Origin of the sequence: Dietzia sp. KRD202 (assembly GCF_017168155.1) — a bacterium.
GTDB lineage: Bacteria > Actinomycetota > Actinomycetes > Mycobacteriales > Mycobacteriaceae > Dietzia > Dietzia kunjamensis.
Window position 1 is genome coordinate 254,363 of sequence record NZ_JABFAN010000016.1, and the last position, 57,208, is coordinate 311,570.

Annotated in this window: 51 protein-coding genes and 2 pseudogenes (2 of these 53 cut by a window edge); 34 read left to right on the plus strand and 19 right to left on the minus strand. The window is 71.3% G+C overall.

The genetic code is table 11. The annotated features are described in order from the left end of the window. Positions 1-474, plus strand: the 3' end of a protein-coding gene (gene holA, locus J1M64_RS11850) for a DNA polymerase III subunit delta (protein WP_163376835.1). Its footprint begins 504 nt before the window's first position; 474 of the gene's 978 nt are visible here — the last part of the coding sequence; its start codon lies off the left edge, out of view; its stop codon occupies positions 472-474. Between the two features lie 203 nt (positions 475-677). Here holA and rpsT read toward each other — a convergent pair whose 3' ends face one another. Together rpsT and J1M64_RS11860 are read right to left on the minus strand one after the other, a co-directional pair. Next, entirely contained in the window at positions 678-938 is a 261-nt protein-coding gene (gene rpsT, locus J1M64_RS11855) for a 30S ribosomal protein S20 (protein WP_067719663.1), read from the minus strand. Positions 939-1,138: 200 nt separating this feature from the next. Beyond that, positions 1,139-1,687 carry a type II toxin-antitoxin system PemK/MazF family toxin gene (locus J1M64_RS11860; RefSeq protein ID WP_206474262.1) on the minus strand — a complete coding sequence of 183 codons (549 nt, stop codon included), beginning with the start codon at positions 1,685-1,687 and terminating at the stop codon, positions 1,139-1,141. A 32-nt stretch (positions 1,688-1,719) separates the two neighbouring features. Between J1M64_RS11860 and J1M64_RS11865 the strand changes: the two genes are divergently transcribed. Further along, positions 1,720-2,445, plus strand: coding sequence for an EthD domain-containing protein (locus J1M64_RS11865; RefSeq protein WP_206474263.1), 726 nt, complete (start codon positions 1,720-1,722; stop codon positions 2,443-2,445). Positions 2,446-2,502: 57 nt separating this feature from the next. Continuing rightward, positions 2,503-4,362, plus strand: coding sequence for a translation elongation factor 4 (gene lepA / locus J1M64_RS11870; protein ID WP_067719655.1), 1,860 nt, complete (start codon positions 2,503-2,505; stop codon positions 4,360-4,362). 43 nt (positions 4,363-4,405) lie between these two features. Here lepA and J1M64_RS11875 read toward each other — a convergent pair whose 3' ends face one another. After that, positions 4,406-4,918 (minus strand): CGNR zinc finger domain-containing protein, encoded by a 513-nt coding sequence (locus tag J1M64_RS11875; RefSeq protein WP_206474264.1) that lies wholly within the window; start codon positions 4,916-4,918, stop codon positions 4,406-4,408. A 26-nt stretch (positions 4,919-4,944) separates the two neighbouring features. Here J1M64_RS11875 and J1M64_RS11880 point away from each other — a divergent pair, with 26 nt between their 5' ends. The 14 genes and pseudogenes from J1M64_RS11880 (at position 4,945) to J1M64_RS11945 (ending at position 20,295) form a co-directional block, all read left to right on the plus strand. Beyond that, complete coding sequence (locus J1M64_RS11880; RefSeq protein ID WP_132061989.1) at positions 4,945-5,766, plus strand: TSUP family transporter; 822 nt, start codon at positions 4,945-4,947, stop codon at positions 5,764-5,766. A 59-nt stretch (positions 5,767-5,825) separates the two neighbouring features. After that, the gene (locus J1M64_RS11885) at positions 5,826-7,934 is read left to right on the plus strand and encodes a M3 family metallopeptidase (RefSeq protein WP_206474265.1); all 2,109 of its coding nucleotides are present in this window, start codon (positions 5,826-5,828) and stop codon (positions 7,932-7,934) included. Positions 7,935-7,943: 9 nt separating this feature from the next. Further along, on the plus strand, positions 7,944-8,153 hold the full coding sequence (locus J1M64_RS11890; RefSeq protein WP_067719646.1) for a hypothetical protein: 210 nt from the start codon (positions 7,944-7,946) through the stop codon (positions 8,151-8,153). A 168-nt stretch (positions 8,154-8,321) separates the two neighbouring features. Continuing rightward, a pseudogene (locus J1M64_RS11895) lies at positions 8,322-9,710 on the plus strand (wax ester/triacylglycerol synthase family O-acyltransferase); the annotation flags it as partial. A gap of 659 nt (positions 9,711-10,369) precedes the next feature. After that, entirely contained in the window at positions 10,370-11,557 is a 1,188-nt protein-coding gene (gene hemW / locus J1M64_RS11900; RefSeq protein ID WP_241261486.1) for a radical SAM family heme chaperone HemW, read from the plus strand. A gap of 57 nt (positions 11,558-11,614) precedes the next feature. Further along, complete coding sequence (hrcA, locus tag J1M64_RS11905) at positions 11,615-12,655, plus strand: heat-inducible transcriptional repressor HrcA (RefSeq protein WP_132061978.1); 1,041 nt, start codon at positions 11,615-11,617, stop codon at positions 12,653-12,655. Positions 12,656-12,708: 53 nt separating this feature from the next. After that, positions 12,709-13,869 (plus strand): molecular chaperone DnaJ, encoded by a 1,161-nt coding sequence (gene dnaJ, locus J1M64_RS11910; protein WP_206474268.1) that lies wholly within the window; start codon positions 12,709-12,711, stop codon positions 13,867-13,869. A gap of 7 nt (positions 13,870-13,876) precedes the next feature. Continuing rightward, positions 13,877-14,674, plus strand: coding sequence for a 16S rRNA (uracil(1498)-N(3))-methyltransferase (locus tag J1M64_RS11915; RefSeq protein WP_206474269.1), 798 nt, complete (start codon positions 13,877-13,879; stop codon positions 14,672-14,674). 248 nt (positions 14,675-14,922) lie between these two features. Then, positions 14,923-15,903, plus strand: coding sequence for a PhoH family protein (locus J1M64_RS11920; RefSeq protein ID WP_069389267.1), 981 nt, complete (start codon positions 14,923-14,925; stop codon positions 15,901-15,903). Next, the gene (gene ybeY / locus J1M64_RS11925) at positions 15,900-16,382 is read left to right on the plus strand and encodes an rRNA maturation RNase YbeY (RefSeq protein ID WP_007626431.1); all 483 of its coding nucleotides are present in this window, start codon (positions 15,900-15,902) and stop codon (positions 16,380-16,382) included. Before J1M64_RS11920 ends, ybeY begins: the two co-directional genes overlap by 4 nt. A gap of 3 nt (positions 16,383-16,385) precedes the next feature. Then, positions 16,386-17,708 carry a hemolysin family protein gene (locus J1M64_RS11930; RefSeq protein ID WP_206474270.1) on the plus strand — a complete coding sequence of 441 codons (1,323 nt, stop codon included), beginning with the start codon at positions 16,386-16,388 and terminating at the stop codon, positions 17,706-17,708. Further along, positions 17,705-18,613 (plus strand): GTPase Era, encoded by a 909-nt coding sequence (gene era, locus J1M64_RS11935; protein WP_069389266.1) that lies wholly within the window; start codon positions 17,705-17,707, stop codon positions 18,611-18,613. The genes J1M64_RS11930 and era overlap by 4 nt, the downstream gene beginning before the upstream one ends. Positions 18,614-18,710: 97 nt before the next feature. Then, positions 18,711-19,508 (plus strand): DNA repair protein RecO, encoded by a 798-nt coding sequence (recO, locus tag J1M64_RS11940; protein WP_206474271.1) that lies wholly within the window; start codon positions 18,711-18,713, stop codon positions 19,506-19,508. Further along, a complete protein-coding gene (locus J1M64_RS11945; protein ID WP_206474272.1) occupies positions 19,483-20,295 on the plus strand; it encodes an isoprenyl transferase in 813 nt (270 codons plus the stop codon). Before recO ends, J1M64_RS11945 begins: the two co-directional genes overlap by 26 nt. A 42-nt stretch (positions 20,296-20,337) precedes the next feature. Here the strand turns inward: J1M64_RS11945 and J1M64_RS11950 are convergent, their stop codons facing one another. Together J1M64_RS11950 and J1M64_RS11955 are read right to left on the minus strand one after the other, a co-directional pair. Further along, entirely contained in the window at positions 20,338-20,763 is a 426-nt protein-coding gene (locus J1M64_RS11950) for a Fur family transcriptional regulator (protein WP_206474273.1), read from the minus strand. Positions 20,764-20,767: 4 nt separating this feature from the next. Next, entirely contained in the window at positions 20,768-21,136 is a 369-nt protein-coding gene (locus J1M64_RS11955) for a helix-turn-helix transcriptional regulator (protein ID WP_154830419.1), read from the minus strand. A gap of 187 nt (positions 21,137-21,323) precedes the next feature. Here J1M64_RS11955 and J1M64_RS11960 point away from each other — a divergent pair, with 187 nt between their 5' ends. From J1M64_RS11960 to J1M64_RS11970, 3 genes are all read left to right on the plus strand, one after another. Beyond that, entirely contained in the window at positions 21,324-22,718 is a 1,395-nt protein-coding gene (locus J1M64_RS11960; RefSeq protein ID WP_206474274.1) for a glycine--tRNA ligase, read from the plus strand. Positions 22,719-22,776: 58 nt separating this feature from the next. Beyond that, on the plus strand, positions 22,777-23,394 hold the full coding sequence (locus J1M64_RS11965; RefSeq protein WP_096905743.1) for a YdcF family protein: 618 nt from the start codon (positions 22,777-22,779) through the stop codon (positions 23,392-23,394). 77 nt (positions 23,395-23,471) lie between these two features. After that, positions 23,472-24,734, plus strand: coding sequence for a deoxyguanosinetriphosphate triphosphohydrolase (locus tag J1M64_RS11970; protein ID WP_069388957.1), 1,263 nt, complete (start codon positions 23,472-23,474; stop codon positions 24,732-24,734). A 47-nt stretch (positions 24,735-24,781) separates the two neighbouring features. Here the strand turns inward: J1M64_RS11970 and J1M64_RS11975 are convergent, their stop codons facing one another. Further along, positions 24,782-26,122, minus strand: a complete 1,341-nt coding sequence (locus J1M64_RS11975; RefSeq protein ID WP_206474275.1) for a serine hydrolase — start codon at positions 26,120-26,122, stop codon at positions 24,782-24,784. Positions 26,123-26,126: 4 nt separating this feature from the next. Next, positions 26,127-28,235 carry a YgcG family protein gene (locus J1M64_RS20210; protein WP_206474276.1) on the minus strand — a complete coding sequence of 703 codons (2,109 nt, stop codon included), beginning with the start codon at positions 28,233-28,235 and terminating at the stop codon, positions 26,127-26,129. A gap of 68 nt (positions 28,236-28,303) precedes the next feature. Here J1M64_RS20210 and dnaG point away from each other — a divergent pair. Both dnaG and J1M64_RS11990 read left to right on the plus strand, forming a co-directional pair. Then, positions 28,304-29,719: pseudogene (dnaG, locus tag J1M64_RS11985) on the plus strand (DNA primase); the annotation flags it as partial. Between the two features lie 268 nt (positions 29,720-29,987). Beyond that, positions 29,988-30,155: an SPOR domain-containing protein gene (locus J1M64_RS11990; RefSeq protein ID WP_119193045.1), complete on the plus strand. Its 168-nt coding sequence runs from the start codon at positions 29,988-29,990 to the stop codon at positions 30,153-30,155. Positions 30,156-30,186: 31 nt separating this feature from the next. Here J1M64_RS11990 and J1M64_RS11995 read toward each other — a convergent pair whose 3' ends face one another. Next, positions 30,187-31,854 carry a CYTH and CHAD domain-containing protein gene (locus tag J1M64_RS11995; protein ID WP_206474277.1) on the minus strand — a complete coding sequence of 556 codons (1,668 nt, stop codon included), beginning with the start codon at positions 31,852-31,854 and terminating at the stop codon, positions 30,187-30,189. Between the two features lie 113 nt (positions 31,855-31,967). Here J1M64_RS11995 and J1M64_RS12000 point away from each other — a divergent pair, with 113 nt between their 5' ends. Beyond that, complete coding sequence (locus J1M64_RS12000; protein ID WP_206474278.1) at positions 31,968-33,476, plus strand: NAD(P)/FAD-dependent oxidoreductase; 1,509 nt, start codon at positions 31,968-31,970, stop codon at positions 33,474-33,476. Between the two features lie 62 nt (positions 33,477-33,538). Continuing rightward, positions 33,539-34,357, plus strand: coding sequence for an SDR family oxidoreductase (locus tag J1M64_RS12005; RefSeq protein ID WP_067714319.1), 819 nt, complete (start codon positions 33,539-33,541; stop codon positions 34,355-34,357). Positions 34,358-34,384: 27 nt separating this feature from the next. Here J1M64_RS12005 and pip read toward each other — a convergent pair whose 3' ends face one another. Beyond that, entirely contained in the window at positions 34,385-35,395 is a 1,011-nt protein-coding gene (gene pip, locus J1M64_RS12010) for a prolyl aminopeptidase (protein WP_206474279.1), read from the minus strand. Positions 35,396-35,400: 5 nt separating this feature from the next. After that, positions 35,401-36,279, minus strand: a complete 879-nt coding sequence (panB, locus tag J1M64_RS12015) for a 3-methyl-2-oxobutanoate hydroxymethyltransferase (protein ID WP_206474280.1) — start codon at positions 36,277-36,279, stop codon at positions 35,401-35,403. A gap of 199 nt (positions 36,280-36,478) precedes the next feature. On the opposite strand from panB, the gene glnA (J1M64_RS12020) reads away from it, so the two are divergent. From glnA (J1M64_RS12020) to J1M64_RS12040, 5 genes are all read left to right on the plus strand, one after another. Then, positions 36,479-37,819: a type I glutamate--ammonia ligase gene (gene glnA / locus J1M64_RS12020; protein ID WP_067714196.1), complete on the plus strand. Its 1,341-nt coding sequence runs from the start codon at positions 36,479-36,481 to the stop codon at positions 37,817-37,819. Between the two features lie 11 nt (positions 37,820-37,830). Further along, complete coding sequence (locus J1M64_RS12025; protein ID WP_206474333.1) at positions 37,831-40,914, plus strand: bifunctional [glutamine synthetase] adenylyltransferase/[glutamine synthetase]-adenylyl-L-tyrosine phosphorylase; 3,084 nt, start codon at positions 37,831-37,833, stop codon at positions 40,912-40,914. A gap of 82 nt (positions 40,915-40,996) precedes the next feature. After that, complete coding sequence (locus J1M64_RS12030) at positions 40,997-41,368, plus strand: hypothetical protein (protein WP_240341431.1); 372 nt, start codon at positions 40,997-40,999, stop codon at positions 41,366-41,368. Beyond that, complete coding sequence (locus J1M64_RS12035) at positions 41,365-42,330, plus strand: endonuclease/exonuclease/phosphatase family protein (RefSeq protein WP_067714192.1); 966 nt, start codon at positions 41,365-41,367, stop codon at positions 42,328-42,330. The genes J1M64_RS12030 and J1M64_RS12035 overlap by 4 nt, the downstream gene beginning before the upstream one ends. Before the next feature lie 15 nt (positions 42,331-42,345). After that, positions 42,346-42,894 (plus strand): DUF732 domain-containing protein, encoded by a 549-nt coding sequence (locus tag J1M64_RS12040; RefSeq protein ID WP_082923796.1) that lies wholly within the window; start codon positions 42,346-42,348, stop codon positions 42,892-42,894. A 66-nt stretch (positions 42,895-42,960) separates the two neighbouring features. On the opposite strand, the gene J1M64_RS12045 is transcribed toward J1M64_RS12040, so the two are convergent. Both J1M64_RS12045 and J1M64_RS12050 read right to left on the minus strand, forming a co-directional pair. Continuing rightward, a complete protein-coding gene (locus J1M64_RS12045) occupies positions 42,961-43,770 on the minus strand; it encodes a DUF1206 domain-containing protein (RefSeq protein ID WP_206474281.1) in 810 nt (269 codons plus the stop codon). Positions 43,771-43,815: 45 nt separating this feature from the next. After that, positions 43,816-44,232, minus strand: a complete 417-nt coding sequence (locus J1M64_RS12050; protein ID WP_067714187.1) for a hypothetical protein — start codon at positions 44,230-44,232, stop codon at positions 43,816-43,818. A 189-nt stretch (positions 44,233-44,421) separates the two neighbouring features. Here J1M64_RS12050 and J1M64_RS12055 point away from each other — a divergent pair, with 189 nt between their 5' ends. Beyond that, a complete protein-coding gene (locus tag J1M64_RS12055) occupies positions 44,422-44,826 on the plus strand; it encodes a hypothetical protein (RefSeq protein WP_206474282.1) in 405 nt (134 codons plus the stop codon). A gap of 117 nt (positions 44,827-44,943) precedes the next feature. Here J1M64_RS12055 and glnA (J1M64_RS12060) read toward each other — a convergent pair whose 3' ends face one another. Beyond that, positions 44,944-46,377 (minus strand): type I glutamate--ammonia ligase, encoded by a 1,434-nt coding sequence (gene glnA, locus J1M64_RS12060; protein WP_067714185.1) that lies wholly within the window; start codon positions 46,375-46,377, stop codon positions 44,944-44,946. A gap of 219 nt (positions 46,378-46,596) precedes the next feature. Between glnA (J1M64_RS12060) and J1M64_RS12065 the strand changes: the two genes are divergently transcribed. Further along, complete coding sequence (locus tag J1M64_RS12065) at positions 46,597-47,082, plus strand: RDD family protein (RefSeq protein ID WP_069389424.1); 486 nt, start codon at positions 46,597-46,599, stop codon at positions 47,080-47,082. Positions 47,083-47,173: 91 nt separating this feature from the next. On the opposite strand, the gene J1M64_RS12070 is transcribed toward J1M64_RS12065, so the two are convergent. From J1M64_RS12070 to sucB, 4 genes are all read right to left on the minus strand, one after another. After that, on the minus strand, positions 47,174-47,929 hold the full coding sequence (locus J1M64_RS12070; protein WP_159148444.1) for a DUF4191 domain-containing protein: 756 nt from the start codon (positions 47,927-47,929) through the stop codon (positions 47,174-47,176). 85 nt (positions 47,930-48,014) lie between these two features. Continuing rightward, positions 48,015-49,031 carry a lipoyl synthase gene (lipA, locus tag J1M64_RS12075; protein WP_206474283.1) on the minus strand — a complete coding sequence of 339 codons (1,017 nt, stop codon included), beginning with the start codon at positions 49,029-49,031 and terminating at the stop codon, positions 48,015-48,017. Between the two features lie 21 nt (positions 49,032-49,052). Further along, entirely contained in the window at positions 49,053-49,730 is a 678-nt protein-coding gene (gene lipB, locus J1M64_RS12080) for a lipoyl(octanoyl) transferase LipB (protein WP_067714178.1), read from the minus strand. A gap of 104 nt (positions 49,731-49,834) precedes the next feature. Next, complete coding sequence (gene sucB / locus J1M64_RS12085; RefSeq protein WP_206474284.1) at positions 49,835-52,165, minus strand: 2-oxoglutarate dehydrogenase, E2 component, dihydrolipoamide succinyltransferase; 2,331 nt, start codon at positions 52,163-52,165, stop codon at positions 49,835-49,837. Between the two features lie 313 nt (positions 52,166-52,478). Between sucB and J1M64_RS12090 the strand changes: the two genes are divergently transcribed. Next, entirely contained in the window at positions 52,479-52,844 is a 366-nt protein-coding gene (locus tag J1M64_RS12090) for an oxidoreductase (protein ID WP_067714176.1), read from the plus strand. Between the two features lie 29 nt (positions 52,845-52,873). Here the strand turns inward: J1M64_RS12090 and J1M64_RS12095 are convergent, their stop codons facing one another. Further along, on the minus strand, positions 52,874-54,388 hold the full coding sequence (locus J1M64_RS12095) for a leucyl aminopeptidase (protein ID WP_206474285.1): 1,515 nt from the start codon (positions 54,386-54,388) through the stop codon (positions 52,874-52,876). 142 nt (positions 54,389-54,530) lie between these two features. Here J1M64_RS12095 and gcvT point away from each other — a divergent pair, with 142 nt between their 5' ends. Further along, positions 54,531-55,643, plus strand: coding sequence for a glycine cleavage system aminomethyltransferase GcvT (gene gcvT, locus J1M64_RS12100; RefSeq protein WP_206474286.1), 1,113 nt, complete (start codon positions 54,531-54,533; stop codon positions 55,641-55,643). A 32-nt stretch (positions 55,644-55,675) separates the two neighbouring features. Next, positions 55,676-56,767, plus strand: coding sequence for a branched-chain amino acid aminotransferase (locus tag J1M64_RS12105; RefSeq protein ID WP_206474287.1), 1,092 nt, complete (start codon positions 55,676-55,678; stop codon positions 56,765-56,767). 11 nt (positions 56,768-56,778) lie between these two features. On the opposite strand, the gene J1M64_RS12110 is transcribed toward J1M64_RS12105, so the two are convergent. After that, positions 56,779-57,208: the 3' portion of an adenosylcobinamide-GDP ribazoletransferase gene (locus J1M64_RS12110; RefSeq protein ID WP_206474288.1), read on the minus strand. Its footprint extends 347 nt past the window's final position; only the last 430 of its 777 coding nucleotides appear in the window; the start codon falls outside the window, past its right edge; its stop codon occupies positions 56,779-56,781.

Below are 57,208 nucleotides of genomic sequence, written 5' to 3' on the forward strand. Positions count from 1 at the left end.
CTGCGGCAGTTGGCGTCGGCGTGCGGTCAGCTCGTGGCCGACACCGGCGGCAAGGTCGATGTCGAGGCGGTGCGCCGTTACCACTCGGGGGTCGTGGGGGTCAGCGGGTTCACCGTGGCCGAACGCGCGGTCACGGGGGACGTGGCCGGTGCGATCGAGGCACTGGAGTGGGCCATGCACACCGGCGTCCCGCACGTCGTGCTCGCGGATGCCCTGGCCGACGCGGTGAACTCCATCGCCCTGGTCGGTACCCAGCGGGGCGTGCCGCCGGCCGACCTGGCCCGGCAGGGCCTGCCGCCGTGGAAGGTCAAGAAGGTCACCGCGCAGACCCGGTACTGGTCCATCGAGACCCTGGGCAGCGCGCTGCAGGTCGTCGCGACCCTCAACGGCGAGGTCAAGGGCGGGGCGGAGGACACGTCCTACGCCCTCGAGCGCGCCGTCCGCGCGGTCGGAACGCTCGCGTCCGCCGGCTGACCGGGCCCGCGCAGCGGGGACGTGAGCGGACCCGCATCGGGGACACTCCGGCCGCTCATACGACGGCCACACACACGACAGCCACTCATACGACGAGGGCCCACCTCACGCACGTGGTGCGGGGTGGGCCCTCGGAGCCTCATCACGTCAGGCGAGCAGACGTGGGGCTGGGTGCCTCCCGGTCAGGGGAGGGACCGGGGTGCTCAGAGGCTGTTGACAGCCTTGGTGAGCGCCGACTTCTTGTTGGCGGCCTGGTTCGGGTGGATGACACCCTTGCTGGCGGCCTTGTCGAGCTGACGGGAGGTGGCGACGAGCAGGGCGCCGGCCTTCTCCTTGTCACCGGCCGCGGTGGCCTCACGCAGGCTGCGGATGGCGGTACGCAGGCCCGACTTGGTCGACTGGTTGCGGAGGCGGTTGCGCTCGTTGGTGAGGTTCCGCTTGATCTGGGACTTGATGTTGGCCACTCGTCACACCTTTTTGTCGTGTGTCGACGGCTCCACGAGGGGATCCCGCCGATCGGATGTCTTGTCGTCTCGTCCGCGCGGACACGTGCACAACGTGCTCCGGTGGACACCGACGGCCCACTTTACCAGCGGGGGTGTCACCGGCCAAAACGTGCGACGACGCCTCCGTTGATCCCCGGGCCCGGGGGGGCCGCTCGTGCTCAGCGCCAGCCGTAGTCGGCGCGGAGCCGATCGGCGACCGCCTCGAACTTCGACCGCGGGCAGATCGCGCCCTCGCGGCGGATGCCCTGTTCGGGAACGTCCAGCACGCGGTCGAGGCGCACCCAGCTCGGTCGGCCCTCGGGGTCCCAGGGGCCCGATCCGAGCCCGAGCCACCCCTCGTCGTCGTCCCTGGAGTGCTGCGACGAGAGCTGGAGGCCGAGCAGGCGGTCCCCGTCGCGCCCGACCACCAGGACCGGGCGGTCCTTGCCGCGGCCGTCGTTCTCCTCGAACTCGACCCAGGTCCAGACGATCTCGCCGGGGTCGGCGTGGCCGTCGAGGTCGGGCGCGTAGGCGATCCGGCGAGCCCGGCTCGAGGTGGGGGCGGTGCCGGTGGTGGCGGGCCGTCCCCCGCCACCGACCTCCGGGGACAGGGCGGGGGAGACCCCACGGTCGTCCAGCCGCCTACGTACCTCGCGCGCGACGGTCGGTCCGTACCTGCGGCCCACGCGGACCGCCGTTCGACCCACCCGGGCCCAGTCGATAGCCATGGGCGTCAGCGTAACCGCCCTATGATCTCGACATGGACATGCTGTTGGCAGTGGTGTGGGCGGACGACGACGTCCCGGTGGATCCTGCGGACGCCGCGGGCCTGCGGGCACGGATCGCGGACGCCGTCGAGGGGCCGCTGGCCGCCCTCGGGGTGGACGAGTACCTGCTCAACGTGCGCGACGAGGCGGTCTCGGGCGCGATGATCGACGTCCGGGTCACGCCGCGGCCGGTGCTGGCGGCGCTGCGCGCCCGCGTGCCGGTCGCCTCGGCTTCCGCGTGCGCCGACCTGATGGAGGCACTGCGCGAGCTGGGGCCGGTGTCGGCCTGGTCGGTCACCGCCTCCGAGCCGCTGCCCGCGGCCGGACCGGGGCCGGGCGGCCGGTGCGAGGGGATGGCCAACCTGGCGTTCCTGCGGCGGCCGGAGCGCATCGGCCGGGAGGAGTGGCTGCGCACCTGGCTCGAGGAGCACACGCAGGTCGCGATCGACACCCAGTCCACCACCGCCTACACCCAGCACGTGGTGGTCCGCGCGTTGACCGCCGACGCACCGGTGATCGACGGGATCGTGGAGGAGGTCTTCCCCATCGAGGCCGCGACGGACCTCGGGGTGTTCTTCGACGCCGGCGGTGACGACTCGCGCATGGCGGCCAACATCGAGGCCATGACCGCCTCGACCGGACGGTTCCTCGACGACGGCACGGTGGACGCCGTCCCCACAGGGCGGTACGTGATGGGAGTTCCCGGCGCGGGCGTGTGACAATGGGGTGATCGCCCGGTCGGACCGCACCCAGCCACGCCCGGGCCCGCCCGAGGAGTGATCGAGATTCCCAACTTCGCAGAGACGACGTTCACCGATCCCGCCAGGATCAGGAACTTCTGCATCATCGCCCACATCGACCACGGCAAGTCGACGCTCGCCGACCGCATGCTGCAACTCACCGGCGTGGTCGAGGAGCGGCTCATGCGCGCCCAGTACCTCGACCGGATGGACATCGAGCGCGAGCGCGGCATCACCATCAAGGCGCAGAACGTCCGCCTGCCGTGGGTGCCGCGGTCCGGCCCCCACCAGGGCGAGGAGATCGTCCTGCACATGATCGACACCCCGGGCCACGTGGACTTCACCTACGAGGTCTCCCGCGCGCTCGAGGCGTGCGAGGGTGCGATCCTGCTGGTCGACGCCGCGCAGGGCATCGAGGCCCAGACGCTGGCCAACCTCTACCTGGCCATGGAGAACGACCTCGAGATCATCCCGGTGCTCAACAAGATCGACCTGCCGGCGGCGGACCCGGACCGGTTCGCCGAGGAGATCTCCCACATCGTCGGGTGCGAGCCGGACGACGTGCTGCGGGTCTCCGGCAAGACGGGCATGGGCGTCGAGGCGCTGCTGGACAAGGTGTGCGAGAAGGTCCCCGCGCCCGTGGGCGATCCGGACGCCCCGGCCCGCGCGATGATCTTCGACTCGGTGTATGACACCTACCGCGGTGTCGTCACCTACGTCCGGGTGTTCGACGGCTCGCTCAACCCGCGCGAGAAGGTCAGGATGATGTCCACGGGCAGCACCCACGAGGCGCTCGAGGTCGGCATCATCTCGCCGGAGCCCAAAGCGACGAAGGGGCTCGGGCCCGGCGAGGTCGGTTATCTCATCACCGGCGTCAAGGACGTCCGCCAGTCCAAGGTCGGCGACACCATCACCACCGCCCGCGGCGGGGCGGAGGAGCCGCTCGCGGGGTACGCCGAGCCCAACCCGATGGTCTTCTCCGGGCTGTACCCGATCGACGGGTCCGACTACCCGGTCCTGCGCGACGCCCTGGACAAGCTCCAGCTCAACGACGCGTCGCTGGACTATGAGCCCGAGACGTCGGTCGCGCTCGGGTTCGGCTTCCGCTGCGGCTTCCTCGGACTGTTGCACATGGAGATCACCCGGGACCGGCTGGAGCGCGAGTTCAACCTCGACCTCATCTCCACCGCCCCGAACGTGGTGTACCGGGTGGTCGCGGAGGACGGCAGCGAGCACCAGGTCACCAACCCGTCGTACTGGCCCGAGGGCAAGCACCGCGAGATCTACGAGCCGATCGTCAAGTGCACGATCATCGTGCCCAGCGAGTACGTGGGCACGGTCATGGAGCTGTGCCAGTCCAAGCGCGGCGAGATGAAGGGCATGGACTACCTGTCCGAGACCCGTGTCGAGCTGCGGTACGTCATGCCGATGGGCGAGATCATCTTCGACTTCTTCGACTCGCTCAAGTCCCGCACCAAGGGCTACGCGTCGATGGACTACGAGGAGGCCGGCGAGCAGGTCTCCGATCTGGTCAAGGTCGACATCCTGCTGCAGGGTGAGGCCGTGGACGCGTTCAGCGCGATCGTGCACCGCGACTACGCCCAGGCCTACGGCAACAAGATGACGGGCAAGCTCAAGGAGCTCATCCCGCGTCAGCAGTACGAGGTGCCGATCCAGGCGGCGATCGGCGCGAAGATCATCTCCCGTGAGAACATCCGCGCGATCCGCAAGGACGTGCTCTCCAAGTGCTACGGCGGCGATATCAGCCGTAAGCGCAAGCTGCTGGAGAAGCAGAAGGAGGGCAAGAAGCGGATGAAGTCCATCGGGCGGGTGGACGTGCCGCAGGAGGCCTTCGTCGCGGCGCTGTCGGCGGATTCGAGCGCGGACAAGAAGTAGGCCCGGCCGCCGCGCGGGTGCGATCCGCCCGGACGGCGGGGCCTCACGCCCGCGCGCGGTGTCGGCGGACGGCGCACCGGTTGGTGCACCGCGTCGAGCAGTAGGTCTTGCGTCCGTTGCGGGTGGTGTCGGCGAAGACTGCGACGCAGTCGTCGGCGGCGCACCGCGCGAGCCGGTCGATGCCCCGCGAGGTCAGGTGGAGTGCGGTGCCCACCGCGAACATGGCGGTGAGCAGGCGGGCGAAGGAGACGTCGTCGGCGCGGTAGTGCACGTGCCAGTGGCCGTCGTGGTCGGTGAGGCGCGGCGGTGCCGAGTGCTCGGCCAGGAGGGCGTTGAGGGCGTCGGCGCGCCCGTGCGGCGCTGTGGTGTCGACGACGACGAGCCACGCGTCCAGGAAGGTGTCGACCTCGTCCAGGTCCGCGTCCGAGGCGTTCCGGTCGATGGTCACCCCCGCCTCGCGACAGCGGTCCACCAGTTCGCGGGTGGTGCGGGGGCGGCGATTGGCCAGGTCGGCGGCCAGGGTGACCGGATCGGCCCCGTAAGGGTTGATATACACAAACCAATTACAGCACAGTGATCGCCATGCCCTCATCGTTCGCGGCCGTCGCCGCGTCCCCCGCACTCGGTGTGTCCGTGTGGGTGCTCGCCGCGCTGGTCCTGGCGGCGTTCGTCGCCGGCTGGGTGGACTCGGTGGTCGGCGGGGGAGGGCTCATCCAGCTGCCGGCGCTGGTGATCGCACTGCCGGCGGAGGCCTCGACGCCGGAGATCCTCGGCACCAACAAATTGTCTTCGGTCGCCGGCACCCTGGTCGCGACCCTGACTTATCTCCGGAAGATCCGTGTGCCGGTGGCGATGGTGCTCCCACTGGTGGTGGCGGCTTTCGCGGGATCCGCGGCCGGGTCCTCGGTGGCCCGGTTCATCCCCAAGGAGCTCCTCACGCCGATCGTCCTGGTGGCCGTCGTGGCGGTGGGCGCCTACACCTACTTCACGCCGACCATGGGGCGGGTCCACGAGGAACGGCACACCGGCTGGTCGCGGACGTGGCGCTCGGCGCTCATCGGTGGGGTGATCGGGTTCTACGACGGGGTGCTCGGCCCGGGGACGGGGTCGTTCTTCGTCATCGCGATCGTCGCGTTCCTGGGGTTCGGGTTCCTCCAGGGCACCGTGGCGGCCAAGCTCGCCAATCTCACCACGAACATCGCCTCGATCCTGGTGTTCGGCCTCCACGGTGAACTGCTGTGGATCATCGGCGGGTGCATGGCGCTGGCCAACCTGGCCGGCGGGTTCCTCGGGGCGCGGATGGCGATGCGGCACGGCAACGAGTTCATCCGCACCGTGTTCCTCGTGGTCATCAGCATCCTGGCGGTGAGACTGGCCTGGGAGACCGCCACGCAGTGGCTGTGACCCCGGGGCCCGCCGCGGCGGGCGCCGACGCGACCGCCGGCGGACGTAGACTCCCGCACATGACCCTTCCGACCCCCGAGGCCTCCCGTCATCCGCTGCTCGACGAGTCGCCGTTGCCGTACGGCCTGCCGGACTTCGCCGCCATCCGGGAGGAGGATCTGGAGCCGGCCATCCGGACCGCGATCGACGACCACGCGGCCGAGGTCGCCGCGATCGTCGCCAACCCGGAGTCGGCGACGGTGGACAACACCGTGGTCGCCCTCGAGCGCTCGGGCCTGGCCCTGGACCGGGTGCTGTCGGTGTTCTACGGCCTGCTCGGTCCGGACGCCACCAAGGCCCGCCTCGACGTGGACCGGGTCGTCTCGCCGCTGCTGGCCGCGCACCATTCCGCGGTGATGACCAACCCGGTTCTGTTCGGCCGGGTGGACGCGGTGCTCTCCGCTCTGGAGGCGGGGGAATTGGAGGTCGACGACGAGACGGAGCGGCTCGTGCGCCGCCACCACCGCGACCTGCTGCGCGCGGGCGCCGCCCTCGACGACGCCGGCCGCGCCCGACTCACCGCCATCGACACCAGGTTGGCCGAGTTGACCACCGAGTTCGGCGAGAACCTGCTGGCCTCGACCACGGAACTGGCCGTCCCGGTCTCCGACGAGGCCGAACTCGCGGGCCTGTCGGAGTCCATGCGGTCCACGCTCGCCGCGGTCGCCGCCGAGTCGGGGCGAGAGGGGTGGCTGATCCCACTGGGGCTTCCCACCGTGCAGCCGATCAGCGCCCTGCTGGACGACGCCGGTCTGCGCCACCGCGTCATGGAGGCCTCACTCGGTCGGGGCGCGACGCCGGGCCACGACAACACCCCGGTCGTGCTCGAGATCGTCCGCCTACGCGCCGAGCGGGCGCGGCTGCTCGGGCTGGGATGCCACGCGGAGCACGTCCTCGCGGTGGAGACCGCCGGATCGCCCGAGGCGGCTCGCGGGCTGCTGCTCGACGTGGTCGACGCGGCCGTGACCAACGCCCGCAACGAGGCCAAGGACCTCCTCGGCGGCGACGACCGTGAACTGAACCCGGCCGACTGGGCCTGGGCGTCCGAGCGGCTGCGGGCCGAGCGGTTCCAGGTCGACGACGCGACCGTCCGTCCCTACTTCGAGCTCGAGCGGGTGCTGCGTGACGGGGTGATGCACGCGGCCTCCGAGCTGTACGGGCTGCGCTTTTCCGAGCGGAACGACCTGCGCGGGTTCCTCCCCGACGTCCGGGTCATCGAGGTGTTCGACGACGAGCGGGCCGAGCCCGACGCCGGCGTGGGTCTCCTGCTGTTGGACTACTACGCCCGCCCGACCAAGCGCGGCGGGGCGTGGATGAGCTCGTTCCGCGACCAGTCCCGGCTCCTGGACTCGCGGCCCGTCGTCGTCAACGTCATGAACCTGGCCCGTCCCGCGGCGGGGCAGCCCACGCTGCTCACGATGGACGAGGTCACCACGATGTTCCACGAGTTCGGGCACGCACTGCACGGGCTGCTGTCGGACGTGGAGTACCCGGTGTTCTCCGGCACCTCCGTGCCCCGGGACTTCGTCGAGTTCCCCTCCCAGGTCAACGAGATGTGGGCGCGTCGACCGGAGATGCTCGCGCACTACGCCCGGCACGTGGAGACGGGGGCACCGATCGCCGAGGACCTCGTCGAGCGGATGCGGGAGGCCGAGCGCTTCGGTGAGGGGCAGGCGACCGTGGAGTACCTCGGGGCGGCACTGCTCGACCTGGCCTGGCACTCCCTGTCGCCGGAGGAGGCCGACGCCGTCACCGACGTCGACGAGTTCGAGGCCCGCGTCCTCGCCGAGGCAGGTCTCGACGTCCCCGGCATCGAGCCGCGTTACCGGTCCCGGTACTTCCAGCACATCTTCGCGGGCGGGTACTCCGCCGCGTACTACTCCTACTTCTGGGCCGAGGTGCTCGACGCCGACGCCACCGAGTGGTTCGTCGAGAGCGGGGGCCTGACGCGGTCCTCGGGCGAGCGGATGCGGCGCGAGGTGCTGTCCCGGGGCGGGGCCATCGACTTCCTCGACGCCTACCGCCGCATGCGGGGGTCGGAGCCGAGCACCGCCGCGCTGCTGCGTCGGCGTGGGCTCGACTCCTCGGTGGTGGGAGGCCACGCGGTCGCCACCGCCGGGCGGTCGTAGGATCGGGACGTGACGGCGTTCCTGCAGTTCTGGGACAGAGTCGAGCTCTGGCTCGCCACCCTGCCGTTCCCGTTGCAGGTGATGATCCTGCTCGTGATGGGGCTTCCGCTGTTCTTCCTCGTCGCGGTGGCGGTCGAGAAGGCCGCGGATGTCCTCGTCCACCGGTTCCGGGCGCTCGTCGCCCCGAGGACCGTCGAGACCCGGAAGGAGGTCCGTTGATGCCCCGGTCGCGTGTGACACTCGCCCTGGTCCTGCTGATCGCGCTCGTCGTGATCGCATGGGTCCTCGTAGAGGTGCTCTGACCCCCGTTCCACGGCAGGATTCCCGCGATCGCCGCGGAATTCCAACCACCGCCACGCGGCGCCGTCCGGCCGTACACTCCTCGACATGCAGCGCTTGAGTGGGCTCGATGCCAGCTTCCTCTACTTCGAGACCAGGTCCCAGCTCCTGCACGTGTGCGGGCTGATCGTCCTGGACGTCTCCGGGATGGAGGACGGGTACTCCTTCGAGGCCCTGCGAACCGAGCTCCGACGTCGGATCACCGCGATGCCGCCGTTCCGGCGCAAGCTGCACGACTCGCTGCTCAACGTGGACCATCCGGTGTGGGTCGAGGCCGAAGACTTCGACATCGACCACCACCTCCACCGCGTCGGTATACCGGAGCCCGGCGGGGACCACGAGCTCGCCGAACTGTGCGCCCACCTGGGCAGTCAGCCGATCGACCGGTCGATGCCGCTGTGGCAGATGTACGTCATCGAGGGACTGCCGGACGGCCGGGTCGCGGTCTTCGCCAAGATGCACCACTCGACCGTCGACGGCGTCACCGGCGCCAACATGCTCTCGCAGCTGTGCACCCTCACACCGGACGAGCCGGAGCTCGACGAGGAGCTGGTCGAGGAGACCGCCGGTGGGTCCGGTGCCCTGGAGCTCGCCGTCGGCGGTGCCCTGTCGCGCCTGGCCACGCCATGGCGGCTCGCCTCCCTGTTGCCGGGGACGGTCGGGGTGCTCCCGTCGTGGATCAACCGCGCCCGCAAGGGTCTGGCGATGCCCGCACCGTTCACCGCCCCGCGGACCCCGTTCAACCGCACGATCACCGGGCACCGGTCGATCTCCTACGCGAGCGTGGACCTGGCGGACATCAAGCGGGTCAAGAACGCGTTCGGAACCACCGTCAACGACGTGGTGCTCGCCGTCTGCTCGACCGCCCTGCGCAAGTACCTCGACGACCAGGACGCGCTGCCGCGTAAACCGTTGATCGCCATGGTGCCGATGTCCGTGCACGCCGCGGAGTCCCGCCCGGGTACGAACCGAGTGTCGGGCATGTTCATGTCGCTGGCCACCGACATCGACGACCCGGTCGGCCGGCTCGAGGCGATCCGAGACGCCAACACCGTCGCCAAGGACCACACCGACGCACTGGACGCCAACCTGCTCACCGACTGGGCGCAGTTCGCGGCGCCGTCGGTATTCGGCTCCGCGGTCCGGATGTACTCGCGGCTACGGCTCTCCGAGCGCCACCCCGTGGTGCACAATCTCGTCATCTCGAACGTGCCCGGCCCCAACTTCCCGCTGTACTTCCTCGGTGCCAAGATCGAGAAGATGCTGCCCCTGGGCCCGGTCTTCCACGGCGCGGGGCTCAACTGCACGGTGATGTCGTTGGACGGCAGCCTGCACTTCGGGTTCATCGGATGCCGTGACCTCGTCCCGGATCCCTGGCCACTGGCGAACGCGGTCGAGGACGCACTGGCGGAGTTCGTCGTCGCGGCGGAGGAGCGGGAGAAGAGCGGTATCCCCTCCGCCACGCGGAAGTCGGCGGGGGAGTTGGCGCAGCAGCGCAAGGACCAGCGCAGTGCTGCCCGCCAGGCGTCCAAGGAGTCGGCGAAATCGGGATCCGAGGCCACGACGGTGACCGGGCGCGAGCGCGCTTCGACCCGGGAGGCCACGCAGGCCGGGACCGGCGCTGGCGCGGCGTCTCGGCCCGCCGCCGGAGAGGCGGGTGCCACGACGGCGCCGGCCAAGAAGGCGCCCGCGAAGAAGGCTCCGGCCAAGAAGGCTCCGGCCAAGAAGGCGGCCGCGAAGAAGGCTCCGGCCAAGAAGGCGGCCGCGAAGAAGGCCCCGGCCAAGGCGGGTTCGCAGCAGAAGCGGGCGGCGAAGCCGACGGGGTCCAAGCCGACGAAGTCCACGCCGACGAAGTCCGAGCCGACGAAGTCCGAGCCGACGAGCTCCACACCCGCGGGACCGGGTACCCCCGATGATGCCGCCCAGGCACCGACCTACAGCGCGCCCGCGGCTACAGTCCTTGGCGACGACGAGATCTCGGCGACGCCGACCCCGCCGATCGAGACCCTGCCCGCCCCGGACCCGACTGGAGATGAGACCTCATCGGACACCCAGACCGGTCAGGTGTGACCGCCGCGCCCAACGACCCCGCCACACTGGCGAGCGTGCCCCCGCCCCGCGATCCGCGGGCGCCCTTCGGCATCTACCTCCACGTGCCGTTCTGCTCCACCCGGTGCGGATACTGCGATTTCAACACCTACACCGCCGGCGAGCTCGGCTCGGCGACCTCCCCGGTCGACTGGGAACGTGCCGCGGCGATCGAGATCGACCGGGCCGCCCAGGCACTGGCCGCGGCGGGCACGCCCCCGCAGGTCGACACGGTCTTCATCGGCGGCGGCACCCCGTCGCTGGTGGGCGCGGACGTCCTCGTGGGCCTGCTCGAGCGCATCGACTCGGCGTTCGGGCTGGCGCCCGGCGCGGAGGTCACCACCGAGAGCAACCCGGAGTCCACCTCGCCGGAGTTCTTCGCCCGACTGCGCGAGGGCGGATTCACCCGCATCTCGCTGGGCATGCAGTCGACGGCCGCCCACGTCCTGCGCGTCCTCGACCGGACCCACACCCCCGGACGCCCGCAGGAGGCGGTGGCCGAGGCCCTGCGGGCCGGGTTCGAGCACGTCAACCTCGACGTTATCTACGGCACCCCGGGCGAGACGGACGACGACCTGGCGCGGACACTCGACGCGGTCGTCGACGCCGGGGTCGACCACGTCTCCGCCTACTCGCTGATCGTGGAGGACGGCACCGCGCTGGCCCGCCGCATCCGCCGCGGTGAGATGCCGGGCACGGTCGACGACGTCCTGGCCGACCGTTACGAGCAGGTGGCCGAGCGTCTCGCCCGCGCCGGGTTCCACTGGTATGAGGTCTCCAACTTCGCCACCGACTCCTCGGGATACTGCCGCCACAACATGGGCTACTGGCGCGGCGGTGACTGGTGGGGCATCGGGCCGGGCGCGCACTCGCACATCGCCGGGGCCCGCTGGTGGAACGTCAAGCATCCCGCCCGCTACGCCGCCGAGTGCGACGGGGGCCGGCTGCCCGTGGACGGCGGGGAACTCCTCACCGACACCGACCGCCACATCGAGCGCATCATGACCGGGCTCCGCCTGGCCGAGGGGCTCGGCGACGGCGCCTTCACCGCCGACGAGCGGACCCGCGCCGACACCCAGGTGGCGGCCGGACTGCTCCGGCGACGGCCGGCCGGCGATCCCGCGGGCCCCGGTTACGCGCTCACCGAGGCGGGCCGGTTGTTGGCCGACGGGGTCGTGCGCGACGTCCTCGTCTGAACCGTCGGCCCGGGAAGTGGCATAGAATCGCCACGACGAGGACAAGGAGGAGCGAGCATGTCGAGTACGGCCGATCGTAGGACCGACGTCTTACGCGCGATCGTCTCCGACTACATCGCCTCCCACGAACCGGTCGGGTCCAAGGCCCTCGTCGACCGGCACTCACTGGGCGTGTCCAGCGCCACCATCCGCAACGACATGGCTGTGCTCGAGGCCGAGGGGTTCATCGTCCAACCCCACACCAGTTCCGGTCGGGTCCCCACGGAGAAGGGCTACCGGCACTTCGTCGACTCCATCGAGGAGATCACCCCGCTGTCGCGCGCGGAACGCCGGGCGATCCAGGCCTTCCTCGAGGGCGCCGTCGACCTGGACGACGTCCTCCGGCGGGCCGCACGGCTGCTGTCCCAGCTCACCCGTCAGGTCGCCGTCGTCCAGTACCCGGTCCTCGGTCGCTCCACGGTGCGCCACCTCGAGGTGGTGAGCCTGAGCCCCACCCGCCTGCTGCTGGTCCTCATCACCGACACCGGCCGCGTCGATCAACGGACGGTGGAGCTGGCCGCGCCGTTGACCGACGAGCTCCTCGGGGAACTGCGGACCCTGCTGTCCGAGGCCGTCGCCGACAAACGCCTGCCCGACGCCTCCGAGGCCCTGACCTCCACGGGCGACCGGGCCCGTCCCGAGATCCGCGACGCGGTCGAGCGCTGCGTCGCGGTCCTGGTCGGCACGCTCGTCGAACATCCCGACGACCGGATCGTCCTGGGCGGCACGGCCAACCTCACCCGCAGCGCCGCCGACTTCGACGGCTCCCTGCGCTCGGTCCTCGAGGCGCTCGAGGAGCAGGTCGTGATCCTGCGACTGCTCACCGCGGCCCACTCGGTGGGCCGGGGAGGGCCGGGGGGTGTCACCGTCCAGATCGGGGCGGAGACCCAGGCCGCCGAGATCCGCGGCGCCTCCGTGGTGTCCTCGCAGTACGGGGCGGAGGGCCAGACATTCGGTGGGATGGGGGTGCTCGGGCCCACACGGATGGACTACCCGGGAACAATCGCCTCGGTCGCCGCTGTTGCCCACTACGTGGGCGAGCTCATCACCGGGCGCTGACGTCCGTACGCTCCTTCCCGGAGCCAGATCTTCCTCTCGACGAAAGGCCACACGTGTCACGCGACTACTACGGGACCCTCGGGGTCGATAGGGGCGCCTCGGAATCTGAGATCAAGCGCGCCTACCGCAAGCTCGCCCGGGAGCTCCACCCCGACGTCAACCCGTCGGACGAGGCGCGTGAGAAGTTCAGTGAGATCACCGCGATCTACGAGGTGCTCACCGACCCCGAGAAGCGCCGGGTCGTCGACATGGGCGGCGACCCGCTGGACTCCTCGCCCGGCGCCGGTTACGGCGGCGGCGGCTTCGGTGGTGGCTTCGGCAGCGGCGGCCTCGGTGACGTGTTCGAGGCCTTCTTCGGCGGCGGCGGGGGAGGCGGCGGCCGCGGTCCGCGCAGCCGCGTGCAGCCCGGCTCGGACGCCCTCATCCGCGTGACCCTGGGCCTGGACGAGTGCGCCACCGGAGTCACCAAGGAGATCCAGGTCGACACCGCCGTGCTGTGCGAGAAGTGCCACGGCAAGGGGTCGGCCACGGACACGCCGCCGGCCACGTGTGGCATGTGTCAGGGCCAGGGCGAGATCCAGTCCGTCCAGCGGTCGCTGCTCGGCAACATCATGACCAGCCGCCCGTGCCCCACCTGCGCGGGCACCGGCGAGATCATCACCGACCCGTGCGGTGAGTGCACCGGCCAGGGCCGCGTCCGCAAGCGCCGCACCGTCTCGGCCAAGATCCCCGCCGGCGTCGGCGGCGGCATGCGCATCCGCCTGTCCGGGCAGGGTGAGGTCGGTCCCGGTGGCGGTCCCGCCGGCGACCTGTACATCGAGGTCAACGAGCGCAACCACCCGGTGTTCGTCCGCGACGGCGAGGACCTGCACTGCACCGTCCGCGTGCCCGTCGTCGACGCCATGCTGGGCGGCGAGGTCGAGCTCGAGACCGTCGTGGGCGAGCCCCTGACGATCGACATCCCGTCCGGTACCCAGCCCGGTCACACCGTCACGCTGACCGGCCGGGGGATGCCCCGCGTGCGCGGCGGCGGCGCCGGCGACCTCACGGTCCACATGGAGGTCGTGGTCCCGGAGAAGCTGGACCGCAAGCGCCGCGACCTGGTCGAGCAGCTGCGCCGCCTCGACGGCGACTCGGCCGAGGTCGTCAACGAGGACACCGCCCGCCGCGGTGGCCTGTTCTCCCGCCTGCGCGACGCCGTCGCGGGGCACTGAGGCGCCCGTGACCCCGTCGTTGTTCCGGGCCGGGACGGTCCCCGGTGTCGGCGAGACACTGGTGCTCGACGGGCCGGAGGGCCGGCACGCCGGATCCGCGCTCCGCGTCCGGGTGGGAGAGGCCGTGCGGGTCGGTGACGGTCGGGGAATGGTGGCGGACTGTGTGGTGATGACGACGAGCCCCGGCAGGGTCGAGGCGGAGGTCGTCACCCGGGTCGACGTCCCACGCCCCACCCCGGAGGTCACCGTCGTGCAGGCCCTGCCCAAGTCCGAGCGGTCCGAGCTGGCGGTCGAACTGGCCACCGAGGCCGGAGCCGACCGGATCGTGCCGTGGCAGGCCGACCGCTGCGTGAGCCGCTGGACCGGCCCCAAAGTCGACAAGGGCCGCACCAAGTGGACCAACGCCGCCCGCGCCGCAGCCAAGCAGTCGCGGCGGGCGTGGGAGCCCGAGATCGGCGACCTCATCGACTCGACCGCCCTCGCCGCCCTGGTCGCCTCCGAGGTCGACGCCGGCGCCTGCGCACTCGTCCTGCACGAGGACGGCGCCGCCGGTTTCGCCGACGCGGTCACCGCGGGCCCGCCGGCGACGCGGGTCCTCGTCGTCGTCGGCCCCGAGGGCGGGGTCTCCGACGCCGAACTCGACGCACTGACCGCGGCAGGCGCCCGGCCCGTCGTCCTGGGCCCGGAGGTGCTCCGCACCTCCACCGCCGCCACCGTGGCGCTCGCCGCACTCGGCGTTCTCACACCGAGATGGTCGCCCGCGGGGTCTACACTCGATCCAACCTCACCACGACACGGGAAGTGATTCACGTAAGCACCGCAGGAAACGACAGCGCCACCGGAAACGACAGCGCCACCGGAAACGACAGCGCCACCGGAAACGACAGCGCCACCGGAAACGACAGCGCCACCGGAAACGACAGCGCCACCGGAAACGACAGCGCCACCGGGAACGACCGTCCCACCGGGAACGACCGGGATCCCGCCACGGCCACCGACACCGGTGGCGTCCGACGCGACACGGGCGACTCCACCGCCCGCACGGCCGTCCAACTGGACCCGGACCTGGCGATGGCGGTGCTCGGCACCGCCGACGCCAACCTCCGCGCACTCGAGGACCTGCTCGACGCGGACCTGCACGTGCGGGGTGGCACCATGACCATCTCGGGCGATCCGCCCCATGTGGACCGTGCCTCCCGGGTCGTGTCCGACCTGCTGCGGCAGGCCCGCAGGGGAGTGGAGATCACCCCCGCCTCGGTGCGCCGCTCGGTGGAGATCCTCGCCGACTCGGGGCCGCTCACGCCCGAGGAGGTGCTCGGCACCGACGTCCTGTCCCGCCGCGGCGGCATGATCCGGCCCAAGACCCTCGGCCAGAAGCGGTATGTCGACGCCATCGACGACCACACGATCGTGTTCGGACTGGGCCCCGCCGGCACCGGCAAGACCTACCTCGCCATGGCCAAGGCCGTCGCCGCGCTGCGCGCCAAGGAGGTCAGCCGCATCATCCTCACCCGGCCCGCGGTCGAGGCCGGTGAACGCCTCGGCTACCTGCCCGGCACCCTGCACGAGAAGATCGACCCGTACCTGCGGCCGCTGTACGACTCGCTGCACGACATGATGGACCCCGAGGCCATCCCGAAGCTCATGGCGGCCGGGGTGATCGAGGTGGCGCCGCTGGCGTACATGCGCGGGCGGACGCTCAACGACTCGTTCATCATCCTCGACGAGGCGCAGAACACCACGCCCGAGCAGATGAAGATGTTCCTCACGAGGCTCGGCTTCGGCTCGAAGATCGTCGTGACCGGGGACATCACGCAGATCGACCTCCCCGGCGGGCAGCGCTCGGGCCTGAAGGTCGTCCGCGACATCCTCACCGGGGTCGACGACATCCACTTCTCCGAACTCACCTCCCGCGACGTCATCCGCCACGCGCTGGTCGGGCGGATCGTCGACGCCTACGCCAAGCACGAAGCGCGTCTCGAACGAGGCGAGCGACCCACCATCCACAAGAACAGGGAGCAGCGCCGCCGATGAGCATCGAGGTCGCCAACGAGTCGGGCGTGGAGGTCGACGAGGCAGAACTCATCGACGTGGCCGCGTTCGTGATCGCCCGGATGGACGTCCACCCGGCCGCCGAACTGTCGATCACCCTCGTCGACAAGGACACGATGGCCGATCTCCACGTGACGTGGATGAACCTGCCCGGCCCCACCGACGTCATGAGCTTCCCCATGGACGAGCTCACGCCCGGAGGCCGCCCCGACCTGCCCGAACCCGGACCGGCGATGCTCGGCGACATCGTCCTGTGCCCGGCGTTCGCCGCCGACCAGGCCGCCAGCTCCGGCCATCCCCTCGCGCACGAGCTCGCGCTGCTCACCGTCCACGGGTGCCTGCACCTGCTGGGGTACGACCACGCGGAGCCCGCCGAGGAGCGGGAGATGTTCGGCCTCCAGAACGAACTGCTGGGCGAGTGGTACGACCACCGAGACGAGTCCCCGAGAGTGGACGCCTGAGACGTGGACACCACCATCCTCACGGCCATCGCGGCCGTGGTGCTCATCCCCGTCGCCGGACTGTTCGCCGCCCTCGACGCCGCCCTGAGCACGGTCTCGGTGGCCCGCGTCGAGGAGATGGCCAAGGAGAACCGTCACGGCGCGACGCGGCTGTCGAAGATGCTCGCCACCCGGCCGCGGTACATCAACGTCACCGTCCTGCTCCACATGCTGAGCGTGGTGGCCGCGGCGGTGTTGTTCACCGTCGTGTTCAACGACCTCATCGACTCCACGGGCTGGGCGCTGGCCGTCGCCGTCGTGGTGACCACCGTCGCCGCCTACATCGTGGCCGGGGTCGGACCCCGCACCCTCGGCCGACAACACGCCTACTCCCTCGCCCTGGGCGCCGCGACCCCGGTGACCTGGACCGGGTTCGTCCTGGGCCCCGTCGCCACCCTGCTCGTCGGCCTGGGCAACGCCGTCACCCCCGGCGGCGGTTTCCGCAACGGTCCCTTCGCCTCCGAGATCGAGCTGCTCGAGATCGTCGACATGGCCCGCGAACGCGGGGTCGTGGCCGACGACGAATCCCGAATGATCCAGTCGGTGTTCGAACTCGGCGACACCACCGCGCGCGAGGTGATGACCCCACGCACCGAGATGGTGTGGATCGAGTCGGACAAGACGGTCGGCCAGGCCGCGCGACTCACCGTGAAGTCCGGGTACTCGCGTATCCCGGTGGTCGACGGGGACAACTCCGACGACGTGGTGGGCGTCGTCTACCTGCGCGACATCGTCGCCCGGCTCGACGACCCGGACGGGCGCGCCGCCCCGGTGGCCGACGTGATGCGCCCCGCGGTGTTCGTGCCCGACGCCAAGCGGATCGACGACCTGCTGGCCGAGATGCAGCGGGACCACAACCACCTGGCGATCCTCGTAGACGAGTACGGCGGTACCGCCGGGCTGGTCTCCATCGAGGACATCCTCGAGGAGATCGTCGGGGAGATCGTCGACGAGTACGACACCACCGAGGTGCCGCCCGTCGAGAACCTCGGCGACGGGCGCTACCGCCTGTCCGCCCGGCTCGGACTGGACGAGGTGGCCGAGCTGTTCGACGTCGAGTTCGCCGACGAGGTGACCGAGGAGGTCGAGACCCTGGGCGGGCTCCTCGCCCTGGAGCTCGGGCGCGTCCCGCTTCCCGGCGCGCACGTCGTGTCCACCGGACTCGACCTGCACGCCGAGGGCGGCCACGACCGGCGCGGACGGGTCAAGGTGGTCACCGTGGTGGCCGAGCGGACCGAGAAGAACGACGACAACGACGACGACCCCCAGCGCGAGGACAACCGATGAGCACTCCCGAGAACTTCCGTAGCGGGTTCGTCAGCTTCGTGGGCCGACCCAACACGGGCAAGTCCACGCTGACCAACGCGCTCGTGGGGGAGAAGATCGCCATCACCTCCTCGCGGCCGCAGACCACCCGGCACGCGATCCGCGGGATCGTGCACCGGCCGGACGCCCAGATCATCCTGGTCGACACCCCCGGACTGCACCGCCCCCGCACCCTGCTCGGCGAGCGGCTCAACGCGCTGGTCGAGGACACCTACTCCGACGTCGACCTCATCGGCCTGTGCATCCCCGCCGGGGAGCGCATCGGCCCCGGGGACCGCTGGATCCTCGAGCAGGTCCGCAAGCTGTGCCCCACCACGCCGGTGCTCGGGCTGGTGACCAAGATCGACACCGTCTCCAAGAAGAAGGTCATGGAGCAGCTCGTGGCCGTATCGAAGTTCCTCGGACCGGACTCGGAGGTCGTCCCGGTGTCGGCCGCGTCCGGGGAGCAGGTCGACGTGGTGGCCGATGTCATCGCCACCCTGCTGCCCGAGGGGCCGCAGTTCTACCCCGACGACATCATCACCGAGGAGTCCGACGAGAGCCGCATGGCCGAGCTCATCCGCGAGGCGGCCCTCGAGGGCGTCCGCGACGAGCTGCCCCACTCGATCGCCGTGTCGATCGAGGAGATCCTGCCGCACGAGGGCCGCGACGACATGGTCGACGTCCACGCCACCGTGTACGTGGAACGGCAGAGCCAGAAGTCGATCGTCCTGGGCAAGGGCGGCTCGCGGATGCGCGAGGTCGGCACCACCGCCCGCGCCGGCATCGAGAAGCTGCTCGGCACCAAGGTCTACCTCGACCTGCACGTCAAGGTCCTCAAGGAGTGGCAGCGCGACCCCAAGATGCTTGGACGCCTGGGCTTCTAGCCTCTCCACGGCTCTTGACCCGTGGGACACTGGACACCTGAGCGCGCACGCACCCGCGTGCGCGCCCGCCCGGACATCGCCCCGGAAGGAGGCCCAGATGCATCCCTTCACCGACACGGGCCTCGTCGTGCGCACCTACGACCTCGGTGAGGCCGACCGGATCGTCACCCTGCTGACCGAGCGGCACGGGCTCGTCCGCGCCGTCGCCCGGGCCGTGCGCCGCACCCGGTCCCGGATGGGCGCGAGCCTCGAGCCGTTCGCGGTGGTGGAGGTGCAGATCGCCCCGGGCCGTGGTCGCAGTGGACTCGGGACCGTCCGCCAGGCCAGCAGCCGCGAGTCCCTTGCTCGTCCGCTGGTGGCGGACTACCCGGCGTACACCTCCGGGTGCGTGGTCCTGGAGACCGCCGAGCGTCTCGCGGGCGAGGAGGGGGCGCCCACCCCGCGGCTGCTCGGCCTCGCCGTGAACGCGCTGCGCTCCCTGGCCGAGCACCGTCGCGAGCCGGGCCTGGTGGCCGACGCGTTCCTCCTGCGCGCCATGTCCGCCTCCGGCTGGGAGCCCGTCCTGGACTGCTGCGTGCGCTGCGGCGTGGTGGGCCCGCACCGGGCCTTCCACGTCGCGTCCGGCGGGACCGTGTGCGTGCACTGCCGCCCGCAGGGATGCGCGATGCTCTCACCCGGCGTCGCCGAGCACCTGTCCGCGCTGCTGGCGGGGGAGTGGGACGCCGTCGGGGTGTCCTCGCCCGCCGTCGTGCGCCAGGCCTCCGGCATCGCCGCCGCCCACCTGCAGTGGCATCTCGAACGAGACCTGCGCAGTCTGCCCCTGGTCGACCGCGGCACGGTCGGCCCCGTCGATCCAGCAGAGGAGTCCCGTGCCCGGACTACCCAGATTTCGTAAGCGTCCCGCCCGTCAGGCGAGCGTGGTCCGGCCCCCCACCCCGCACCCGTCGGGTGCCCGCCCGCCGGCCATCCCGGCCGAGTTCGTGCCCCGCCACGTCGCGCTGGTCATGGACGGCAACGGTCGCTGGGCACAGGAGCGCGGTCTGCCCCGCACCGAGGGGCACAAGCGCGGCGAGGCCGTGCTCATGGACGTCGTGCAGGGCTGCATCGAGATGGGCATCCCGTACCTGTCCGCCTACGCCTTCTCGACCGAGAACTGGAAGCGCAGTCCCGAGGAGGTCCGGTTCCTCATGGGCTTCAACCGGGACGTCCTGCGCCGCCGCCGGGACGAGATGCACTCGCTGGGCGTGCGGGTCCGGTGGGCGGGGCAGCGACCCCGGCTGTGGCGGTCGGTGATCTCGGAACTCGAGGAGGCCGAGGAGCTCACCCGTGACAACACGGTCATGACCCTGGCCATGTGCGTGAACTACGGGGGCCGCGCCGAGATCGTCGACGCCGCCCGCGACTTCGCCCGCCGCGTGGCCGCCGGCGAACTCTCGCCCGATGACCTCACGGAGGAGAACTTCTCCCAGTTCCTCGACGAGCCGGACATGCCGGACGTCGACCTGTTCCTGCGGCCGTCCGGAGAGCTGCGCACGTCCAACTTCATGCTGTGGCAGGCCGCCTACGCCGAGTTCGTCTTCCAGGACACGCTGTTCCCGGACTTCGACCGCCGCGACCTGTGGGCGGCGTGCCTGGAGTACGCCGAGCGCGACCGGCGCTTCGGCGGCGTCACCAGCCCCTGACTCGCGGGCGCCCGGTCAGTCAGCCTGGCCAGCCGCGCCCGGTCAGTCAACCTGGCCCGCCTGGCCCGCCGCGCACTCCGCGCACAGGCCGAACAGCTCGATGGTGTGGCTGACGTCGGTGAACCCGTGTGCCCGGCCCGCGCGATGGGCCCACACCTCGACCCCCGGCTCCTCGACCTCCACGGTGAACCCGCAGACGCGGCACACCAGGTGATGGTGGTGCGAGTCGGAGCACTTCCGGAAGATCAGTTCCCCGGAGTCGGTCCGCAGCACGTCGACGGCCTCCGCGTCGGCCATCGACTGCAGGGTCCGGTACACGGTGGTCAGCCCGATCGTGTCCCCGCGCTCGCGGAGTTCGGCGTGCAGGTCCTGGGCGGAACGGAAGCCCTTGGACTCGTCGAGCAGAGCGGAGATCGCGCTGCGTTGGCGAGTCGACCGCACGCCGATCGGCTTGTCCGGTGTCGTCATGGATCTACTGCTCCCCGGCGTGCCCGACGGCCGCCTCGACGATGTCGAGCAGATGCTCGTCCAATAGTTCGTAGCGCATCTCCCGACCCTGCCGGTGGGAGGAGACCACGCCGGAGGACTTGAGGATGCGCAGGTGCTGACTGACCAGCGGCTGGGTGACGCCGAGTGCGTCGACCAACTCGTGCACGCACCGGGGACCGTCCCGGAGCTGCAGCACGATCGCGATACGCAGCGGGGCGGACAGGGCCCGGAGCAGTTCCCCTGCTGCGGACACCACCTGCTCGGGCGGCAGGGGGACCGGGGAGGCCCGGTGGTCGGCGTCGTGGACGTCCGTGACCGGGTCGGATCCGGTCGATCGGGGTCCGCTGTGCATCGTCTCCACCTTCCGGGCTCGCTCCCGGGCTCGGTCGCCGCCGTCGTCGTATCGGGTAGGGGACCCCAGTATCCCAGACCCGGGGGGCCGACCGGATACCCTGGTGAAAGTGCCCGGGCGCCGGCCCGCGCCGAGGTGGTCCACCCGACGCCTCCGCCAACCGACTCACCAAGGGAGAACCCCCGACGTGGCAGCCTCAGCTTCCGTCATCGACACCGTCGTCAACCTCTGCAAGCGCCGAGGACTGGTGTACCAATGTGGCGAGATCTACGGCGGTACGCGCTCGGCGTGGGACTACGGCCCCCTGGGTGTGGAGCTCAAGGACAACATCAAGAAGCAGTGGTGGCGTACCTTCGTCACCGGCCGGGACGACGTGGTGGGCCTGGACTCGTCGATCATCCTGCCCCGCCAGGTGTGGCAGGCCTCCGGCCACGTCGAGACGTTCACCGACCCCCTGGTCGAGTGCAGGTCCTGCCACACCCGGCTGCGTCAGGACCATCTCCAGGAGGCGTACGCCGCCAAAAAGAAGCTGGACCACCCGTCCGAGGCCCCGATGTCGGAGATCGCCTGCCCCAACTGCGGGAACAAGGGCCAGTGGACCGAGCCCCAGCTGTTCTCGGGCCTGATGAAGACCTTCCTCGGCCCCGTGGACAACGAGACCGGCCTGCACTACCTGCGTCCGGAGACCGCGCAGGGCATCTTCATCAACTACAAGAACGTCATGACCACCGCGCGTCGCAAGCCGCCGTTCGGTATCGGCCAGATCGGCAAGGCGTTCCGCAACGAGATCACCCCCGGCAACTTCATCTTCCGCACCCGCGAGTTCGAGCAGATGGAGATCGAGTACTTCGTCAAGCCCGACGAGGCGGACGAGCACTTCACGACGTGGGTCGAGGACTGCTGGGACTGGTTCGTGGACCTGGGGATCGACCCGCAGAACCTGCGTCGCTTCGACGTCCCGGAGGACGAGCGCGCCCACTACTCGGCGGGCACGATCGACTTCGAGTACAAGTTCGGGTTCTCCGGCAACGAGTGGGGCGAGCTCATGGGGATCGCCAACCGCACGGACTACGACCTCACGCAGCACCAGACCCACTCCGGTGAGGACCTGCAGTACTTCGACCAGGCCTCGGGCGAGAAGTACATCCCCTACGTCATCGAGCCGAGCTTCGGCCTGACCCGCTCGCTCATGGCGTTCCTCGTGGACGCCTACACGGAGGACGAGGCCCCCAACGCCAAGGGCGGGGTGGACACCCGGACGGTGCTCAAGCTCGACCGCCGGCTCGCGCCGGTCAAGGCCGCGGTGCTGCCGCTGTCGCGCAACGCGGACCTGTCGCCCAAGGCCCGTGACCTGGCGGCCCAGCTGCGCAAGAACTGGAACGTCGACTTCGACGACGCCCAGGCCATCGGCCGCCGCTACCGCCGCCACGACGAGATCGGCACCCCGTTCTGCATCACGGTCGACTTCGACACCCTCGAAGATCAGGCCGTGACCATCCGTGAGCGCGACACCATGGCGCAGGAGCGCGTGGCGATCGACCAGGTCGAGGGGTACCTCGCCCAGCGCCTGATCGGGTGCTGACGGACTCCCCTGGCACACTGGTCGGGTGAGAAGAACAACCCGGTCCCCGCTCCGTGCGGTGTCCAGGGCCGTCGGCTGGCTCCTGGCCATCGCACTGCTGTTGTGCCTGGTCATACCCGGATTCATCTCGTTCCGGGTGTGGTCCGTGGCGCGTGTCGACGATCGATCTCCGGCCGACGCGATCGTGGTGCTGGGCGCGGCGCAGTACAACGGCATCCCCACCCCCGTGTTCCAGGCCCGGCTGGAGCACGCGGCCCTGCTCTTCGAGGAGGGTGTCGCGCCGCAGGTCATCACGGTCGGTGGTAGCCAGCCGGGTGACCTCTACACGGAGGCCGGGTCGGGTCGGGCTTATCTGACCCGCCTCGGCGTGCCCCCGGAGGTGATCCTGGCGGTGGAGACCGGGACCAACACCGAGGGCAGTCTGGACGCCGTGGCCCAGACCGTGCGCGACCAGGGCGGGCAGTCGGTGGTGCTGGTCAGCGACCCCACGCACTCGTATCGCTCGCGCATGATGGCGCGGGATGCGGGGCTGGACGCGTGGACCTCGCCGACCCGCCACGGGCCGGCAGTGTGGACCCGGGAGAACCAGATCATGGGGATCATCCGGGAGACGGGCGCGGTGCTCTGGTACCAGTACCACCGGCTCGCCGGGAGCAGTGTGGATTTCCCGGACTGAACCGCCGGGGCGGGTCGCGCGAGCCGATGCGGCCGGCCGCAGGGATGACGGGGCGGTGACGCCCGGAGGAGAAGTGGATGACGGGATACGCGTACGACGCCGCGGACGCCGAGCGCCGGGTTGACGAGGGTTCCGGCCGCGCCCGCGGGAAGGCGAGCGAACGCAGCCCGTTCGACCGGGACCGCGCCCGCGTCCTGCACTCGGCCGCATTGCGCCGACTCGCCGACAAGACCCAGGTGGTCGGCCCCGGGGACGGCGACACCCCGCGGACCCGCCTCACCCATTCGCTCGAGGTCGCCCAGATCTCCCGCAGTATCGCGGCCGGGCTGGGGTGCGACCCGGACCTGGCGGACCTGGCGGGCCTGAGCCACGACATCGGGCACCCGCCCTACGGCCACAACGGCGAGCGGGCGTTGGACGAGGTCGCGCGCGGGTTCGGCGGCTACGAGGGCAACGCGCAGACTGTGCGGATCCTGTCGCGGCTCGAGCCCAAGGTCGTCGACGCCTCCGGCCGTGGAGTCGGGTTGAACCTCACCCGCGCCGCGCTGGACGCCGCCACCAAGTACCCGTGGCTGCCGAGGGAGGGGACGCGGAAGTTCGGCGCCTACACCGATGACGCGGACACTCTCGCGTGGATCCGGCAGGGCGCTCCCGGGGACACCCGGTGCCTCGAGGCCCAGATCATGGACTTCTCCGACGACGTCGCGTACTCGGTCCACGATGTCGAGGACGCGATCGTCGCCGGCCGGCTGGACCTGCGCTCGCTGTCCGACCGGTCGGAGGTCGCGGCGCTCGCGGAACTGGGCGCGGAGGAGTTCCGCGGTCCGGACGCCGATCAGCTGGAGCAGGCCGCCGGGCGTCTCGGTGCGCTCGAGGTGGTCCGCGCCGTGCAGCCGTTCTCCGAGAGCTTCACCGGGTTCGTGGCGCTCAAGGCCCTGACCAGTGAGCTGGTGGGCCGGTTCGTCATGCCCGCCATCCACGCCACCCGCGAGGTGCACGGGGCCAGGCCGCACGGCCGCTACAGCGCGGGTCTCGAGGTGCCGGTGGAAGTCGAGGCCGAGGTGGTGATGCTCAAGACGATGGCGGTGCGCTACGTCATGAGCGACCCCGGCCACCGCTTGAGGCAGGACCGCCAGCGGGACCGGATCCATCGGGTGGCGGAGTTCCTCGCCCAGTCCGCGCCCGCGGGCCTCGACCCGGTCCTCCGCCCGCTGTGGGATTCGGCGCCGGACGACGCCGCGCGGATGCGGGTGATCGTCGACCAGATCGCCCTGTACACCGAGAGCCGGCTCGAGCGGGTCGACCGGGCGAGCGCCGGCATCCAGGCCGCCTGGGGCTGAGCCGCCCGCCCCCACCCCCGCGCGCGACGTCGTGCGCCCGGCCCCCGTCAGCCGACCGCGCGCACGACGTCGCCGACCAGCCGGTCCACGCCCACCGCGTCGAGGGTCGAGCCGGGGGAGAAGCCGGTGCGGACCACCACGAGGTCGGCCGAGGGGACCACCACGACGTACTGCCCGTCGTGCCCGGAGGCCCAGAACGCGTCGGTCGGCAGCTCCGCGAACCGGAGCGGGGTCCCGTCACCGGCCGTGTTGAGCCACCACTGGGCGCCGTACGGTTCGGGCTCGCCGCCTGCCGGGACCCCGGTCGTCGCGTAGTCCATCCATCCCGCGGGCAGCAGCCGCTGTCCGTCCACCTCGCCGTCGTCGAGCACGAACTGACCGAACCGCGCCCAGTCGCGCGGGCTCGCCCACAGGTACGAACTACACACCGATCCGCCGGAGGCGTCGGCCTCGAGGACAGCGCTGCGCATCCCGAGCGGGCGGAAGAGCAGTTCCTCGGCCATCTCCGGCCCCAGCCCGGTGCGTTCGTGCAGCAGGTCGCAGACGATGTTGCTCGTGCCGGACGAGTACTGGCGGAACTCGCCGGGGGCGTGGGCGGCCGGCTGTGAGGCGGCGAAGGCGGCCATGTCGGGTTCGAGGAAGAGCATCCGGGTGATGGGCGTGCCGAGGTCGTACTCCTCGTCCCACTCGAGGCCGGAGGTCATGCGCAGCAGGTGGTCGAGGGAGATCTGCGACCGCGCGTCGGTCCATTCGGGGCGCAGGCCGGTGGTGGCGGGGTCGAGGTCGGCGTCGGGGAACTCGACCTGCGCGCGCCCCACCAGGGTGGCGGCGACGCTCTTGGCCATGGACCAGCCGAGCTGGCGGGTGTCGGGGCCGAAACCGTCGGCGTACCGCTCGCCGAGGATCTCGCCGCGATGGACGACGACGAGGCCCCGCGTCCCCTCCTGCGCAGCGGCCTCATCGAGCGCCGACGAGACCTCGTCCGGGGCGTCGGTCGCCTCTGCCAGGCGGATGCCCTGAGGGCCATCTCCGCGCAGCGGCGGGGGCGGCTCGGTGCCCTGCGATCCCGCCGCGCGGTCACCGAGGGCGCAGCCGTGCTCGGAGACGTGGGCGGTCTGCCGGAACCCCACCCCCAGCACCGAGGCGGTCGCGGTCCCGGCCTCCTCGTCGACCGACGTCCGCATGACGGGGACCAACGGATTGGGCGGGAGGTCGGTCTCGTAGTCCTCGCGGCCCACGAGGTAGTGCAGGGCGCAGGCGTTGTGGGCGGCGTAGCCGGTGCCGGTGAGCAGCATCGGCCGGTACCAGGCGCCCACCGCGACCACGGCCGCGACGAGGAGCGTGACCACCGCGACCACCGCGATGAGAACTTTCCGACGACGTGTCATGGGGTCAGAACCGCCCGCCCGCGCCGCCACCGCCGAAGCCGCCGCCACCGCCTCCGAAGCCACCGCCGAATCCGCCACCGAGGCCGCCGCCGCCGAAGCCGCGGGCGGATCCGAAGCCGCCACCGCCGCCGCGGAGCATCCCCTGGATGAGCGCGCCGGCGACCATGCCGCCGACCATCGCGCCGGTGTTGGACCCGCGCCGTCCGCCGCGTCCGTACGGGCCGCCCCGGCCGCCGTACCCGCCGTACCCGCCGGAGTACTGGGGCCGGGAGGCGTCGCTCTGCGCGAGACGGAGCGCCTCGCGGGCGAGGTTGAGCGCGCGCTCGGCGGCAGGGAACGCGGCCGGGCCGACCGTGCCCTCGGCGGTCGCCAGCGAGCTCTTCGCGGCCGCGAGGCGCGTGCGGGCGGCCTGGCCGATCACGTACGAGCGGCTGCCGATGAAGTCGTCGGCCTCGCGGACCGCTCCGGCGGCGCGGGTGATCGCGGCCCGGCGGGCGGCACGGGCGCGGTTGGCGGCCTCGGCCTCGTGCCCGGCGGCGGCCAGGGCCTCGTCGAGGTCGCGGTCCACGTCGATGAGGTGGGAGAAGGTTCCCAGCGGATCGGTCTGACCGTCGCGGCGGGCCGCGTCGACCGCCTCGCGCGCCGCGGCGGCCACCTGCGTGAGGGTCTGGCTGGAGGTGTCACTGACATCGGTCGACGCCAGCAGCCGCGAGGCCATGGTCAGTTCCTCCTCGACCTCCTCGATCAGCGGGTCGAGGTCGCGGCGCGCGGTCGCGATGTCGTCGGCGGCGTGTTCGACGCCGTTGACCAGCTTCTCGGCCCGGGACAGCTCGCCTTCGGCGGAGGTGATGGCGTCCACGGCCTCGCCCTGCTCACCCACCGGCCGGGCCAGTGCCGCGCGGGCGCGGACGGTGTCGCCTTCCGCGGCGTCGAGCAGCTCCCCGGCCAGCGAGAGGTTGTCGGAGATGGAGGAGAGCACGGCCGACGGGAACCGCTCGCGCAGGTCCGCCATGGTCTTCTCGGCCTCGGGGAGCCGGGCGCGCAGGGAGACCGCGCGGCGGGTGAGCGTGTCGACGGAGGCGGCGCCGTTGATGAGCAGGTCGCGCATCTCAGCGAAGGCCGTGGCCTGTCCCTCGAGGCCGCGTTCGGCGCGTTCGGCGCGGGCGGCCACCTCGAGCAGCATGGCCTTGCGCTGGTCGGGCGTCTCGGGGATGTCGTCGTCGAGCCGCTGGACGAGTGCGTGCGCGGCGGCGACCTCGGCCCGTGCCGAGTCGAGCGCGGAGCGGAACGGCCGGGTACGCAGCTCGCCGAACTCGCCTGCGGCGGTCTCGAGGGCGTCCGTGGAGGCGTCCACCGACTGGTCGGCATCGGCCAACCCGGAGCGGGCGCGCGCGTCGAGCACCTCCACAGGCAGGGCCGACATCCGGGCGGTGTCGTCGCCGGGGATGTCGCGGGCGTCCTCGGCCTGCCTGGCCGTCCGCGTGGCGCGGCGCCGGCGGGCGAACAGGACCACGGCCGCGACGACGGCGATGATCACCACGATGATGGCCAGGATGGCGAACGGCGAGATCTCCGAGCCGGAGCCCTGGCGTTCGAGCCCGTCGGCCGCGCCGGTGACGGCGCCGGCCCAGTCGCCGGCGGCGAGGCGCGGTTCGATGTCGCGGTCGACGATCTCTTGCGCGGTCAGCTGATCGGCAGTGGGCGAGGCCTCGGGGTCGTCGAACTCGAACCAGTACCTGCCCTCGTCCACGGCCACCACGAGCAGTGCGTCGGACGCGCCCAGGTCGGACAGTTCCCGGGTCTGCTGCGTCCACTGCTCGACCGGGATGCCGTCGAGGGTGTCGACGAACGTCACCCACAGCTGGATCTGATCGGTCGAGCGCAGTTCGGCCAGTCTGCTCTCCACCTCGGGGGTGTCGCCGCCGAGGACCCCCGCGGAGTCGGTGAGCTGCTGCTGCAGGTTCGACGGGGGCTCGGCGGAGGCGCCGGGGGCGGCCCACACCAGCGCGCAGGCCAGGAACGCGACCACCGTCGCGAGCGCTGTCACCGGGGCCTGGCTGAACCGGGAACGGGGTCGCCGGGCGGCGGCGGGCGGGAGTTGGGCGGCGATCATGGCCCCAGCGTATCGGCCCCGAACAGGGGGCACGCCGGTCCTCGCCGGAGGCGGCTACTCTGGGCGTCATGGCAGGGCGGATTCCGGAGCAGGACATCGCCGCGATCCGCGAACGCACCCGTATCGAGGAGATCGTCGGCGAGTACGTCGCGCTCAAACCAGGTGGCGCGGACTCGCTCAAGGGGCTGTCCCCGTTCAAGGACGAGAAGACCCCCTCGTTCCACGTGCGTCCGCAGCACGGCTACTTCCACTGTTTCTCCACGGGTGAGGGCGGCGACGTCTTCGCGTTCCTCATGAAGATGGAGCACATCAGCTTCGTGGAGGCGGTGGAGCAGCTGGCCGACCGGCTGGGCTACCGCATCTCCTACGAGGGTGGCGGTCAGGTCATCCAGCGCGATCGCGGCACGCGGTCCCGGCTGGCGCAGGCGAACGCGGCCGCGCAGAAGTTCTACGCCGAGCGCCTGGCGCAGGATCCGGAGGCGGAGACGGCGCGCACCTTCCTCACCGACCGCGGGTTCGACATGGCCCAGGCCCAGCACTTCGGCTGTGGATACGCGCCCGCCGGCTGGGACACCATGAGCAAGCACCTCATGCGCCAGGGGTTCGAGCCCAAGGAGCTGGAGGCGGCCGGGCTGTCCAAGACGAGCTCGCGCGGCACCCTCATCGACCGTTTCCACCGCCGGTTGTTGTGGCCCATCCGCAACCTCGGGGGCGAGGTGATCGGGTTCGGCGCGCGCAAGCTGTTCGAGGACGACACCCTGGGCAAGTACATGAACACCCCCGAGACGATGCTCTACAAGAAGTCCCAGGTGTTGTTCGGTCTGGACCTGTCCAAGCGGGAGATCGCCTCGCAGCGTCGCGCGGTCGTGGTCGAGGGGTACACCGACGTCATGGCCATGCACGCGGCCGGCGTCACGACGGCGGTGGCCGCGTGTGGCACCGCGTTCGGCGAGGACCACCTGTCCACGCTGCGGCGCCTGATGCTGGACGACAACTACTTCCGCGGCGAGATCATCTACACCTTCGACGGCGACGAAGCCGGCAAGAAGGCCGCGCTCCGGGCGTTCTCGGGGGATCAGCAGTTCTCCGGCCGGACGTTCGTGGCGGTGGCCCCGCCGGGGACGGATCCGTGCGACCTGCGTCAGAACAAGGGCGACGCCGCGGTGCGGGATCTCGTGTCCGCGCGGGTGCCGATGTTCGAGTTCGCGATCCGCTCGATGCTCGAGGACTACGACCTCGACCACGCCGAGGGGCGCGTGGAGGCCCTGCGTCGCACCGTGCCGGTGGTGGCCGACATCCGCGATTCGACGCTGCGTGACGAGTACGCCCGCCAGCTCGCCGGCTGGGTCGGCTGGGACGACCCGGCGACGGTGGTGCGCCGTGTCCGCGAGGAGGCGCGCAAGAAGGGCCGCGCGCGGTCGGCCGGGTCGGGTCCCGGGTTGCGCAAGCGCGCCCCCGGTGGACCGGGCGGGGGAGCCCGACCGGGGTGGGACGCCGCCGAGCGTGGGGGCGGCGCGGGGCGTGGAGAGACGACGAGGGCGATCGTCGACGCCGCGCTGTCGCGCGGGACCGATGCGGGACCAGCGGCGCTGAAAAGCGTCTGACCTGCGGCCGGGTTCTGTCTCCGGCTTACAGGCCGGCTCGTTCGCCCCGTTCCCGGCAGGCGCCACCGCGGCGCGCGGTGGCGGGTCCGGACCCGGATAGTAGGGTCCGAGGTGACAAGCCCGTCCCGTCGAACCGAGGAGGCCCACCGTGTCGGAAGAGCAGTGGTACTACGACATCGCCACAGGTCAGGCGCAGCAAGGCAAGGTGACCAACTGGGACAACCGGATGGGCCCCTATGCCACGCGCGGCGAGGCCGAGGCGGCGCTGGCCAAGGCGAAGGCCCGCAACGAGGCGTGGGACGCCCAGGACGACTAGTACGAGCCCGGGAGATTGAGGCCGGGCTGTCCTACTTCTTCCCGCCCTTCTTCTTGCCGCTCTTCTTCTTGTCCTTCTTCTTCCTGCGCCGCCGTGCCGCGCGCCGTGACTCGGACAGTTCGCGATAGGCGGCCGTGACCGCCGCGGCGTCGCTCTCGAACCCCTCGAGGGTGCGCTCCGAGAACGCCCGCTCGTGCTCGAAGAGCACCCCGAGGCCGAACGTCGACTCACCGGCGAACTCCGCCCGCCGCGCGATGCGCCGGATCCACTGCCGGGAGGTGACGCTGTCCTGGACCTCCCCGAGCACCGTGTGCAGCCGGTCGCAGGCCGTACGCAGCGGGGCCACCGTGAGGTCGTCCGACGTCGGGACCGCACTGACGTTGCGGCGCAGTGCCTTGGCGCGCTTGCGCACGACGTGGGTGAGTTCCTCCCGCTGGGCCAGCGTCAGGTCGAGGGAGTCCAGGTCGCGCTCGGTGCGGGTACGGACCTTGGTGAACTTGGAGAACTGCCGGTCCACCCCGCGCAGCAGTGTCTCCTCGGCTTCGCGCCGCCTCCTACCGCCCTTCGACGGAGCACCGCCCTTCGACGACGCCCCGCCCCCCGCTGCGGCGGGGCTTGTTCCCGCGACGCGGACCAGCTCGTGGAGTCGGTCGACCACGTCGAGGTACCGGTCGGAGAGCAGCGCCGCGGTGACGCGTTCGCCTGCGCGCTGCTCCTCGAAGTCCAACTCGGTGCGCAGGAGGTGCCGGGTCCTCGCGGTCACCACGTCCTCGGGGTAGTCGGCTGCCAGTGCCCCGAGCCGCTGGTCGACCACCTGGATGTCCCGGGCCTTGCCCAGCACCGCGGCGAGCTCCTTGAGTTCGGCGAGGAGCGCGGCCGGGTCGATGTCGGTGCCGGCGGTCTCCGCCCCGAGCTCGTCGGCGTACGAGCTGATGGTGCTCCGCAGGCCACGGACCGCGACGCGCATCTGGTGGACGCCCACCACGGTGACGCGCCGGGCCGCCGGATCGTGGTCGAGGAGTTGCTGCAGGTCCTGGACAAGGGCGTCGCGCACGGGCGAGACGCCGCGCTCGTAGAGGTCGGGGAGTGGGCCGATGGTGCGGGCGAGTTTGGACGACGACGAGGCGTGAGCCCCGGCGTCCGCGCAGGCGGCGGCGACGGTCGCGAGGAGATCGTGTGCATCGGGTCGCGCCGGATCGACCAGTTCGGTCTCCCATTCCCGCCATCCCGCCGTTGATCCGCCGGCGACGAACGACTCGGTGGAGACCCGGTCGTCGCAGAACTCGATCACCGCGGCCCCGTCGGGGTCCCGCAGCGTGAGGACCTGCCGGCGGTTGTCGATGCGGGCGACGGGCTCGAGGGGCCGACGGCGGACCAGCCCGGCGACGGCCGTGACGAGCTCCGCGGGGACGACGTCGTCACGGGGGTCGCCGTCGCCGAGCGGGGCCTGCAGTTCGACGCGTCCCGCCCGGTCGGGCAGTTTGAGGTGCCAACCCTCGTCGTCCCCGCCGGTGCGGCGCCGGAGTGTGACCTTGTGCCGGGTGAGCGAGAGGTCGGCGGTGTCGTAGTAGGTGGCGGAGAGCTGGTGCTCCACCGGGACGTCCGCGACGAGAGGCGCCAGGGCGTCGACCGTGGGCAGCGGGGTGTGCTCGTCGACCTCGAACTTGCTCTCGACCTCGACAGTCTCGTTGATCGTCATGGTCCGGTTGTATCAGTAAAGGATGAACACCGGCAGTGAGCGCCGCCCCTTCCGGACTTACCGGCGGGTAAGGTAAGTGGCTACGGTCACACATTCGTCGTAAGGGAGAGACTGTGGATCAGCCGAAAATCGTCGACGTCCTGGTGGTGGGGGCGGGGTTCTCCGGGCTCGGTGCCGCCATCCGGCTCGCGCAGGAGGGCTTCGACGACCTCGTCGTCCTGGAACGCGGCCCCGAGGTCGGCGGGACGTGGCGCGACAACAGCTATCCGGGCGCGGCGTGCGACGTCCCGTCCCACCTGTACTCGTACTCCTTCGCCCTCAACCCCGACTGGTCACGGGCCTTCTCGCCGCAGGGCGAGATCTACGACTACATCCGGAAGGTCACGCACGAGGCCGGCGTGCGCGAGAAGATCCGCTTCGGCGTCGACGTCACCTCGGTGGACTACGACGAGTCCCGCGGCCGGTGGACGGTGCGCACCAGCGAGGAGGAGTACGACGCCCGCGTGGTGGTGCTGGGCGTCGGGGCACTGTGCGAGCCCAGGCTCCCGGAGATCGACGGCGTCGGCGACTTCGCCGGGCCCGTCTTCCACACCGCCCGCTGGGACCACTCGGTGACGCTCGCCGGCCGACGCGTCGCGGTGATCGGCACGGGCGCCTCGGCGATCCAGGTGGTGCCGTCCATCGCCCCGACCGTGGCGCACCTCGACGTCTACCAGCGCACCGCGCCCTGGGTCCTGCCCCGGATGGACCGGCAGTACCCCCGGTTCGAGCGGTCGCTGTACCGCCGGGTGCCCGGGTTGCAGCGCGCGGTGCGGGCGCTGCAGTACGCCAGCCGCGAGTTCCAGGTGGTGGGCCTGACCCGCACCCGCGCGGCGCTGGCGCCCATCAAGGCTCTCGGACGCGCGCACCTGGCGATGCAGGTGCGCGACCGTGCCCTGCGCGCGCGGCTCACCCCGCACTTCGAGATCGGGTGCAAGCGCATCCTGCTGTCCAACACCTGGTACCCGGCACTGACCCGGGACAACGTCGACGTGGTCACCGAGCCGATCACCCGCGTCACCGAGGGCGGGATCGTCACCGGTGACGGGACCGAGCACCCCGCCGACGTCCTGGTGGTGGCCACCGGCTTCCACGTCACCGATTCACCGTTCTTCGAGCGCGTCCGCGGAACGGACGGGCGCACCCTGGCGGACAAGTGGCAGAGCGAGGGGATGGAGGCCTACAAGGGGACCACGGTCGCCGGCTACCCCAACCTGTTCGTCCTGGTGGGCCCCGCGACCGGACTCGGGCACTCGTCGATGATCTACATGATCGAGTCCCAGCTCAACTACCTCGTGGACGCGCTGCGCACCATGCGGGACCGCGGCCTGCAGACCGTCGAGGTGCGTGCGGCCGTCCAGCACGCGTACAACCGCGAACTGCGCGACAGCACCGGCGAGACCGTGTGGGTGACCGGCTGTAGGAGCTGGTACCTCGACGACAAGGGCAACGCGCCGGCCGTGTGGCCGGACTACACCTTCACTTTCCGCAACCAGACCCGGGAGTTCGACCTGAGCGCCTACCGGCGGACCGCGGCCGACGCCACGGCCGCGACGCGTACCGGGCAGGAGGCCCTCCGGTGAGCGCCCCGATCAGCAGACTGTTCGGCGCCGTCGGGTCACTGGCCCGCCGCCCCCGCTGGCGGATGGACGGCAAGGTCGTCGTCGTCACCGGCGCCGGCTCGGGGATCGGGCGCGAACTGGCGCGCGAGGCCGCGCGGCGCGGCGCCCGGTTGGCACTGAGCGACATCGACGCAGACGGACTGGCCCGGACCGTCGAACTCGCGCGCGGTGACGGCGCCACCGACGTGCACTCGCAGCGTCTCGACGTCACAGAACAGGCGATGGTCGCCGAGTACGCGGGGGCGGTCGCCGAGCACTTCGGCGTGGTCCACCTCGTCGTCAACAACGCCGGCATCGCGTTCACCGGGGCGGTCGAGCAGTCCGGCTACAAGGACATCGCCCGCGTGATGGACGTCGACTACTGGGGCGTCGTGCACGGCACCAAGGAGTTCCTCCCGCACCTCATCGCCTCCGGCGACGGCCACCTGGTCAACATCTCCAGCATCTTCGCGTTCCTGTCCGTGCCCACCCAGAACGCCTACAACGCGGCCAAGGCGGCGGTCCAGCAGTTCACCGAGTCCCTGCGGATGGAGATGATGGCGGCCGGGCACCCCGTCGACGTCACCTGCGTCCACCCGGGCGGGATCAAGACCGCCGTCGCCCGGAGCGCCGGCGCGGCCGAGGGGCTGGACAGCGCGAACTTCGCCGCGATCTTCGACGCGAAGTTCGCGCGCACCGAGGCGTCGACGGCCGCGCGGGTGATCCTCGACGGCGTCGAGCGACGTAGGGCGCGCGTGCTGGTGGGGGTCGACGCCCACCTGCTCGACGCCCTGGTCCGACTGTTCCCGACCGGCTACCAGAAGGGCACGGTCGCGATGACGCGCCGCTTCGGGGTGGTCTGAGCCGGGAGCGCGCCCGGCCCGGGCGCCTCAGGGCCGGAAGCGGTCCGTGGCCTCCAGCAGGTGGTGCGTCGTGCCGGGTTCGGCCATCGCGTGCCCCGCGTCGGGGACGATGTGCAGCTCCGAACCCGGCCACGCCGCGTGCAGTTCCCACGCGCTGGCGACCGGGCACACCACGTCGTAGCGGCCGTGGACGATCACGGCCGGCAGGTGGGCGATCCGGTCCATGCGGTCCAGGATCGCCCGGCCCCCCAGGAACGCGTCGTGGACGAAGTAGTGGTTCTCGATCCGGGCGAAGGCCAGGGCGAAGCGGTCCGGGTCGCCGCCGGTGCCGGCGGGTCGGGGGAGCAGGGTCGAGGTGGACGTCTCCCACGTGGTCCACGCGCGGGCCGCCTCGAGTTCGACCTGCGGATCCCCGCAGTGCAGGAGCCGGTGGTAGGTCGCGACGTGGTCGTAACCCGGCTGATGGACGGCGTCGGGGCCGTCCGCGGCGAGCAACGGCGCGAGGTAGCCCTCCCACACGTCCGGGAACAGGTGCGCGGCCCCACCGCGGTAGAACCAGTCGATCTCGCTCGGGCGGCACAGGAAGACGCCGCGAAGGATCAGACCGCGGACCCTGGAGGGATGCTCCTGGGCGTACGCCAACGCCAGGGTGGAGCCCCACGAGCCGCCGAAGACCAGCCACTCCTCGACCCCGAGGTGCTCCCGCAGTCGCTCGAGATCGTCGACCAGGTGCCAGGTGGTGTTGACCGTCAGGTCCGCGCCGTCGGCGACGTGCGGGGTGCTCCGCCCGCACCCCCGCTGGTCGAGAAGGATGATCCGGTAGGCCGCCGGGTCGAACATGCGTCGGTGCTCGGGCGTCGTCCCGCCACCGGGTCCACCGTGGACGAACAGGACGGGGGCGCCGTCCGGGTTGCCGGAGCACTCCCAGTACACGTGCTGCCCGTCGCCCACGTCGAGCATCCCGCTGTCGTGGGGCTCGATCGCCGGGTACGGGGCACGGCGGGCGGCCCCGTGTCCGCTGTCGGTCGTCGGTGCCATCACGGTCAGAAGGAGTGCTCGGCGCCGGGGAAGGCCCGCGAGCGGACCTCGGTTCCGTACTCGCGGGCGGCGTCACGCAGCGTGTCGGCCAGCTCGGCGTACCGCTTGACGAACTTCGCGGTGCGGCCCGTGCTGTGCCCGGCCATGTCCTGCCAGACCAGCACCTGGGCGTCGCACCCGTTGCCGGCCCCGATGCCCACGGTGGAGATCTCCAGTTCCGCGGTCACCTCCCGCGCCAGGTCGGCGGGCACCATCTCCATCACCACGGAGAACGCCCCGGCCTCCTGGACGGCGCGGGCGTCGGCGCGCAGCTGATCCGCCGCGTCGCCGCGACCCTGGACCCGGAACCCGCCCAGCCCGTTGACCGACTGCGGCGTGAAGCCGATGTGCGCCATCACGGGGATCCCGGCGTCGACGATCGCCTTGATCTGCGGGACCATCCGCACGCCGCCCTCGAGCTTGACGGCCTGGGCGCCGCCCTCCTTCATCATGCGGGTGGCCGCGGCCACGGCCTGCGTCGGCGAGGCCTCGTAGCTGCCGAACACCAGATCCGCCACGACCAGCGCCTTCGGGGCGCCGCGGGTGACGGCCCGCACCAGCGGGATCATCTCGTCCTCGGTCACCGGGACCGTCGTGTCGTAGCCGTAGACCACGTTGGCGGCCGAGTCACCGACGAGCAGCACCGGGATCCCGGCCTCCTGGAACAACCGCGCGGAGACGAAGTCGTAGGCGGTGAGCATCGGCCACGGCTCGCCGGCGGCCTTGAGCTCGGCGAGGTGGTGCAGACGGGTGACCCGGGTCAGGCCCTGCGGCCCGTCGCCCTTCGGCGTCTGGCCCGGTGCGCCGCCGGCGCCGTAGACCGGGGAGTCGGGGGTGTCGCTCATGGGAGTGTGGCCTTCCTTCGGTGACCTCGAGGCCGGCTGGAGCGCCGGTACCCGGGTGGACAGGGGGCGGTGACGTGCGCGGCGGGATCCGTGCGCTGTCGCGGACGAGTCTGCCACGACCGGCACGGAGGGGTCCGGTGGGCGTCGGGGCGGGCGGATGTCACACGCTCGTAACACGACAGGCACTAGGTTGGACCGCATGAACCGCCAGCAGGAGTACGTTCTCAGGACCTTGGAAGAGCGCGACATCCGGTTCGTCCGGCTCTGGTTCACCGACGTCCTCGGCACCCTCAAGTCGGTCGCCGTGGCGCCGGCCGAACTCGAGGGCGCCTTCGGGGAGGGGATCGGCTTCGACGGCTCCGCCATCGAGGGCTTCTCCCGGGTGTCGGAGGCGGACACCGTCGCCAAGCCCGACCCGTCGACCTTCCAGGTGCTCCCGTGGGCCCACGCCGACGGCAAGCAGCACTCCGCGCGCATCTTCTGCGACATCTTCAACCCGGACGGCAGCCCCAGCTGGGCGGACCCGCGGCACGTCCTGCGCCGCCAGCTCAGCAAGGCCGCTGACCTCGGGTTCTCGTGCTATGTCCACCCCGAGATCGAGTTCTTCCTGTTCAAGGACCTGGACACGGACGGCGCGGAGCCGGTGCCCACCGACAACGGCGGCTACTTCGACCAGGCCGTGCACGACTCCGCCCCGCACTTCCGGCGCCACGCGATCGAGGCGCTCGAGGCGATGGGCATCTCGGTGGAGTTCTCCCACCACGAGGGCGCCCCGGGCCAGCAGGAGATCGACCTCCGCTACGCCGACGCCCTGAGCATGGCGGACAACATCATGACGTTCCGCTACGTGGTCAAGGAGGTGGCCATGAACAACGGGGTGTGGGCGTCGTTCATGCCCAAGCCCCTGCGTGACCACCCGGGCTCGGCCATGCACACCCACATGAGCCTGTTCGAGGGCGACGCCAACGCGTTCCACGACCCGGACGACGAGTACCAGCTGTCCGATACCGCGAAGTCGTTCGTCGCGGGCATCCTCACCCACGCGCCCGAGTTCTCGGCGGTGACCAACCAGTGGGTCAACTCGTACAAGCGACTCATCGGCGGAGGCGAGGCCCCCACCGCGGCCACCTGGGGCCGGGCCAACCGGTCGGCGCTCGTCCGTGTGCCCATGTACACGCCCAACAAGGCGTCCTCGCGCCGCATCGAGGTGCGCAGCCCGGACTCGGCCTGCAACCCCTACCTGGCCTACGCGGTGATGTTCGCCGCCGGGATCAAGGGCGTCCAGGAGGGGTACGAGCTGCCGCCGGAGTCCGAGGACGACGTGTGGACCATGAGCCGGCGCGAGCGGCGGGCGATGGGGTACACCGACCTCCCCGGCAGCCTCGAGCAGGCGCTGGACGCCATGGAGGAGTCGGAGCTCGTCGCCGAGGCGCTGGGCGAGCACGTCTTCGAGTTCTTCCTGCGCAACAAGCGGCGCGAGTGGCGCGAGTACCGCAACGACGTGACCCCGTACGAGCTGCGGCACTACCTCAACTTGTGACCGGGGGCGGCATCGTGAGCAGGGACTCCTCGCGCCCTCGGTTACCGAGCCCGGGCCGCCTCGGGCTGCTCGACGACCGGGCCGCGGACTGGCTCGACTACCTGGGGTGGACCGACGACGACGCGGTCCCGGTGCTGTGGTCGCTGTCCCGGGCTCCGGACCCGGACCTCGCCCTGGGAGCCCTGGTGCGGCTCCATGAATCACTCACCGCCGAGTCCCACGATGAGGGCACCTCCGCGCGCGCCGGGGGCGACGTCGCGGCGTTGGACGCCGCGCTGCGGTCCGATTCGCGGCTCCGGGCGCGGCTGCTGGGGCTGCTCGGATCCTCGAGCGCGTTGGGCGACCACCTCGTCGCCGAGCCCACTCGGTGGGCGCTGCTGCGCGGAGGACTGCCGACGTTCGAGGACGTTCTGGCCGACATGCTCGGGGTGGTCGAGGCCGTGCCCGAGCAGGCGGTGGAGGGCGCGCCGCCGCCGTCCCAGAGGGAGGACCTGCGCAGCGTCGGGACGTACCGCGCCGGGGTCACCGGCGGCGCCGCCGTCAGCGTGCTGCGCTCGACGTACCGCGACCACGTGGCGCTGCTCGCCGCGCACGACGTGGCCGGGTCGGTCGACGACGACGAGCCCGTCCTGCCGTTCACCGAGGTGGGCCGGCGCCTGTCCGACCTCGCGGACGCCGCGTTGACCGCCGCTCTCGCGGTCGCGGTGGCCACCGTCCACCCGGACTCGCCGATGCCGGCGCGGTTGGGCGTGGTGGCCATGGGCAAGGGCGGGGCGCGCGAACTCAATTACATCTCGGACGTCGACGTGATCTTCGTGGCCGAGCCGGCCGACGCCAGGACCGGTCGCGTGGCGGGGGAGCTGATGCGCATCGGGTCCATGGCCTTCTTCGAGGTCGACGCGGCGCTGCGCCCGGAGGGCAAGTCGGGCGAACTGGTGCGCACCCTCGAGTCCCACACGGCCTACTACAAGCGTTGGGCCAAGACGTGGGAGTTCCAGGCCCAGCTCAAGGCGCGCCCCATGACCGGCGACCTGGCCCTGGCGGAGGAGTACCACGACACCGTCCACCCGATGGTGTGGACCGCCGCCGAGCGGGACGACTTCGTGCACGACGTGCAGGCGATGCGCCGGCGCGTGGAGGAGAACGTGCCCGAGGCCCTGCGCGAGCGCGAACTCAAGCTCGGACGCGGGGGTCTGCGCGATGTCGAGTTCGCCGTGCAGCTGCTGCAGATGGTCCACGGCCGCACCGACGAGGACCTCCGCGTCACCAGCACCGTCGAGGCGCTCGGCGCGCTGCGCGACGGCGGGTACATCGCCCGCGAGGACGGCGCGGAACTGCTCGCCGCCTACGAGTTCCTCCGCCTGCTTGAGCACCGCCTGCAACTGCAGCGCTACAAGCGCACCCACCTGCTACCGGAGGACGACGACGAGGAGGCCTACCGCTGGCTGGCCCGCGCGGCGCACATCCGGCCGGACGGGCCCAACGACGCCGCGCAGGTGCTGCGGCAGAGTCTGCGCGAGCTGCGCCGCCGCGTTCGCCGCCTGCACTCCAAGCTGTTCTACCGCCCGCTACTGGACTCGATCGCCTCGTACGACGCCGAGGCGCTCTCGCTCAGCACGGAGGCGATGGAGCGTCAGCTGGCCGCCCTCGGCTTCGCGTCGCCCCGCAACGCGTTGGGCCACCTGCGGGCGTTGGCGGGGCAGAGCAGTCGCCGCGGCCGCATCCAGGCGCTGCTGCTGCCCACGTTCATGGAGTGGCTCGCGGACACCGCGGACCCGGACGCGGGACTGCTGGCCTACCGGCGACTGTGCGAGGAGAACGAGGAGATCACCTGGTTCCTGCGCACCCTGCGGGACGACAGCATCGTGGCCCGCCGCCTCGTCCGGGTGCTGGGGACCTCGGCGTTCGTCGCGGGCCTGCTCATGCGCAACCCCGAGGTGATCCCCGACCTCACCGACGGCGCGCAGGGCCCAGTGCTCGTGGCCTCCAAGGTCTCCGACATCGCCTCCGCGCTCACCGCCTCCGCCGCCCGGCACCCCACTCCCGAGCGGGTCATCGCCACGGCGCGGTCGCTTCGCCGCGCGGAGCTGGCCCGGATCGGGGCCGCCGACGTCCTGCAGATGATCTCGGTACCCGACGTCGGGCGGCGACTGTCGGCCGTGTGGCGGGCGGTGCTCGAGGCGTCCCTGGCCGCCGTGGTCCGCGACATGATGCCCGAGGGCGGTGTGCAGCCGGCCCGCCTCGCGTACATCGGGATGGGGCGGCTCGGCGGGGACGAGCTGTCCTACAGTTCGGACGCGGACGTGATGATCGTGTGCGACCCGGTCGAGGGCGCCAAGGAGGACGAGGCGGTCCGGTGGGCCACGCACGTGGCCGAGCGGGTGGGCAAGCTGCTGGCCTCGCCGTCGTCGGATCCCCCGCTGGACCTGGACGCCGACCTACGCCCGGAGGGCCGCAACGGCCCACTCGTGCGCACCCTGGCCTCCTACCGTGCCTACTACGCCAAGTGGGCCGAGACGTGGGAGTTGCAGGCGCTGCTGCGGGCCTCGTTCGCCGCCGGGGACCGCGAGCTCGGGCTGGATTTCCTCCACATGATCGACGAGTTCCGTTACCCGGAGCAGGGCGTGCCCCCGAAGGTCGTGCAGCAGATCCGCCGGATGAAGGCGCGGATCGACTCGGAGCGCCTGCCGCGTGGCGCGGATCCGGCCACCCACACCAAACTCGGCCGCGGTGGCCTGGCCGACGTGGAGTGGAGCGCCCAGTTGTTGACGATGCAGCACGCCGCCAGGGTGCCCGGGCTGCACACGACGTCGACCCTCGAGGCGCTCGACGCCGCCGCCTCGGCCGAGTTGCTGCCGGAGTCCGAGCGCGACGCACTGGTCGACTCGTGGCTCATGGCCGCCCACGCCCGCAACGCGTTGGTCCTGGCGCGCGGCAAGGCGGTCGACCAACTGCCGGGTCAGGGCTCGATCCTGGCGGCGGTGGCGATGATCTGCACCGGTTCGGCCGACGGCGCGGGGTTCCTCAACGAGTACCTGCGCGTGACCCGTCTCGGTCGCAAGGCGGTCGATCACGTGTTCTGGGGCGAGGACTGACGCCGGCCCCGGGGGTGGGCCAGGGCCGGGACCAGGGTCGTCCCTGATGCGGCAGGTGCTCCCACGCCGATAACCTGGGTCCATGCCTGTGACCATGAACCTCACCCTCACCCTCGACGGCGTGACCTACGGCGAGCTGTACGAGTTCGTCGACGCCGTCCGCGCCGCCGGGGTGCCGGCCGACGAGCGGGTCCGCTGCCTCGGTTCCGACGACAAGGGCGACCGCTTCGAGGTGGACCTCGGCCCGGACCGCCGTCGGGCGGGATCGGCCCGTGCGGCCTCCGGCGCGCTGGTGGGCCACCCGGTGGAAGGTCCCGCCGCGCCCGGGGCTGCGTCGTCGTCCTCACCGACCGTGGCGTCGGTCGCCGAGACGGTGCGCTCGATGGTGCGTAACGGCGACGACCTGGACCGCGTGATCGCCGCGCTGGGGGACCTGCGCAAGTTCCTGCGTTGAGCCCTCGCCGCCCGGTCGCCCGGGCCGTCGCCGTCCTCGCCGCGCTCGTCGCCGGCGCGGGTGTGGCGCTACACCACTCCCGCTCGGAGATCCCGGCCGTACCGGTGCTCGCGAGCTTCGCGGTCGCCGCCTGGGCGTTCTCCCTGGTGGCCCTGATCGCGGCACTGCGTGCGCGGTCGGTGCTGCTCGGGATCATCGCCGTCGTGTTGGTGGGTGCCGGGGTGGTCCAGTACGGGCCCCTCGTGGCACCGCCACGCCAGATCGACGACGACGAGGGCATCCCGATGCGGGTGATGGTGCAGAACCTCGAGTTCGGCCGAGCCGCCCCACACGACGTGGTCCGGGCAGTCCGCACCGGCGGGGTCGATCTGCTCATGACCGTGGAGACGACCCCGGAGGCGGCGGACGCGCTGCGCACGGCGGGTCTCACGGGGCTGCTGCCGCACGAGGCCGCCTCGACCGCTCCCACGACGCAGGGGGTCGCGGTGTGGTCGCGGTTCCCGCTCTCCCCGCCCGAGCGGGTCCCGGGCTTCAGCCTCGGGCTGGTACGCACCGAGATGGCGGGGCCGGGCGGCCCGGTGACGGTGGTGGCCGCGCACCCGGTCGCCCCGGTGTTCGACGCCCCCGCCGCCGTGGAGGAGGCCGATCGCCTGCGCTGGTACCTCGGCAGCCTTCCCGGACCCGCGCCGGTGGTGGTGGGCGGGGATTTCAACGCCACCTGGGATCACGTACGGTTCCGTGACCTGAGGGGCCTCGGGTACACCGACTCCGTCTCCGGCGGGAGTGACGGCTGGGTGCCCACCTGGCCGGCGGGTCGACGGATCCCCCCGCTCATCGGGATCGACCACGTGCTGGCCCGCGGAGCGGTCGCGGTGGGGGACACGGACACCGTGGAGGTGGCCAGGACGGACCATCGCGGCGTGATCGCGACGGTGCTTCTGCCCGCGCCGCGGGCGCGGTGACCTAGCATGCGCACCATGAGTTCACGCATCCGCCTGATCGCCAGCGGCGTCACCTCGGCCGCGGCGGTGGCCCTCCTCGCGGGGTGCGGCGGGGCGACGGTGGACGGTCAGGCCCCGGAGGTGTCCTCGGACCCGGCCGCGTCGGCCGCCTCGTCGTCGCCGTTCGCCGAGGAGCGGCCGGAGAAGCCCACCGGTCCCGTCCCGCCCCCTCCGCCGCAGTCACCGGCTCCGGAGCCGATGCCGGGGGAGCCCGAGCCACTGCCTCCGCCCGAGGACGCGCCCGCACCCGCTCCGGAACCCGCTCCCGCGGAGACCGCGCCACCGGCTCCGGGTGCGGGGGACTTCGTCGCCCTGCTCGAGCGGCGGGGTGTCGTCCTGCCCGAGGGCGTGGACCCGGTCGCCACGGCCACCGAGGCCTGCGGCCGGTTCGACGGCGGGCAGCAGATGGACGAGGTCTCCGGATGGCTGGGTGAGCGGGCCCGCCTCGACGCGGATGGCCAGGGTTTCTTCCTCGGCGCCGCGGTGGGGACCTACTGCCCGGGGAACTTCCCCAAGCTCGGCTGAGGCACGCCGGGCCGGGTCACGCCCGGCGGGCGAGTGCTCGGCCGTGTCACGCCCTGCGCGGCCGGGTCACATCCGGCCGTACCGGGCCCGCCCGATCGAGTAGAGGCCGTACAGGGCGATCCCTGCCCCGGTGAGCACCAGCAGTACCTGACCGAAGGGTTGCTCGCCGACCGCCCGCAGTGCGGCGTCCAGCCCGCCCGCCTTCTCCGGATCCGCGGTCACGACGGCCGCGATCACCAGGCCCCCGAGGATCGCCAAGGCGATGCCCTTGGCGACATACCCCACCCGGCCCGTGATGATCATGGCCCGGCCGACCTCCCCGGACCCGGTGCGGTCGAGGTCCTCGACGAACTTCGTGGTGGCCCCCTTGTAGACGTGGTAGCCGCCCACCGCGAGGATGGCGATCCCGGCGACGACCAGGGCCATCTTCCCCACCCCGGAGCCGAGCAGCCCGGCCGTGGCGCCGGAGGCGGTCGCGGAATCGGACCCCCCGCCCCCGGAGGCGAACCGCGCGGTGGTCAGTCCCAGGACCACGTACACGGCCGCCTTGGCCGCGGCCTTGATCCGGTCAGAGGTCTCCTCGGACCCGAGGAACAGCTCGGTGATCTGCCACAGACCCAGCGCGAGGAAGCCCACGGCGCCGACCCATAGCATGACCTGACCGCCCGGTGCGCTCGCGATCTCCGCCAGCGCACCCGAGTTGGACGCCTCGCCGCCGCCCGACCCGAGTGCGATCCTGACGGCGATCCAGCCGATGAGCAGATGGAGCACGCCGTTCATGACGTATCCGGCGCGGGCCAGCCACTCGAGCGCGGGATGGTCGGCGGCGGAGCGCGCGGCGCCGGAGAGGGTGGCAGAACGTATCGGGGAGTTCATGGGTGAACTCTCCCACGTCGCCGCGGATTCACCACTCGAACCCTGTCACCACTCGATCTCGCCGAGGACCTCGTTGCGACGGCGCAGTTCCGCCAACCGCAGTTCGGCCGCGCGGTGCTCCTCCATCCGCATCCGCGCCTGTTCGGCGAGGGCGTCGGCCTCGACCTCGGCGAGCAGGAGCTGGAGTCGGTCCTTCTGCTCACGGAGCGTCTCCACCGAGGTGTCCATGGCGATGAGCTTCCGGGAACCGGCCACGGCGTGGAGGAAGGGGTTGCGCTCGAGGATCAGGCGCGCCTCCTCGGGGGCCAGCACCCTCGACAGTTTGAGCAGGACCGGATAGCCCTGCCCCTGTCCCTGCCGGTCGGTCTCGGGGTCGTGTCCGGGATCCAGTGCTGCGGCGACGACCTTGAGCGGCCGGGCCCGGGGCGAGGAACTCCGGAAGTCGAACTCGTCGGTGTCCATGTGGTCCGGCTCCTTCCCGGCGTCCTGCCCGGCAGTGGCTGCTTACCTGCCACCACCGTAGGCGTACCGGCCGGGACGGCCGGGCGGTTCAGGGTTTTTGCGCTCCGGAGGGGCTCAGCAGCTGTAGCGGGGTGTGCGGGACGACCGCGTCCCGGCGGTGTGCCCGCCCGGCGCCGATACACTCGAGCTGTGACTACCGGCAATGAAGGCGCAACCGACCTCGACTACCTGCTCCGCCAGATGGCAGAGGGCATCGAGCAGGCTCCCGTGAACTTCCCGATCACCCTGGTGATCAACGGGAACACCTGGGAAGGGAACCTCACCACCGAGGGTGAGTTCATGCGGATCCAGGCGGCCACCTTCGACGCGCTGACGGGTGATGAGAAGTCCGAGCAGGTGGCTGATGCCCAGGCCAGTGCATTCCGGCAGATCGGCATCACGAAGTACGAGGAGGCACTGGACGGGGAGGACAGGGTGGCCTCGTTCATCCACGTCACGGACGCCTGGCAGAGGGGAGAGACTGCTCCGATCCCGGTCATGCGCGTCCGGATCTCGTCGGTGGATGCGTGGACCTTCGGCCACGCGAGTAGCTAGAAAGACGCCGCCCGCCCGGCCATCGAGGTGATGACCGCGCGGGCGGCGCCCGGCACTACGACCGAAGTCGATGCCCGCCCCGGCCTGCGCGGGGGCAGGTCAGGGCGGGCATGAGAGTCAGCAGTCGTAGTAGAGCTCGAACTCGTGCGGGTGCGGACGGAGGTTCACCGGGGCGATCTCCTTCTCGCGCTTGTACGAGATCCAGTTCTCGATGAGGTCCTCGGTGAACACGCCACCCTCGGTGAGGTACTCGTGGTCCTGCTCGAGACGGTCGATGACGGCGGGCAGCGAGGTGGGCGCCTGCGGGATGTCGGCGGCCTCCTCCGGCGGGAGCTCGTAGAGGTCCTTGTCGACCGGGGCCATCGGCTCGATCTTGTTCTTCACACCGTCGATGCCGGCCATCATCATCGCGGCGAAGGCGAAGTACGGGTTGCCGGACGAGTCGGGGCAGCGGAACTCGATGCGCTTGGCCTTGGGGTTGTTGCCGGTGATCGGGATCCGGACACACGCCGAGCGGTTGCGCTGCGAGTACACAAGGTTGATCGGGGCCTCGTAGCCCGGGACGAGCCGGTGGTACGAGTTGATCGTGGGGTTGGTGAATGCCAGCAGCGACGGCGCGTGGTGCAGGATGCCGCCGATGTAGTAGCGGGCGATGTCGGACAGCCCCGCGTAGCCGGACTCGTCGTGGAACAGCGGCTTGCCGTCCTTCCACAGCGACTGGTGGGCGTGCATGCCCGAGCCGTTGTCGCCGAAGAGGGGCTTGGGCATGAACGTGGCCGACTTGCCATTCTTCCAGGCGGTGTTCTTGACGATGTACTTGAACAGCTGGACGTCGTCCGCGGCGTGCAGCAGGGTGTTGAACTTGTAGTTGATCTCCTGCTGGGCGCCGGCCACCTCGTGGTGCAGACGCTCGAGCTCGAAACCGGCGTTGGTGAGATTGGTCGACATCTCGTCGCGCAGGTCGACGAAGTGGTCGTACGGGGCGACCGGGAAGTACCCGCCCTTCTCGCGGACCTTGTAGCCGAGGTTGGCCGAACCGTCGGCCTCCTGGGAGGCACCGGTGTTCCAGTGGCCGGCGCTGGAGTCGACCTCGTAGAAGCCGTGGTTCGTGCCGGAGCCGTAGCGGACGGAGTCGAAGACGAAGAACTCGGCCTCGGCCCCGAAGAAGCACGTGTCAGCGATGCCGGTGGAGAGCAGGTACTCCTCGGCCTTGCGGGCGACGTTGCGCGGGTCGCGGCTGTAGGCCTCACGGGTGAAGGGGTCGTGGACGAAGCAGCTGATGTTGAGCGTCTTGGCCCTGCGGAAGGGGTCGAGACGGGCCGTCGCGACATCCGGCAGGAGCATCATGTCGGACTCGTGGATCGACTGGAACCCCCGGATGGAGGAGCCGTCGAAGGCCAGGCCGTCCTCGAACATGTCCTCGTCGAACGCCGCTGCGGCGATCGTGAAGTGCTGCTCGTTACCCGGCAGGTCGGTGAACCGGATGTCGACGTACTCGACGCCCTCGTCCTTGACGTACTTGATGACCTCGTCCGGCGTGGAGAATGCCACGATTCGCTCCTCGTCTCTGAAGTGCGACGGGAAACCGGTGTCTCCCGTCGTGCGGTGACCTCACGATATGGGCGAGGTGTTGCCCGGCCGTCAAGCGAATGTTTCGCTGGTGTTACGTCACCGGCCGGGTGGGTCCCTCCCAATAGGGTCAGTTTAGTCACCCGAAGCGGGGTATCGCCGACATGGGGATCGGCAGGTCGCCCGGCTACCCTGGGCAGTATGCGTGACGTTGCGGGATCATGGTTGTCCGGCCCCACCTCCGGCAGTGGGCCGGAGCAGAAGTACAAGGGTGAGAATCTCGGTCTCCCGGCGTCCGGCGCGGGCTCGATCGCCCCGTTGGGCGTTCGTGTCGGCGCGCTGGCGGTGGACTGGTTCCTCGCCTACGGGCTGGTCGCCGTCATCGTGATGCTGCTCGGCCCGGAGACGCTGGGGGGCGACTCGTTCTCCGCCGTCTCCAGCTGGGCCGTGCCACTGCTGTGGGGCGTGAGCGGCGTGGTCTGCGTGTGGCTGTTCGCCCAGACGCCGGGGCAGGCGCTGGTCGGCATCGGCACGGCACGGGTCGACGCCGAGGAGCGGGTGGGTTTCGTCCGTGCGCTGGTGCGCGTGGTGTTCATCTTCTTCCTGCTGCCCCCGCTCATCCAGGACGAGGACGGACGCGGCATGCACGACCGCGCCACCGGCACCACTCTGATCCGTACCCGTTGATCCGTACCCGCTGACGAGACGACGCCCGCCGCCCGGGACGGGCGGCGGGCGTCGTGATCCCGGTGGCTGCGACAGCCTGACGGCGGACGGCTCAGCCGCGGCGGCGGGCGCTGCGCTGGATGTTGCGCACCTTCGCGCCCTGGGGGACCGGGCCCTTGGGCATCTGGTTCTGAATGCCGGTCTTGGTGCTCAGCGCGCGGAGCCGGGTGTCGAGGGCGTCGACCTTCGCCCGGCTGATGTTCATCGGGTATCGGGTGAGCCGGCGGTTCAGCTTGCGCAGTGGCACCTGCTCGGGGGTCGCGTCCTGCTCCTCGCCGACGATCAACTCGTAGATCGGGGTGTCGCCGACGACCCGGGCGACCTTCTTCTTCTCCTGTGCCATGAGCGGCTTGAGCCGGCGCGGCTCGCCCTCGCCCACGATCACGATCCCGCACCGGCCGACCACGCGGTGGACCGCGTCGAAACTCGTCGTGGCGGCGACGGCCTGGTTGACCCGCCACCCGGACCGCAACTGGTCCAGGGCCCACGCGGCCGCGCCCGGCTGCCCCTCGGCCTTGCCGTACACCGTGTTCTGCACGCGGCGCGAGAAGATCACCATCGCGAGCATGAGGCCGGTAAGCACACCGAGGGGGAGCATCCACCACTCGCCGCCCCACAGCATGCCGAGGAGGAAGAACACGACCGTCGACAGGACGACCGCGCCGATCATCAGCGGCCACAGGAGCTTGTCCTGCTTGGACTGGATCTTCAGCGCCTGCCACATCTGGCCGCGCTGTTCCTTGCCCGCCTGCCGCCGGACGGCCCGGGCCGCCTTCTTGTCCGCCTTGGTGAGCTCGCTCTTCGCCATGGTCATCAGGATACGTGCCCGCCACCGCGGTCCGGGAACCGCGGCTGACCCGAGGGGTGCCCCGCCCCGGCCGACTGTGGGCGGGTCAGACGCGGGCGCGCTCGCGGTCCAGGACGCTCGAGGCCTCCTGGGACGCCGAACCTCCTGTCGTCAGCTGCTGCAGGTGCTCCGGAACCGCCTGCCCGCGGTGCTCCAGCGCCTGGACGTAGAGGCGGCCGGCTCGGTACGACGAGCGGACGAGCGGTCCGGCCATGACGCCGGCGAAACCGATCTCACGGGCCTGATCGGACAGCTCGACGAACTCCTCGGGCTTGACCCAGCGGTCGATCGGGTGGTGCAGCGGGCTGGGCCGGAGGTACTGCGTGATGGTGAGGATGTCGCAGCCGGCGGAGTGCAGGTCGCGCATCGCGTCGACGATCTCGTCGGTGGTCTCGCCCATCCCCAGGATGAGGTTGGACTTGGTGACGAGGCCGAAGTCGCGCGCGGCGCGGATCACGTCGAGGGAGCGGTCGAACCGGAACGCCGGGCGGATCCGCTTGAAGATCCGCGGCACGGTCTCGAGGTTGTGCGCCAGCACCTCGGGACGCGACTCGAACACCTCGGCCAGCTGGTCCGGGTCCCCGTTGAAATCGGGGATGAGGTTCTCGACCCCCGTGTTGGGGTTGAGCTCGTGGATCTTGCGGACGGTCTCCGCGTAGAGCCAGGCCCCGCCGTCCTCCAGGTCGTCGCGCGCGACGCCCGTGATGGTGGAGTAGCGCAGACCCATCTCGCGCACGGACACGGCCACGCGCCGCGGCTCGTCACGATCGAGGGCGCTGGGTTTGCCGGTGTCGATCTGGCAGAAGTCGCAGCGGCGGGTGCACTGCTCGCCGCCGATGAGGAACGTGGCCTCCCGGTCCTCCCAACACTCGTAGATGTTGGGGCAGCCGGCCTCCTCGCACACCGTGTGCAGGCCACCGGTCTTGACCAGCGTCTTGAGTTCCTTGTACTCGGGACCCATGGTGGCCCTCGTACGGATCCACGACGGCTTGCGCTCGATCGGCGTCTCGGCGTTGCGGGCCTCGATACGGAGGAGCTTGCGGCCTTCAGGAGTCACAGTCACGGCCGCAAGCCTACGCGCGAATCACGCTACGGGCAGTCGGCCGTCCAGCGCCTCCACCATGTCGGAGGTGACCTGGTCGAGAACCTCCGACACCGGCACCACGCGACCGAGTTCGGCGCTGAGCGACGTGACCCCGGCGTCGACGATCCCGCAGGGGACGATCCGCGAGAACGCGGTCAGATCGCAGTCGCAGTTGAGGGAGAACCCGTGCATCGTCACGCCCCGCTGGACACGGATCCCGATGGCGGCGATCTTGCGCTCGGGCCTGCCGTCCGAGGCCGCACACCACACCCCGGAGCGCCCGTCGACGCGCCCGGCCTCCACGCCGAGCCGCGCGCAGGTGGAGATGAGGGCCTGCTCGACACGGCGGACGTACTCGACCACGTCGATGGGGTCGGTCAGCGCGACGATCGGGTACCCCACCAGTTGGCCGGGTCCGTGCCAGGTGATCCGGCCGCCGCGGTCCACGTCGACGACCGGGGTCCCGTCGGTGGGACGGTCGGACGGCTCCGTGCGTTTGCCGGCGGTGTAGGTGGCGGGGTGCTCCAGGAGGAGGATCGTGTCGCCCCGCTGCCCGTCGGCGCGCTCCTCGGCGAGGGCACGTTGGAGCTCCCAGGTGGGGCTGTACTCGACGGTGCCGAGCCGACGGATCTCCGGGGGCGCCGGGTCACGGCGGAGGGACTGACCGGTGTGCGACATGTCCCCAGGGTAGGCCGAGGGGTGTGACGACGACGACGACGGGCGCCCTCCGTGAAGGAGGACGCCCGTCGCGGGGTTCAGCGGAACCTACCGATCAGCTGGCTTCACAGGTCGAGGTCACCGTCGAACTCGGCCTTCTCCAACCGGTCCTTCACCGTGGTGAGGAAGCGGCCGGCGTCGGCGCCGTCGATCAGGCGGTGATCGTAGGTCAGCGGCATGAAGCCCATCGACCGGATGGCGATCGACTCGCCGTCGGCGTCGGCATCCACCACGGGCCGCCGCACGATCGCGCCGGTGCCGAGCATCGCCGCCTGCGGCGGGACGAGGATCGGGGTGTCGAACAGGGCCCCCTCGCTGCCGATGTTGGTGATGGTGAACGTGCCGCCCTGGAGGTCGTCCGGGGTGAGCTTGGACGCCCGCGCCCGCTCGGCCAGGTCGATGATCGCCTTGGCCAGCCCCGGGATGTCCAGGTCCTGCGCGTTCTGGATGACCGGGGAGAGCAGCCCCGCCTCGGTGTCCACGGCGATCCCGAGGTTCACCGACCCGTGGTAAGTGATCTCGTTGGTCTTCTCGTCGTACGACGCGTTGACGTTCGGGTGCGACACCAGGGCCTCGACGACCGCCTTGGCGTAGAACGGCAGGTACGAGAGCTTGGCGCCGTGCTTGTCGGCGAACTGCTCCTTGACCTGCGAGCGCAGTTGCGCCACCCGGGTCATGTCCACCTCGAAGACCTGCGTGAGCTGAGCGGTCTGCTGCAGCGACTCACGAGTCTTCTGCGCCGTGATCTTGCGGATCCGGTTGGCCTTCTTGGTGGTGCCGCGCAGCTCCGCGAGCTCGGGCCGGACGCCGGCCTTCGACGGGCCGCCGCTGGGCGCCTTCTCCTCGGCCGGGGTCTCGGAACCGGAGTCGGAACCCGAGCCCTCGGCCGCCGCGAGGACGTCCTGCTTACGGATCCGGCCGCCGATGCCGGTGCCCTTGACCGAGTCCAGGTCGACGCCGTGCTCCTGCGCGAGCTTGCGCACCAGCGGGGTGACGTACGGCGAGCTCCCGGACTTGGCGGCCGCCGCGGGCTCGGCCCGCTCGGGCAGGTCGCCGGAGGGCCCGCTGTCGGACTTCTCCGACCCGCGCGGCTTCGCGGCCTTCTTCTTGCTCTTCTGCTCGGCCTTCTTCCCGGACGTCGACCCGGACCCGGACTCCGCCTTGGCGGCGGCCTTCTTCTCGGTCTCGGGGGTGTCCTCGGGGACCTCGTCCTCGTCGGAGGCGTCCACGCCCTCGTCCTTGGCGTCGGTGGCGTTCTGCTCCTCGGCCGACTGTTCGTCCGAGTCAGAGCCGGAGTCGTCGTCGGAGTCGCTCGCGGCGTCGCCGTCGCCGTCGCCTATGACGGCGAGGGTGGCGCCGACGTCGACGGTCTCGTCCTCCTCGGCCACGATCTTCTGCAGGGTGCCGGCGACGGGGGAGGGGATCTCGGTGTCGACCTTGTCGGTGGAGACCTCGAGCAGGGGCTCGTCGACCTCGACGGTGTCGCCGACGGACTTGAGCCACTTGGTGATGGTGCCCTCGGTGACGGACTCGCCGAGTTCGGGCATGACGACGTCGGTGCCCTTGCCGCCGCCCCCGCCTCCGGAGGACTTCTTGGCCGGGGCGGGCTCCTCGGCGGGCTCCTCGGCGGGCTCGTTGTCCGCGGAATCGTCCGCGGCATCCGACTCGTCGGCCTCATCGGCCTGATCGTCAGAGTCGTCGGCCTCATCGGCGGAGTCGGAGTCGTCGGAGTCGCTCGCGGCGTCGCCGTCGCCGTCGCCTATGACGGCGAGGGTGGCGCCGACGTCGACGGTCTCGTCCTCCTCGGCCACGATCTTCTGCAGGGTGCCGGCGACGGGGGAGGGGATCTCGGTGTCGACCTTGTCGGTGGAGACCTCGAGCAGGGGCTCGTCGACCTCGACGGTGTCGCCGACGGACTTGAGCCACTTGGTGATGGTGCCCTCGGTGACGGACTCGCCGAGTTCGGGCATGACGACGTCGGTGCCCTTGCCGCCGCCCCCGCCTCCGGAGGACTTCTTGGCCGGGGCGGGCTCCTCGGCGGGCTCGTCGTCCGCGGAATCGTCGGCCTGGTCGGCCTCGTCGTCAGAGTCGTCGGCATCATCGGCGGAGCCGGAGCCGGAGTCGTCGTCGGACTCGTCCGAGTCGTCGGACCCGCCCGAGCCGTCGTCGATGACGGCGAGTTCCCCGCCGATCTCGACCGTCTCGTCCTCATCGGCGACGATCTTCTTCAGCGTGCCGGCGGCGGGCGACGGGATCTCGGTATCGACCTTGTCGGTGGAGACCTCGAGCAACGGCTCGTCGACCTCGACCGTGTCCCCCTCCTTCTTGAGCCAGCGGGTAACCGTGCCCTCGCTGACGGATTCACCGAGAGCCGGCATCTGTACGGAGAAGGCCATGGTGTCGTGACTCCTCAAGAGTTCTCATTCGCTGCCAGCAAGCGCGGTCCGCGCCCGCGTGAGCGGCGTCGTGGGTGTGAGTTATCTGTTCGTCGTGTCGATCCGGGGCCGGATGCGCGGTGGCGCCCCCACCCAGGATCGTCGTCCATTGTGCCCTCTGCCACCTCTCGGCGTCGGCGGACGTGCCGATCCCGACCCCGGTGGGTGCCCGATCCGCCGGTCGCCCGCAGCGTGACGGGCGTCGGGCGTCGGTACGATCGTGTCCCATAGGAGGCCCTCACCCCGTACGGGGGCCCGACGGGAGGGATCGACGGTGGGTATCCGTGACCTGTTCGGGCGTCGTGGGCCGCGGGTCCGGGCGGATCCGGCCGATCTCGACCACCTGCGCCGGTGGTGTCGCACCCGCGTGGGCGTGGAGGCCTATCTCGAACCGGAAACCCTCGTCTCGGTCCCCGGCCTGTGCCTGGTGGCCTTCGACGGCGAGTGGACCCGCCGACCGGTGGGCGACGTGGCCACCGCGCGGAAACTCGCGGCGCAGTTGAAGCTGCCCCTGTTCGACGCCGCGGTCCGGGGCTACCCCCAACGGATGCGCGACTACGAGGAGGTCCGCATCAAGCGTGAGCGGCGCGAGCGGGCCGAGCGCCTCCGCGACCGGCTGCGCGAGCCCGAGGGGGGCTAGCCGCGCTGACCCCGCCGCCCGCGGCCGACTCAGGCTCCGGCGGCGATGTCCTCGAGGACGGCGAGCATGGTCCGCACGGGCACCCCGGTTCCGCCCTTGGGCAGGTAACCCTCCGGGCCACCGTCGTTGTAGGCGGGGCCGGCCACGTCGATGTGTGCCCACTCGACGCCGTCCGCGACGAACTCGGAGAGGAACAGTCCGGCCGAGAGCATGCCGCCCCACCGGTGCGGGGTGACGTGGGTCAGGTCCGCCACCTCGGAATCCAACCCGGCACGCAACTCCTCGGGCAGCGGCATCGGCCAGCCGCCCTCGCCGACCGACCGGCTGAGGTCGGCCACCCGGTCGCGGAAGTCCTCGGTGCCCATGACACCCGGGGTCTTCTTGCCCAGCGCCACCATCTGCGCACCGGTGAGGGTGGCGGTGTCGATGAGATGGGACGGGGAGTCCTCGCAGGCCCGGACGATGGCGTCGGCCAGGATGAGCCGCCCCTCCGCGTCGGTGTTCTTCACCTCGACGGTCGTGCCCCCGTACATGGTCAACACGTCACCGGGCCGGTACGCCGTCGACGACGGCATGTTCTCCGCCATGGGCACGGTCGCCACCACGGTGAGATCCAGGCCCAGCCGCGCGGCGAGGATGACGGTGGCCACCACGGCCGCGGCGCCACCCATGTCCATGGTCATCTGCTCCATGCCGGCGGCCGGCTTGATGGAGATGCCGCCGGTGTCGAAGGTGATGCCCTTGCCCACGAGGGCCACGGTGGGTCGACCCTCGGCGCCCCGGTGGGTGAGCCGCACCAGGCGCGGGCCGCGGGACGAGCCGCCGCCGACGGCGAGGATGCCGCCGTAGCCACCCTCGGTGAGCGCCGCCTCGTCCAGCACCTCGACCTCCAGACCGGCGCCGCGGGCCAGTTCGGCGGCCCGGTCGGCGAACGACCCGGGGAACAGCAGGTTGGGCGGGGTGTTGACCAGATCGCGCGCCAGCCCGACACACTCGGCGACGGTGGCGGCGCGGGTCACGGCGTCGGCGCCGCCCTCGGCGACGAACACCTTCAGCGAATCGCTGTTCTCGTCGTCGTCGTCGTTCTTGGAGGTGACCTTGGCCGGGCGGAACGATCCGAGCCCCGCTCCCAGGGCCACCGGCTCCGCGCGCTCGGCGTCCAGCAACACCAGGGCGGACCCGAGCCCGCGGCAGGCCCTCGCGGCGGCACCGGCCGCGCGGCGCAGGGACTCGTCGGACACCTCCTCGTCGGAGGACCCGAGCCCCACCAGCACCACGGACCCGGCCGACACACCGTCCGGCGCCGGGACACGGGTGGTGGAGGCCACCTTGGTGGACGCGCCCACCGACCGCGCGACCGCGGCGAGCGCCGCAGTGACCTCACCCTCCAGACCGGGGGCGACGACGACGGGCGCCGCATCCTCTCCGGCCCCGGCATCGGCCGCGATACCGACCACCACGACGTCGGCGTCCACCGGCGTCGTGACCGCCTCGATCGGGGCGAGATCAGGGCTGTGGGTGAGGATCGACTGCGCGGTCGGCATGAAGCGCTCCTGGGGGTCGGCGGGACGTACGGGAAGGGTCGTGATGCCCGGACGACGCGGCGGGACCGCCACGGCGAGGGCACCATAGTCTATCGACTAACGTGGGCAGGCAGCCGGACCGAAGAGCGCGAGGAGTGGCCACATGACAGACACAGGGGACCTTCACGAGGGACCACTGCACTCCCGCCACGTGGAGGCCGGCGCCACCTTTTCCCCGTTCGGCGGCTGGTCGATGCCGGTGCAGTACGCCGGCACCGTCGCCGAACACACCGCCACCCGCACGGCCGTCGGGCTGTTCGACGTCAGCCACCTCGGCAAGGCGCTCGTGACCGGCCCGGGCGCCGCGGAGTTCGTCAACTCGTGCTTCACCAACGACCTCGACCGGATCGCCGCCGGCAGCGCCCAGTACACGCTGTGCTGCGACGAGTCCGGGGGAGTGGTGGACGACCTCATCGCCTACCGGGTCTCCGACTCCGAGATCTTCCTCATCCCCAACGCCGCCAACACCGCCGAGGTGGTCCGCCGGATGCAGGCCGCCGCGGCCGAGCGGGCGCCCGGGGTCACCGTCACCGACGAACACCGTTCCCGCGCCGTGATCGCGGTCCAGGGCCCGCTCGCCGGAGAGGTGCTCGAGGCGGTGGGGCTGCCGACCGACCTCGACTACATGGCGTACGTCGACGCCGACTGGAACGGACACTCCGTGCGGATCTGCCGCACCGGGTACACCGGCGAGTACGGCTTCGAGGTGTTGCCCGCCTGGGACGAGGCCGGCCCGATCTGGGACGCGCTCGCCGAGCAGGTGCTGTCCCGCGAGGGCGCCCTGTGCGGTCTCGGTGCCCGCGATTCGCTGCGCACGGAGGCCGGCTACCCGCTGCACGGCAACGAACTGTCCGTGGACCTCAGCCCGCTCGAGGCACGCTGCGCCTGGGCCATCGGCTGGGACAAGCCCGCCTTCTGGGGGCGCGAGGAACTGCTGCGTCAGAAGGAGGCCGGCCCCGCCCGCCGGATGTACGCGCTCGAGGTCACCGGACGCGGGATCCCGCGCGCCGGACAGACCGTGCGCGCCGGTGGACGCGACGTGGGCGTCACCAGCTCCGGCACGTTCTCACCGACCCTCAAGACGGGGATCGCGCTCGCGTTCATCGAGCTGGACGCGGGTCTGAAGAAGGGCGACGAGGTCGTCGTCGACGTACGCGGACGAGAGGTACCGTGCCGCCTCGCGGTACCCCCGCTCATCGAGATCCGCACCCGCTGACCCGCCCCCTTCCTCCAGGAACGAGACCCGCAATGTCCGAGTTCGACGTCCGTCCGTCCGCCTCGCCGAGATCGACCGCCGAGCGCGAGGCCATCCTCGCCGCCCCCGGCTTCGGCAAGCACTTCACCGACCACATGGTTACCCTCCCGTACTCGAACGGGCAGTGGGGCACCCCGGTCGTGGAGGCGTACGCCCCCCTGTCCATCGACCCGTCCGCCGTGGTCCTGCACTACGCGCAGACGATCTTCGAGGGCCTCAAGGCCTACCGGCAGGCCGACGACTCCATCGCCTCGTTCCGACCCGAGCAGAACGCCGCCCGCTTCAACCGCTCCGCGGAGCGCCTCGCCATGCCGCAGCTGCCCGAAGAGCTGTTCATGGAGTCGTTGCGGCAGATCGTGGCGATCGACCGCGACTGGGTGCCCGCCGCCGGCGGTGAGGAGGCGCTCTACCTGCGGCCCTTCATGATCGCCACCGAGACCGGGCTCGGCGTGCGGCCGGCCGACGAATACCTCTACTCGGTGATCGCTTCCCCGGCCGGCGCGTACTTCTCCCGCGGCGTGGCCCCCGTGAGCGTCTGGCTGAGCACCGAGTACGTGCGCGCCAGCCCCGGCGGCACCGGCGCCGCCAAGTTCGGCGGCAACTACGCCGCCTCGCTGCGCGCCCAGGAGCAGGCCGCGGCCAAGGGATGCGACCAGGTGGTCTGGCTCGACGCGATCGAGCGGAAGTACGTGGAGGAGATGGGCGGGATGAACCTGTTCTTCGTCCTCGGCTCCGGCGACTCCGCCGAGATCGTGACCCCCGAACTGTCCGGCTCGTTGCTGCCGGGCGTCACCCGCGACAGTCTCCTGCACTTGTCCCGCCACCTCGGCTACCCCGTGACCGAGCGCAAGGTCTCGGTGGAAGAGTGGGAGTCGGGCGTGGCCTCCGGCGAGATCACCGAGGTGTTCGCGTGTGGCACCGCCGCCGTCATCACCCCCGTCGGGTCCGTGCAGCACTCCGGCGGCGGCTACACGGTGGGTGACGGCGGGCCGGGGGCGATCACCATGCGGCTGCGCGAGACGCTCACCGGTATCCAGCGCGGGTCCGTGGAGGACCCGTTCGGCTGGATGACGACGCTGGTCTGAGCCGCGCCCCGTCAGAGCAGGAGCACCGCCGCCACCAGCGCGGCGGCGGTGCCCGTCTCGATCACCGCTCCGAGGACGTCCCCGCTGATCCCGCCGAACCGGCGGACCGCGTGTCGGCCGAAGCCCGCCGCGGCGCCGTAGGCGGCGACGCCCGCCACGGCGCCGGTCGTGGGGGCCCACCACGTGGCGGCGGACCACCCTGACCCCGCCAGCGCGGCGCCCGCGGCCGCACACACCAGTCCGGTCACCACCACGGCGACGCGGGACTGGGAGCCGGCGACGAGCGCGCCGAAGCCGGTCGGCGACGCCGCGGGGACGCCCCGGCGCAGCAGGACGGCAGGTAGGCAGCGCGAGAGGACGAGGGCGGCGACCGGGGCGAGCCAGGCGCCCGAGTCGACCAGGGTGCCCAGCGCCGCGACCTCGGCGAGCAGAACCAACACC

What these genes read in the sequence shown, in the direction of transcription:
- era (WP_069389266.1), top strand. Translation starts at nt 17,705, where the DNA reads ATGAGCACTCCCGAGAACTTCCGTAGCGGGTTCGTCAGCTTCGTGGGC.
- J1M64_RS12040 (WP_082923796.1), top strand. Translation starts at nt 42,346, where the DNA reads ATGAGTTCACGCATCCGCCTGATCGCCAGCGGCGTCACCTCGGCCGCG.
- J1M64_RS12095 (WP_206474285.1), bottom strand. Translation starts at nt 54,388, where the DNA reads ATGCCGACCGCGCAGTCGATCCTCACCCACAGCCCTGATCTCGCCCCG.
- J1M64_RS12045 (WP_206474281.1), bottom strand. Translation starts at nt 43,770, where the DNA reads ATGAACTCCCCGATACGTTCTGCCACCCTCTCCGGCGCCGCGCGCTCC.
- glnA (WP_067714196.1), top strand. Translation starts at nt 36,479, where the DNA reads ATGAACCGCCAGCAGGAGTACGTTCTCAGGACCTTGGAAGAGCGCGAC.
- J1M64_RS11970 (WP_069388957.1), top strand. Translation starts at nt 23,472, where the DNA reads ATGACGGGATACGCGTACGACGCCGCGGACGCCGAGCGCCGGGTTGAC.
- J1M64_RS11995 (WP_206474277.1), bottom strand. Translation starts at nt 31,854, where the DNA reads ATGACGATCAACGAGACTGTCGAGGTCGAGAGCAAGTTCGAGGTCGAC.
- recO (WP_206474271.1), top strand. Translation starts at nt 18,711, where the DNA reads ATGCATCCCTTCACCGACACGGGCCTCGTCGTGCGCACCTACGACCTC.
- gcvT (WP_206474286.1), top strand. Translation starts at nt 54,531, where the DNA reads ATGACAGACACAGGGGACCTTCACGAGGGACCACTGCACTCCCGCCAC.
- J1M64_RS11885 (WP_206474265.1), top strand. Translation starts at nt 5,826, where the DNA reads ATGACCCTTCCGACCCCCGAGGCCTCCCGTCATCCGCTGCTCGACGAG.
- J1M64_RS20210 (WP_206474276.1), bottom strand. Translation starts at nt 28,235, where the DNA reads ATGATCGCCGCCCAACTCCCGCCCGCCGCCGCCCGGCGACCCCGTTCC.
- pip (WP_206474279.1), bottom strand. Translation starts at nt 35,395, where the DNA reads ATGGCACCGACGACCGACAGCGGACACGGGGCCGCCCGCCGTGCCCCG.
- hrcA (WP_132061978.1), top strand. Translation starts at nt 11,615, where the DNA reads ATGTCGAGTACGGCCGATCGTAGGACCGACGTCTTACGCGCGATCGTC.
- J1M64_RS12070 (WP_159148444.1), bottom strand. Translation starts at nt 47,929, where the DNA reads ATGGCGAAGAGCGAGCTCACCAAGGCGGACAAGAAGGCGGCCCGGGCC.
- ybeY (WP_007626431.1), top strand. Translation starts at nt 15,900, where the DNA reads ATGAGCATCGAGGTCGCCAACGAGTCGGGCGTGGAGGTCGACGAGGCA.
- J1M64_RS11880 (WP_132061989.1), top strand. Translation starts at nt 4,945, where the DNA reads ATGCCCTCATCGTTCGCGGCCGTCGCCGCGTCCCCCGCACTCGGTGTG.
- J1M64_RS11955 (WP_154830419.1), bottom strand. Translation starts at nt 21,136, where the DNA reads ATGCACAGCGGACCCCGATCGACCGGATCCGACCCGGTCACGGACGTC.
- J1M64_RS12105 (WP_206474287.1), top strand. Translation starts at nt 55,676, where the DNA reads ATGTCCGAGTTCGACGTCCGTCCGTCCGCCTCGCCGAGATCGACCGCC.
- J1M64_RS11950 (WP_206474273.1), bottom strand. Translation starts at nt 20,763, where the DNA reads ATGACGACACCGGACAAGCCGATCGGCGTGCGGTCGACTCGCCAACGC.
- J1M64_RS11865 (WP_206474263.1), top strand. Translation starts at nt 1,720, where the DNA reads ATGGACATGCTGTTGGCAGTGGTGTGGGCGGACGACGACGTCCCGGTG.
- sucB (WP_206474284.1), bottom strand. Translation starts at nt 52,165, where the DNA reads ATGGCCTTCTCCGTACAGATGCCGGCTCTCGGTGAATCCGTCAGCGAG.
- J1M64_RS12005 (WP_067714319.1), top strand. Translation starts at nt 33,539, where the DNA reads ATGGACGGCAAGGTCGTCGTCGTCACCGGCGCCGGCTCGGGGATCGGG.
- J1M64_RS12030 (WP_240341431.1), top strand. Translation starts at nt 40,997, where the DNA reads ATGCCTGTGACCATGAACCTCACCCTCACCCTCGACGGCGTGACCTAC.
- J1M64_RS12065 (WP_069389424.1), top strand. Translation starts at nt 46,597, where the DNA reads ATGCGTGACGTTGCGGGATCATGGTTGTCCGGCCCCACCTCCGGCAGT.
- panB (WP_206474280.1), bottom strand. Translation starts at nt 36,279, where the DNA reads ATGAGCGACACCCCCGACTCCCCGGTCTACGGCGCCGGCGGCGCACCG.
- lipB (WP_067714178.1), bottom strand. Translation starts at nt 49,730, where the DNA reads ATGTCGCACACCGGTCAGTCCCTCCGCCGTGACCCGGCGCCCCCGGAG.
- J1M64_RS11975 (WP_206474275.1), bottom strand. Translation starts at nt 26,122, where the DNA reads ATGACACGTCGTCGGAAAGTTCTCATCGCGGTGGTCGCGGTGGTCACG.
- J1M64_RS12050 (WP_067714187.1), bottom strand. Translation starts at nt 44,232, where the DNA reads ATGGACACCGACGAGTTCGACTTCCGGAGTTCCTCGCCCCGGGCCCGG.
- J1M64_RS11860 (WP_206474262.1), bottom strand. Translation starts at nt 1,687, where the DNA reads ATGGCTATCGACTGGGCCCGGGTGGGTCGAACGGCGGTCCGCGTGGGC.